General features: G+C 69.9%; 42 protein-coding genes and 1 pseudogene (2 of these 43 cut by a window edge). 23 read left to right on the plus strand and 20 right to left on the minus strand.

From position 1 onward, the window contains the following. The 4 genes from GGR64_RS19490 to GGR64_RS19505 form a co-directional block, all read right to left on the minus strand. Nucleotides 1-156, minus strand: partial view of a phospholipase D family protein gene (locus GGR64_RS19490; protein WP_184647941.1) — the 5' end (the start) only. Its footprint begins 1,839 nt before the window's first position; the window shows 156 of its 1,995 coding nt (coding positions 1-156); the start codon lies at nt 154-156; its stop codon lies beyond the left edge, outside the window. 11 nt (nt 157-167) lie between these two features. After that, on the minus strand, nt 168-698 hold the full coding sequence (locus tag GGR64_RS19495) for a YceI family protein (protein ID WP_326520382.1): 531 nt from the start codon (nt 696-698) through the stop codon (nt 168-170). Nucleotides 699-790: 92 nt separating this feature from the next. Continuing rightward, nucleotides 791-1,267, minus strand: coding sequence for a histidine phosphatase family protein (locus tag GGR64_RS19500; protein WP_010340932.1), 477 nt, complete (start codon nt 1,265-1,267; stop codon nt 791-793). A 15-nt stretch (nt 1,268-1,282) separates the two neighbouring features. Beyond that, nucleotides 1,283-1,915, minus strand: coding sequence for a ParA family protein (locus GGR64_RS19505; protein ID WP_160962489.1), 633 nt, complete (start codon nt 1,913-1,915; stop codon nt 1,283-1,285). 127 nt (nt 1,916-2,042) lie between these two features. On the opposite strand from GGR64_RS19505, the gene GGR64_RS19510 reads away from it, so the two are divergent. Further along, complete coding sequence (locus tag GGR64_RS19510; RefSeq protein WP_184450219.1) at nt 2,043-3,536, plus strand: AAA family ATPase; 1,494 nt, start codon at nt 2,043-2,045, stop codon at nt 3,534-3,536. Nucleotides 3,537-3,754: 218 nt separating this feature from the next. Here the strand turns inward: GGR64_RS19510 and GGR64_RS19515 are convergent, their stop codons facing one another. Together GGR64_RS19515 and GGR64_RS19520 are read right to left on the minus strand one after the other, a co-directional pair. Next, nucleotides 3,755-4,669, minus strand: coding sequence for an AEC family transporter (locus GGR64_RS19515; RefSeq protein ID WP_184647943.1), 915 nt, complete (start codon nt 4,667-4,669; stop codon nt 3,755-3,757). Between the two features lie 662 nt (nt 4,670-5,331). Next, nucleotides 5,332-5,943, minus strand: a complete 612-nt coding sequence (locus GGR64_RS19520) for a tetratricopeptide repeat protein (RefSeq protein ID WP_184647945.1) — start codon at nt 5,941-5,943, stop codon at nt 5,332-5,334. 190 nt (nt 5,944-6,133) lie between these two features. Between GGR64_RS19520 and GGR64_RS19525 the strand changes: the two genes are divergently transcribed. Next, entirely contained in the window at nt 6,134-9,856 is a 3,723-nt protein-coding gene (locus tag GGR64_RS19525) for an indolepyruvate ferredoxin oxidoreductase family protein (protein WP_184647896.1), read from the plus strand. 276 nt (nt 9,857-10,132) lie between these two features. Further along, nucleotides 10,133-10,756 (plus strand): hypothetical protein, encoded by a 624-nt coding sequence (locus tag GGR64_RS19530; protein WP_326520383.1) that lies wholly within the window; start codon nt 10,133-10,135, stop codon nt 10,754-10,756. A 309-nt stretch (nt 10,757-11,065) separates the two neighbouring features. Here the strand turns inward: GGR64_RS19530 and GGR64_RS19535 are convergent, their stop codons facing one another. The 7 genes from GGR64_RS19535 to GGR64_RS19565 form a co-directional block, all read right to left on the minus strand. Continuing rightward, nucleotides 11,066-11,848: a hypothetical protein gene (locus GGR64_RS19535; RefSeq protein WP_160964708.1), complete on the minus strand. Its 783-nt coding sequence runs from the start codon at nt 11,846-11,848 to the stop codon at nt 11,066-11,068. 484 nt (nt 11,849-12,332) lie between these two features. Beyond that, nucleotides 12,333-12,935: a DUF938 domain-containing protein gene (locus tag GGR64_RS19540; RefSeq protein WP_184647898.1), complete on the minus strand. Its 603-nt coding sequence runs from the start codon at nt 12,933-12,935 to the stop codon at nt 12,333-12,335. 73 nt (nt 12,936-13,008) lie between these two features. Then, nucleotides 13,009-13,830 (minus strand): NYN domain-containing protein, encoded by an 822-nt coding sequence (locus GGR64_RS19545; protein ID WP_184450227.1) that lies wholly within the window; start codon nt 13,828-13,830, stop codon nt 13,009-13,011. 106 nt (nt 13,831-13,936) lie between these two features. Next, complete coding sequence (locus GGR64_RS19550; protein WP_260303511.1) at nt 13,937-15,028, minus strand: alpha/beta hydrolase; 1,092 nt, start codon at nt 15,026-15,028, stop codon at nt 13,937-13,939. A 137-nt stretch (nt 15,029-15,165) separates the two neighbouring features. Then, nucleotides 15,166-15,981 carry an EcsC family protein gene (locus tag GGR64_RS19555; RefSeq protein WP_184647900.1) on the minus strand — a complete coding sequence of 272 codons (816 nt, stop codon included), beginning with the start codon at nt 15,979-15,981 and terminating at the stop codon, nt 15,166-15,168. Between the two features lie 109 nt (nt 15,982-16,090). Further along, entirely contained in the window at nt 16,091-17,485 is a 1,395-nt protein-coding gene (locus GGR64_RS19560) for an MFS transporter (RefSeq protein WP_184647902.1), read from the minus strand. 158 nt (nt 17,486-17,643) lie between these two features. Next, complete coding sequence (locus GGR64_RS19565; RefSeq protein WP_184647904.1) at nt 17,644-18,549, minus strand: DUF4424 family protein; 906 nt, start codon at nt 18,547-18,549, stop codon at nt 17,644-17,646. A gap of 161 nt (nt 18,550-18,710) precedes the next feature. On the opposite strand from GGR64_RS19565, the gene GGR64_RS19570 reads away from it, so the two are divergent. The 4 genes from GGR64_RS19570 to GGR64_RS19585 all read left to right on the plus strand — a co-directional run bounded on the left by GGR64_RS19570 (nt 18,711) and on the right by GGR64_RS19585 (nt 24,228). Then, entirely contained in the window at nt 18,711-20,534 is a 1,824-nt protein-coding gene (locus GGR64_RS19570) for a family 43 glycosylhydrolase (protein WP_184647906.1), read from the plus strand. Nucleotides 20,535-20,632: 98 nt separating this feature from the next. Next, nucleotides 20,633-21,196 (plus strand): DUF1311 domain-containing protein, encoded by a 564-nt coding sequence (locus GGR64_RS19575; RefSeq protein ID WP_184647908.1) that lies wholly within the window; start codon nt 20,633-20,635, stop codon nt 21,194-21,196. Nucleotides 21,197-21,312: 116 nt separating this feature from the next. Continuing rightward, the gene (locus GGR64_RS19580; protein WP_221236295.1) at nt 21,313-22,473 is read left to right on the plus strand and encodes a lysozyme inhibitor LprI family protein; all 1,161 of its coding nucleotides are present in this window, start codon (nt 21,313-21,315) and stop codon (nt 22,471-22,473) included. 57 nt (nt 22,474-22,530) lie between these two features. Further along, entirely contained in the window at nt 22,531-24,228 is a 1,698-nt protein-coding gene (locus GGR64_RS19585; protein ID WP_184647912.1) for a peptidoglycan-binding protein, read from the plus strand. 49 nt (nt 24,229-24,277) lie between these two features. Here GGR64_RS19585 and GGR64_RS19590 read toward each other — a convergent pair whose 3' ends face one another. Then, nucleotides 24,278-24,808, minus strand: coding sequence for a hypothetical protein (locus GGR64_RS19590; RefSeq protein WP_221236296.1), 531 nt, complete (start codon nt 24,806-24,808; stop codon nt 24,278-24,280). 55 nt (nt 24,809-24,863) lie between these two features. Beyond that, a complete protein-coding gene (locus tag GGR64_RS19595) occupies nt 24,864-25,526 on the minus strand; it encodes a hemolysin III family protein (RefSeq protein WP_184647914.1) in 663 nt (220 codons plus the stop codon). Between the two features lie 240 nt (nt 25,527-25,766). On the opposite strand from GGR64_RS19595, the gene GGR64_RS19600 reads away from it, so the two are divergent. Then, nucleotides 25,767-28,280: a DEAD/DEAH box helicase gene (locus GGR64_RS19600; protein WP_184647916.1), complete on the plus strand. Its 2,514-nt coding sequence runs from the start codon at nt 25,767-25,769 to the stop codon at nt 28,278-28,280. Nucleotides 28,281-28,579: 299 nt separating this feature from the next. Continuing rightward, a pseudogene (locus GGR64_RS19605) lies at nt 28,580-29,386 on the plus strand (ribonuclease H-like domain-containing protein); the annotation flags it as partial. A 507-nt stretch (nt 29,387-29,893) separates the two neighbouring features. On the opposite strand, the gene GGR64_RS19610 reads toward GGR64_RS19605, so the two are convergent. Then, nucleotides 29,894-31,948, minus strand: a complete 2,055-nt coding sequence (locus GGR64_RS19610) for a M56 family metallopeptidase (RefSeq protein WP_184647918.1) — start codon at nt 31,946-31,948, stop codon at nt 29,894-29,896. A gap of 3 nt (nt 31,949-31,951) precedes the next feature. After that, nucleotides 31,952-32,338, minus strand: coding sequence for a BlaI/MecI/CopY family transcriptional regulator (locus GGR64_RS19615; protein WP_048491669.1), 387 nt, complete (start codon nt 32,336-32,338; stop codon nt 31,952-31,954). Nucleotides 32,339-33,023: 685 nt separating this feature from the next. On the opposite strand from GGR64_RS19615, the gene GGR64_RS19620 reads away from it, so the two are divergent. From GGR64_RS19620 to ligD, 3 genes are all read left to right on the plus strand, one after another. After that, the gene (locus GGR64_RS19620; RefSeq protein ID WP_184647953.1) at nt 33,024-35,351 is read left to right on the plus strand and encodes a TonB-dependent receptor; all 2,328 of its coding nucleotides are present in this window, start codon (nt 33,024-33,026) and stop codon (nt 35,349-35,351) included. 192 nt (nt 35,352-35,543) lie between these two features. Then, nucleotides 35,544-35,720, plus strand: coding sequence for a DUF3606 domain-containing protein (locus GGR64_RS19625; protein ID WP_160964736.1), 177 nt, complete (start codon nt 35,544-35,546; stop codon nt 35,718-35,720). A gap of 19 nt (nt 35,721-35,739) precedes the next feature. Then, nucleotides 35,740-38,376 (plus strand): DNA ligase D, encoded by a 2,637-nt coding sequence (ligD, locus tag GGR64_RS19630; RefSeq protein ID WP_184647920.1) that lies wholly within the window; start codon nt 35,740-35,742, stop codon nt 38,374-38,376. Nucleotides 38,377-38,581: 205 nt separating this feature from the next. Here the strand turns inward: ligD and GGR64_RS19635 are convergent, their stop codons facing one another. Then, nucleotides 38,582-39,613, minus strand: a complete 1,032-nt coding sequence (locus GGR64_RS19635) for an SDR family oxidoreductase (protein WP_184647922.1) — start codon at nt 39,611-39,613, stop codon at nt 38,582-38,584. A gap of 70 nt (nt 39,614-39,683) precedes the next feature. Next, entirely contained in the window at nt 39,684-39,917 is a 234-nt protein-coding gene (locus GGR64_RS19640) for a hypothetical protein (RefSeq protein ID WP_160964742.1), read from the minus strand. Between the two features lie 138 nt (nt 39,918-40,055). On the opposite strand from GGR64_RS19640, the gene GGR64_RS19645 reads away from it, so the two are divergent. Beyond that, nucleotides 40,056-40,412, plus strand: a complete 357-nt coding sequence (locus tag GGR64_RS19645; RefSeq protein WP_184647924.1) for a hypothetical protein — start codon at nt 40,056-40,058, stop codon at nt 40,410-40,412. A gap of 60 nt (nt 40,413-40,472) precedes the next feature. On the opposite strand, the gene GGR64_RS19650 is transcribed toward GGR64_RS19645, so the two are convergent. Further along, entirely contained in the window at nt 40,473-41,693 is a 1,221-nt protein-coding gene (locus GGR64_RS19650; protein ID WP_184647926.1) for a DNA topoisomerase IB, read from the minus strand. A 290-nt stretch (nt 41,694-41,983) separates the two neighbouring features. Here GGR64_RS19650 and GGR64_RS19655 point away from each other — a divergent pair, with 290 nt between their 5' ends. The 10 genes from GGR64_RS19655 to GGR64_RS20740 form a co-directional block, all read left to right on the plus strand. Continuing rightward, complete coding sequence (locus GGR64_RS19655) at nt 41,984-42,379, plus strand: I78 family peptidase inhibitor (RefSeq protein WP_160964748.1); 396 nt, start codon at nt 41,984-41,986, stop codon at nt 42,377-42,379. Nucleotides 42,380-42,571: 192 nt separating this feature from the next. Then, nucleotides 42,572-47,026: a glutamate synthase large subunit gene (gene gltB / locus GGR64_RS19660; protein WP_184647928.1), complete on the plus strand. Its 4,455-nt coding sequence runs from the start codon at nt 42,572-42,574 to the stop codon at nt 47,024-47,026. A gap of 115 nt (nt 47,027-47,141) precedes the next feature. Then, nucleotides 47,142-48,632, plus strand: a complete 1,491-nt coding sequence (locus GGR64_RS19665) for an FAD-dependent oxidoreductase (protein WP_160964752.1) — start codon at nt 47,142-47,144, stop codon at nt 48,630-48,632. 430 nt (nt 48,633-49,062) lie between these two features. Then, nucleotides 49,063-50,121, plus strand: coding sequence for a glycoside hydrolase family 5 protein (locus GGR64_RS19670; protein ID WP_160964754.1), 1,059 nt, complete (start codon nt 49,063-49,065; stop codon nt 50,119-50,121). 261 nt (nt 50,122-50,382) lie between these two features. After that, nucleotides 50,383-51,435 carry a glycoside hydrolase family 5 protein gene (locus GGR64_RS19675; RefSeq protein ID WP_184647930.1) on the plus strand — a complete coding sequence of 351 codons (1,053 nt, stop codon included), beginning with the start codon at nt 50,383-50,385 and terminating at the stop codon, nt 51,433-51,435. A 202-nt stretch (nt 51,436-51,637) separates the two neighbouring features. Then, nucleotides 51,638-52,693 carry a glycoside hydrolase family 5 protein gene (locus GGR64_RS19680; RefSeq protein ID WP_184647932.1) on the plus strand — a complete coding sequence of 352 codons (1,056 nt, stop codon included), beginning with the start codon at nt 51,638-51,640 and terminating at the stop codon, nt 52,691-52,693. 107 nt (nt 52,694-52,800) lie between these two features. Next, on the plus strand, nt 52,801-53,676 hold the full coding sequence (locus tag GGR64_RS19685; RefSeq protein WP_160964760.1) for a methylglyoxal synthase: 876 nt from the start codon (nt 52,801-52,803) through the stop codon (nt 53,674-53,676). Between the two features lie 154 nt (nt 53,677-53,830). Next, nucleotides 53,831-55,186: a substrate-binding domain-containing protein gene (locus GGR64_RS19690; protein ID WP_184647934.1), complete on the plus strand. Its 1,356-nt coding sequence runs from the start codon at nt 53,831-53,833 to the stop codon at nt 55,184-55,186. A 684-nt stretch (nt 55,187-55,870) separates the two neighbouring features. Continuing rightward, the gene (locus GGR64_RS19695; protein ID WP_260303509.1) at nt 55,871-56,971 is read left to right on the plus strand and encodes an alginate lyase family protein; all 1,101 of its coding nucleotides are present in this window, start codon (nt 55,871-55,873) and stop codon (nt 56,969-56,971) included. 550 nt (nt 56,972-57,521) lie between these two features. Next, nucleotides 57,522-57,671: part of a hypothetical protein coding region (locus tag GGR64_RS20740; RefSeq protein ID WP_221236297.1), annotated on the plus strand (this coding region is incomplete at its 3' end). Its footprint extends 49 nt past the window's final position; the window shows 150 of its 199 annotated nt.

A 57,671-nucleotide genomic window follows, 5' to 3' on the forward strand; every position in this document is an offset into this window, starting at 1 on the left:
CAGCGGCGAGGCCAACGCGCAATGGTCGCTGCGCGTGCAATCGACCTGGCGGTCGCGCGCGGCCTCGGCGATCGCCACGGCACGGCCGTGCTGCGCCTGCGACAGGCTCGCGCAGCCACTGCCGAGCAGGAGCGCCACCACCACCAGCAACCGCATCAGCCGCGATGTCACCGAGTTCCCGCCTCGGTCAGGCGTGCGCGCAGCACGAACGTGACCCGGTCGCTCAAGGCCAGGTCCCACTTGTCCATTCCGTAACGTCCACGCAATACCGTACCGCGGCTGATGACATCGCAATCATAGCCTGGACGGGTGCATGCGGCCGGCATGACGGTCAGCGTCTCGGCGTGGCTGACCCCGCGGATGCTCAGCGTGCCGGGGATCGGTCCGCCCTTGCCCAGCACCTGCGGCGAGAACGGCTGCGAGTCGAAGGACACGGTCGGGTAGCGCGGCGCGTCGAAGAAATCCTCGCCGCGCATCCAGCCGGTGTAGCGCGGCTTGCCGGGGATTTCCACGTAGGCGGTGAACAGGCGCAGGTGCACCTGGTGGCGGCCATCGGCCAGCACGTGCACGGTGCCCTCGTAGCGCGGGAAGAAGCCTTCGATGCGCTGCCCGAAGCGGGTACGGATCTCGAACCCGAAGCGCGATTGCGCCGGGTCCAGGGCGTACTCGCCGGGCGCGAGCGGCGCAATCGCAGGCACAGACGCCACCTGCGCATGGCCGATGGCGCACAACAGACACAACGGCAGCAGCGCGGCGCACAGCGCCGGCCGCAAGGACCTGCGCAGCGGCCTCAGGGCCACCAGAACGCGGTCAACCGCGCCACGCCCGGCTCGATCGCCGCGTCGTGCGGCACCCCGAGCACGGCGACGCTGGCGGTAGGCATGCCGCGGTAGTCGCCGGACTGGCCGCTGTGCATCAGCGCCGCCAGCCGCTCCAGGCCCGGATTGTGGCCGACCAGCAACAGCCGCTCGACGTCGCGGTGGCCGTCCAGCAGGTCGGCCAGGGTGCCCGAGGTGGCCTCGTAGATGCGTGGCTCCAGACGCTGCTCGACGTAACCGGTCAGCTCCAGCACCGCCTCCAGGGTCTCGCGCGCGCGCCGCGCCGGCGAACACAGCACCCGGTCCGGCACCAGCCGCTGTTCCAGCAGCCAGCGCCCGGCCGCCTCGGCCTCGGCCAGGCCGTGCGGCGACAGCGGCCGGTCGAAATCGGCCTGGCCGGTGTCGGCCGGTTCGGCGTGGGCATGGCGCAGCAGGATCACTTCTCGCAAAACGATGGTCATCGGTCAGGCCTTCTTGAGCCACTTGAGCAACGGTTCCCAGTCCTGCTGATGGTCGCGGACCTGGACGGAGTGGTAATCGAACAGGCTGCGGCCCAGCCCCACCAGCACCACGTAGGCCTGGCTGTCGCGCAGTTGCGCCACCACCGGATAGGGCCATTCGGCGAGCATCTGCAGCGCCTGCTGGGTGGCATTGGTCCAGGGCTTGCTGCGATTGAGCACCAGCCCGACCGGCAGTTTGCGTTGATGCACCCGCGGCACCTTGGCCAGGGTGTTGAGGAAACCGACGGTGGCCTCGATGTCCAGCGCCGAGGGCATCACCGGCACCACCACCGCGTCGGCCTCGTCGAGAAAGTGCGCCAGATCCTCGGCCATGGCGCCGGCGGCGGCGTCGACGATCACCCGCTGCGCGTCGTCCGGCAGCGCCGCGCGCCAGCTGCGCTTGCGGCTGGCGTCGATCGGCAGCACCGCGCTGTCCAGGCCGGCGCGGCGTTCGGCCCAGCGGGTCGAGGAGCCTTGCGGATCGGCATCGGCCAGCACCGTGCGCTTGCCCGCCAGCGCATAGGACGCCGCCAGGTGCGTGGCGACAGTGGTCTTGCCCACGCCGCCCTTGGAGCCGGCCACCAGGATCGTCTTCATGCACGCCTCGCTTCCGGGGGAAGAGGCCGCAGCGTACACCGGCCCTCCGTCAGCCGGTAGTCAACGTGCAGCACGCCGGCCGGCGCCGGGCTTGCTATCGTGGCGGCCCCTCTCCCCCACCGACGCCATGAGCGAGCTGCAGGACCTGGTCGCGCTGATCCGCGCCAACACGCCCCTGATCGTGATCGAGACGCAGGAAGAGGCGCGCATCGTCGATCTGTTCCGGCAGGCGCTGATCCAGGTCTGGCGCGCCCTGCACCGCTGGTCGATCACCGAGGGCCTGCGCCGCATCGACCTGGACCGCGAGGACCCGCCGAGCGGGCCGCCGGACGCCAGCGCGGTGCTGCAGGCGATCAAGCAGGCCGACCAGCGCGGCATCTACCTGCTGCTCGACGTCACCCCGTACCTGGGCTACGCCAGCCACCAGCGCCTGCTGCGCGACATCGTCGAGCGCCGCCACTGCCAGCCGCATGTGCTGGTGCTGATCGGCACGCGGATCGAACTGCCACCCGAACTCGAGGCGCTGGCGACCCGCTTCAATCCGCGCCTGCCCGACGCCAACGCGCTGCTGAAGATGGTGCAGGAGGAGGCGCAGGGCTATGCGCGCGAGTTCGGCGGACGCCGGGTCGAGGTCGACGGCGACGCGGTCAAGCAGATCCTGCGCAACCTGCGCGGGCTCAGCCTGATCGATGCGCGGCGCATCGCCCGGCAACTGATCTACGCCGACGGCGCGCTCACCGCATCCGACCTGCCGCAACTGGCCAAGCTCAAGTTCGAACTGCTCAACCGCAGCGGCCACCTGCAGTACGACAACGACGCCACCCGCTTCGAGGACGTGGCCGGCGCACGCCGGCTCAAGCAGTGGATCGCGCAGCGCCGCGCGGTGTTCGCCGGTACCGCGCCGCCGGGGCTGGACCCGCCCAAGGGCGTGCTGCTGCTCGGCGTGCAGGGCTGCGGCAAGTCGATGCTGGCCAAGGCCACCGCGGCCGGGTTCGGCGTGCCGCTGCTGCGCCTGGACATGGGTGCGCTGTACGCCAAGTACCACGGCGAGACCGAGAAGAACCTGCGCGACGCGCTGGCCGCGGTCGAGCAACTGGCGCCGTGCGTGCTGTGGATGGACGAAATCGAAAAAGGCCTGGCCAGCGGCGGCGAGGACGGCGGCGTGTCGCGGCGCGTGCTCGGCACGCTGCTGACCTGGATGGCCGAACGCGGCAACGCCGACGGCAGCGCCGGCGTGTTCATCGTCGCCACCGCCAACCAAGTGCACGAGCTGCCGGCGGAACTGCTGCGCAAGGGCCGCTTCGACGAGATCTTCTTCGTCGACCTGCCCGATGCGCAGGCCCGGGTGGAGCTGTTGCGTCTGCACCTGACCCGGCGACAGCTGCATGCGGATGCGTTTGCGCTGCCGGCGCTGGCTGCTACCGCGGACGGGTTCTCCGGTGCGGAAATCGAGCAGGCGATCGTCTCCGGGCTGTATGCCGCGCACGCCGAACAGCGACCGCTGGACACCGAGCTGCTGATGCAGGAGATCCGCAATACCCGACCGCTGTCGGTCCTGATGGCCGAACAGGTGCAGGCGCTGCGCAGCTGGGCCAGCGGGCGCACGGTGCCGGCGGATTAGCTGCGGGCGGCGGGCGAGATCAGGCGATGCCGCTGTACGAGGCTGCGCCCGACCCTCACCCCAACCCCTCTCCCGGGGGGAGAGGGGCTTATGCTTCTCCTTCTCCCCCCGGGAGAAGGTGCCCCGAAGGGGCGGGATGAGGGTACGGACGCGCGCGCAATGCAGACCGAGGCGCCGCCTTCAGCCCCGACACCTTGCAGCGAGACACGACATCGCCGCTACCGCAACGCCCCCAGCAACCACGCCCACGTCGGCAAGGTGACCAGCGACAGCAGGATGCCGTAGCCGACCAGGGCGGCGGCCAGGCGCGGCGCCAGGCGATGCGAGATCGCCAGCAGCGCGGCGGTGATCATGGTCGGCATCGCCGATTCCAGCACGTTGGCCTGCAGCGCCTGCCCGCGCAGGCCCAGCGCCCACGACAGCGGCCAGGCCAGGGCCGGCAGCACCAGCAGCTTCAACAGCAGGCCGGCGGCCAACGGCGCCAGTTCCTCGCGCGGCAGCCGCAACTGGATCGAGAACCCCACCGCCAGCATCACCAGCGGCAGCATCGCGTCGGCCAGGTGCTGCAGACCGGAGGCGATCCACGCCGGCGGCTGCGCCGGCATCAGGGTCAGCGCGAACAGCAGCGCCCACAGCGGCGGGAACCGCGCCATGCGCAACACCGTCTGCCGCGGTGACGGCGGCGCCTCGCCGCTGTAGCGCGCCAGTACGTACAGGCCGAAGCTGGACAGCAGCACGAAGGTGCCGAACTGATCGTAGACCACCGCATACGGCAAGGCCGCCTCGCCGAGCAGCGCGCGCACCATCGGGTAGCCGATGAAGCTGGAATTGCCCAGCGCCACGCACAGCAGCAGCACCGCCTGCTGGTCGCGGCGCAGCCGCAACGGCCCGCGCAAGGCCAGCATCGCCAGCGCGCTCACGCCGGTCAGCAGCCACGGCGTCAGCATCAATCCGAGCAGTTCCAGGTTGAACTGCAGGCGCGGCACGTAGATCAGCACCGAGGCGGGCAGGCACAGGTACAGCACCACCCCGTTGAGCACCTCGGTGGTGTTGGCCGGCAGGACGCGCTGGCGCGCGAACAGCTTGCCGAGCGCGAGCATGACCAACATCAGGGCGAACGCATCGAAAGCCATCGGCACAGCACGACATCAGCGGGTACGCGGCATCATCGCATGGCATGCGCGCGTGGGCCGTCGAGGCGTCGCGCAGGGCGGGCGACCCAGGCCCCGGCGGCGGCCTGGCCACACGCTGGCCGGCAACGACAGGCAGGGATCCGGCGCGAGTAGCCGGAGCAGCGACTCGGGCGGCGACCGACACGTCCCGCACGCGGCATCTTTATGCGGCCGCTGCCGATGCCACGCCGACCTCGCGTCCAACGGCCGGCCGCATGTCCCTGCAGGAGCGATGACGCCGTCTCCAGCGCCATCAACCACGAGACGCGCCATGGAGCGCTGGGCGTGGACATCCATAGATGCAAGCAGCGGCTTCAGCCGCGACCGGCGCCTAACGCGATCTGCATCCTGCGAGCGCCGATGCAGCCACCGAAGCCGCGCCTACCTTGCGCTTCGCGGCAGGCGGGCTCTCCATGCGGGAGTCAACTTTCATGCAGAGGCGACCCGCGAAGCGGCACGCTTTTCGATGGCGCCATGCGTCGGGACTGAAGTCCCTCCCACACTGCACCCGGCGAACTCGCCGCAAGCCCCTGTGGGAGCGACAACACGTTGCCCTGTACGATCGGCCACGACCAGCGCCAAGGATTGCGCCGGTCGCGCCGCGCTCCTTGCACGCGCGTGTCTCAGGGCCAGGCCGGCGGCGCTGCCTTCCAGGCGGCCTGCACCTCGGCCAGGGTGGCGCGCTCGTCGTCGCGCCAGGTCGGCAGCAACGCGGCGAAATCGGCGCCGGCGCCCCATTTGTCCGGCCAGGTGCGCGCCGCCGCGGCGTACCACTTCACCGCCTCGTCCTTGCGCCGCAACCGCCACAAGGCCAGCGCCAGGGTCGGCGGGAGCCAATCCGGCGCTGCCGGGCGGCCGTTGACCAGGGCGCTCCACTCGCTCAACGCGCGCCCCGGGTCGCCGGCGCGCAGCAGGTCCCACCCGTAGTTCCATTGCACCTGGCGCCGCTGCATGCCGGCGGGCAGTCCATGCAGCGCCGCCTGGTACAGCTGTTCGCCCAGTTCGCGGCGGCCGCCGGCCATGGCGATGCCGGCCAGCTGCGCACGCGCCTCGTGGGCGTCGGGATTGCGCTGCACGGTGCTGGCCAGGCGATCGACCAGGGCATCGCCGCTGCCGGCGATGGCGGTCACCGGACGCGTGGTGCTGCGGTCTTCGTCGAAATAGAACTCTTTGGGTGCCGGCAATGCCTGCGCCCGCACGGTGGCCGCGGTGGCCAGACCGATGCAGGCCAGCATCGCGGCCACTGCGTATGTGTATGCCTTCACTGCTGCAATCCCCTGGAGTGATCCCCTCACCCGGGTCCCATCCTACCCCGCCCGCGCCGGCACGGACGAGAACGAGCGCAAAAATCGCCACTGATACAATCGGGGCGATCGCGCGCGGCAGGCGCTGCGCGCCCGCCAGCCTTCCATCTCCGGGCAAGCCATGAACCGCATCGCCGATCCGCGTCCGTCGTCCTCCCTTGCCGCCGCGACCACCGACGGCGTGGATACCGGCTATACGCTGGAAGACAAGTACACCCGCACCGACGGCCGCATCTACCTGTCCGGCGTGCAGGCGCTGGTACGGCTGCCGCTGATGCAGCAACTGCGCGACCGCGCCGCCGGACTGAACACCGGCGGCTTCGTCAGCGGCTACCGTGGCAGCCCGCTGGGCGGTTTCGACCTGGAACTGTGGCGCGCGCGCAAGCATCTGGACGCAGCCAAGGTGGTGTTCAAGCCCGGGCTCAACGAGGATCTGGGCGCGACCATGGTCTGGGGCACGCAGCAGACCAACCTGTTCCCCGGCGCACGCGTGGATGGCGTGTACGCCATGTGGTACGGCAAGGGCCCCGGCGTGGACCGCTGCGGGGACGTGTTCAAGCACGGCAACGCCGCCGGCACCGCGCGCCACGGCGGCGTGCTGGCGCTGGCCGCCGACGACCACGCCTGCCGCAGCTCGACCCTGCCGCACGGCTCGGAGGACGAGTTCGTCAGCGCGATGATGCCGGTGCTCAATCCGGCCGGGGTGCAGGACATCCTCGACATGGGCCTGCTCGGCTGGGCGATGAGCCGCTACACCGGGCGCTGGATCGGCTTCAAGACCATCGCCGAGACGGTGGAATCGTCGGCCTCGGTGGAAGTTGACCCGTTCGCGCGGCAGATCGTGCTGCCGGAGGATTTCGACCTGCCGCCGGGCGGTCTCAACATCCGCTGGCCGGATCCGCCGCTGGACCAGGAAATGCGCCTGCATCGTTATGCCGTGCGTGCGGCGCAGGCCTTCGCCCGCGCCAACGGCATCGACCGCACGGTGATGGACGCGCCGCAGGCGCGGCTGGGCATCGTCACCACCGGCAAGAGCTACCTGGACGTGCTGCAGGCGCTGGAATACCTGGGCCTGGACGCGGACGCCTGCGCGCGCATCGGCATCCGCGTGTACAAGGTCGGCATGACTTGGCCGCTGGAGCCGCTGGGCATCGCCGCGTTCGCGCGCGGGCTGCAGGACATCGTCGTGGTGGAGGAGAAGAAGGCCTTCATCGAGCGGCAGATGAAGGAACAGTTCTACAACTGGCCGGCCAGCGCCGGCCCGCGCCCGAGCATCGTCGGCAAGTACGACGAGGCCGGCGAATGGATTCTGCCGTCCACCGGCGAGCTGACTCCGGCCACCATCGCCGGGGTGATCGGCAAGCGCATCCTGCGCCTGACCCAGGCCACGGCGCTCGACACCGACTCGATCGAACAGCGGCTGCGCTGGATGGAGGCCAAGGAAGCGGAGATGGCGTTGCCGCGTGCCAACTTCCCGCGCGTGCCGCACTACTGCTCCGGCTGCCCGCACAACACCTCCACGGTGGTGCCGGAGGACTCGCGCGCGCTCGGCGGCATCGGCTGCCACTACATGGTGACGTGGATGGACCGCGCCACCGACACCTTCACCCACATGGGCGGCGAAGGCGTCACCTGGGCCGGCCAGGCGCCGTTCACCGACACCCCGCACGTGTTCCAGAACCTGGGCGACGGCACTTATTTCCACAGCGGCTCGCTGGCGATCCGCCAGTCGATCGCCGCCGGCGTCAACATCACCTACAAAATCCTCTACAACGACGCGGTGGCGATGACCGGCGGACAGCCGGTGGACGGCACCCTCAGCGTGCCGGACATCGCCCGGCAGATGCGCGCCGAAGGCGTGCACACCATCGCCCTGGTCAGCGACGACATCGGCAAGTGGACGCGGCGCCGGGAGCTGTTCCCCAGCGACGTGGACTTCCACGACCGCGGCGAACTGGACGCGGTGCAGCGGCGCCTGCGCGAGGTCAAGGGCACCAGCGTGCTGATCTACGACCAGACCTGCGCCACCGAGAAGCGGCGCCGGCGCAAGCGCGGCAAGCTGGCCGATCCGCCCAAGCGCGTGCTGGTCAATTCGCTGGTCTGCGAAGGCTGCGGCGATTGCGGCGAGAAGAGCTTCTGCGTGTCGGTGCTGCCCAAGGAGACCGAATACGGACGCAAGCGCCAGATCGACCAGTCCAACTGCAACAAGGACTACTCCTGCGTGTCCGGGTTCTGCCCCAGCTTCGTCACCGTGCACGGCGGGCAGCCGCGCAAGGGCCGCAAGGCCGACGCCGCGGCACTGCTGGAGCAACTACCGGCGCCGACCTTCCGCAGCGACCTGAGCCAGCCCTGGAACATCCTCATCACCGGCGTCGGCGGCACCGGCGTGGTCACCATCGGCGCGCTGCTGGGCATGGCCGGACACCTGGAGGGCAAGGGCGCCAGCGTGCTCGACCAGACCGGCTTGGCGCAGAAGGGCGGCGCGGTCACCACGCATATCCGCCTGGCACGACAGCCCGAAGACCTGCACGCGGTGCGCATCGCCGCCGGCGAGGCGGACCTGGTGCTGGGTTGCGACATGGTGGTGGTCAACGACTACTGGGCGCTGTCCAAGGTGCGCGGCGACCGCTCGCAGGTAGTGCTGAACACCTACGAGGCGATGCCCGGCACTTTCACCACGCATGCCGACATGCAGTTCCCCGCCGCCGAGATCATTGCCGGCGTGCGCCTGGCACTGGGCGGGCGCGATCCACTGCTGCTTGACGCCACGCAGCTGGCCACCGCGCTGCTCGGCGACGCCATCGCCAGCAACCTGTTCATGCTCGGCTACGCCTGGCAGCAGGGGCTGGTGCCGCTATCGCATGCCGCGCTGATGCGCGCGATCGAACTCAACGGCGCAGCCGTGGCGATGAACCAGCAGGCCTTCGCCTGGGGCCGCCTGGCGGCACTGGACCTGCCGGCGGTACGGCGTGCCGCCGGCCTCACCGATCCTGCCGCGGACGAGCGCGAACGCCACGCCTTGGGCCTGCAGCAGCTGCCGCCGGGCGAGTGGGAAGGCCACGAAGCCGGCGCCAGCGCCGCGCCGCGCAATCCATCCAATCCACGTCCGGCGCGCGAACTGCCGGCTGGCGCCGACAGCAGCGAGGCCGGGTACGCGTCGCTGGACGACAGCCGCCTGTCGCGCTCGCTGCACGAGCTGATCGCACGTCGCCATGCCTTCCTGGTCGACTACCAGGACGCCGCCTACGCCGCGCGCTACACCGCGCTGGTGGAGCGCGTGCGCGCCGCCGAGCAGCGCGTGGCCCCGGCCTCGACCGCGCTCACCGAAGCGGTGGCGCGCTACGCGTTCAAGCTGATGGCCTACAAGGACGAATACGAAGTGGCGCGGCTGTACACCAGCGGCGCGTTCGCGCAGCAGTTGCAGACGCAGTTCGAAGGCGACTACCGCGTGCGCTTCCACCTGGCGCCGCCGCTGCTGGCGAGCAAGGATGAGCAAGGTCGGCTGCGCAAGCGCGAGTACGGCCCATGGATGTTCACCGCGTTCAAGTGGCTGGCCAAGCTGCGCGGCCTGCGTGGCGGCACCTTCGACGTGTTCGGCTACAGCGCTGAGCGGCGCGGCGAACGGCAGCTGATCGTGGACTACGTCGCCACCGTGGACGAACTGCTGCAGCGGCTGCAGGCGGACAACCTGGCGCTGGCGGTGCAGATCGCCAGTATCCCGGAGCACATCCGCGGCTACGGCCACGTCAAGGAAGCGCACCTGCACGACGCCAAGCAGCGCGAAGCGCGGCTGCTGGCGACCTGGCGCAATCCGAAAGCGCTGCATATCGTGCAGGCGGCCTGAGCGGGAGGCGCAGCGCCGCCACCGTGAGGCGGCGGCGCAGCAGCGGCATCGAAGGCGACTGATGGAACGCAGCGCGGCCCAAGCCGCGCCTGCAACGCTGCCGCGATCCCTGGTGCATCTGCGTCTGCCGTAGGCGCGGCATCGGCCGCGATCTGAAGTCCATCAGGACGCAGGCCTGCCGCCTCGCCCAGGGTGGCTCGCTGCGGACCGCCACCACCCGAACCTTGCGCGGATCGCCATCGGTCCACGCTCGCACCATCATCGAAGGAGCATCGCGTGAAGCTGGGCAGACTCGCATGTGTGGCGCTGGTGGGCGCCCTTCTGCTTTTCTACCTGCTGGCAGAGCATGCCGGCCCCTGGATCATGCCGCGGTTCATCACGATCCGTGTCGTGGCGGGACCCGATCGGCCGCTCTCGGGTGCGAGGATTCGCGTCCTGCAGGACGTGTGGTCGATCCCGTGCCTGAGCTACATGGGGATCTCCGGCGCGAGTTGCTCATCGGGCAAATGGACGGTCTTCCATGGCCGCCTGGATCGCAACGGCGAAGCGCGGGTGTTGGTCTTCCAGGCAGCCGGGCTGCGGGCCGACTCGTATATCGCCTGCATCGATGGGAACCAGTACGAGGGCTACTTCGCGTACACCGATTGGCCGGAGCAGCAGGACGTGCAGCGTCTCACCCTGGACTACAAGCGCCTGGAGCAGCAACGAACAGGTTGCATGAACGGCTATGGAGAAGAACGGCTGGCGGCTCCGGCCTGGTGGGACGCCGCCTTGAAGGAAGACGCGGAAGCGGAGGCGCAAGCCAAGGCTGAGGCGCAGGCGGATGCGCAGGAGGACGATCCGTTGCAACCGACGGTTCAAGAACTTCCAGATCGTTCGCCGACGTCGGACAGTCTGTAGGGGTAAGGCCGTAGGAGCGGCTTCAGCCGCAACCTGCCAGGTCACCAGGCCACGATGCGGCCGATGCAAGCGAATTCCACGCGCCAGCAACATGCAACCGGATCCCGGCCGGTCGCGATGGTGTCGATGACGGAAGGGACTGCGCGTCGGGACTCAAGTCCCTCCCACATGGTTGCTTCCGTATACTCCGCATACGACACAGCGGCCCCAGGCAAGCGGCCGCTGTGTCGTATCAAGACGCGATTGGGTCGAGTGCCACTGCCACGTGACAACTCGACCGAATGGCACTCAACTCAACGAACGTTGAAATCAGACCCGCGGATCGGGCGGGTTGCCGTGGCCGGGACGATCGTAGCGATCGGAATCGAAGGCTTCGCGCACGGCCGCCTTGGCCTGCGCCCAGCTCAACCGCGAGCGGTCCTTGACGCGTTCCCAGCCGCTTTCCAGATCCGACTCCAGGCGATCGTCCCAGACGCGGTCACGGTAGCGGCTGCGCGCCTGCACGCCGTAGCGGTAGGCCGGGCGGTAGTCGTCGTAGCTGCTGTCGGTCCCACGGTAGTCCACGGTGTCGAAGCGATCAGCGTAGTAGCGGTCGCTGTCCTCGTAGGTGCGGTAGGTGGCATCGGCGCGCTGCCAGGAATCGCGCGCCGCCAGCCGCGCCTCGTCCCACTCCAGGCGCGAGTCGCCACGGCGCGTGCCCCAGTCGTGCGACAGCTCGCGCTCGTGGTCCTCCCAGCTGCGCGACGGATCCTGCTCGCGTGCCTGCAGGCCCAGCCCGTAGGCGGCGGCGTAGTCGCGGTCGTAGTCGTAATCGGCCTTGACGTAGTCGCGGTTGCGGTATTCCTCGCGCCAGTAGGCATCCTCGCCGGTGGGGTCGATGCGCTCGGCCACGCCCTTGCCCGCCGCCGCGCCAGCGACCACGCCGACCGCCGCGCCGATCAGGGTGCCGAGCGGGCCGAACACGGTGCCGGCCAGCGCGCCCGCGGCCACGCCGCCAGCGGTGCCGCCGATACCGACGCCGACCGGATGCGAGCCCGGGGTGCCGGAGATCGGGTCGCGATTGAGATCGCGGGATTCGTCGTTGCTATGCATGGGAACGCTCCGTCGCAGAAGAAAGGTGCCGGCCGTTGCTGGTTTGCAGCGGCCGGTGTCGGCGCACAGTCGCAAGCCGGCGGTGAATCGGCCGTGGCATTGCAGTGAACCCGCCATGAGGGAGCCAGTGCGTCTTCGTCACCCGGACGCAACGCATGGGCGTCAGGTCGATGGCCTCAGCGTTGCGGAGCTTGGCAGGCAACGCCCTGCGGCAAGGTGGCAGCGGTTAGTGAAGTGCCACCGTGCAGACACGTGGCGATGACATTGCTGACGCACTCAGATTGGCAGCGTCACTACACTGCATAGCGCCGCGGCGACGTTCGTACTGCCGTACTGTCGCAGCCGTATTGCACGCATGCCGCGAGGCGTTGCGACAGAGGAAACGAGCGGCGTGCGCATGCCATCATGGATGCGTGACGACACGCGTGTACGACGCACGCTAGCGTCGCACACCCGCCAGCCGCGCCGTCGCGCTCAGCCGCGCTTAGACGCGCCGCCAGACCAGGCAGCGATTGTTGGCTGGCATCGCCACGTCCTCCTGCAACGCCAGGCCCTGCGCCTGCGCCAGCGCGTCCACCGCCTCGGCATCGCGAATGCCGCTGGCCGGGTCGCGCGCCTTCAGCCACGCATCGAAGTCGCGATTGCTGTCGCTGGTGAAGGCGCCGCCGTAATTGAACGGACCGTACACCACCAGCATGCCGTCGGCGCTGGTTGCCAGCAGGTGGCCGACGCCAGCGAAGAAGGCCTGCACCGCCTCCCAGCCCATGATGTGCAAGGTGTTGGAAGTGAACACCGCATCGTAGCCGGTGTGGGGCCACGGCCCTTCGCGCACGTCCAGCGCCAGGGGCGGCGGCGTGTTCGGCAGGCCCGCCGACTCCAGCCACTGCGCGATGCCGGGCAGGTGCTCGGCGCGCTCGCTGCATTGCCAAGTCAGCTGCGGCAGCGCCGCGGCGAAGTGCACCGCGTGCTGGCCAGTGCCGCTGCCGATCTCCAGCACGCGGCGGCGGTCGGCGAACTGCCGCTGCAGCACTTGCAGGATCGGATCGCGGTTGCGGTCGCAAGAGGGGGCGTAGGGTCGATCGCTCATCGTGTCGTGCACCTGTCTGCGCTGGGCCATGCCGCGGCGCCACGCAACGGCGCAAGCGGCGGCGACAGCCGGCTTATCCGCGCGAGCGCACGAAGATGCGCTTGCCGCCGCCTTCGTTGCCGCGCTCCTCCAGTTCGAAGTGCGCCGACAGCCGGCGCAGCAGGTCGCTGAGTTTCTTGTGCCCGTACAGGCGCGGATCGAAATCCGGGCGTACCTTGTTCAGATAGCTGCCGACGCTGCCGAGTCCGGCCCAGCCCTGGTCGTCGGAGGCTTCCTCGATGGCCTGGCGCAGCAGCGTCAGCGGCGCCGGCTTGGTCTCGGCCACGGCCGGCGCCGGCTCCGGTTTGGCCGGCGTCGCGGCCGGCTTCTTGCGGCCCTTGGCCGCCGGCTTGGCTGCGGCAGCGGGCTTGGTTGGCTCGGCGGCGCTGGCCTCGCTGCGCAGCACTTCGGTGTAGATGAACTTGTCGCAGGCCTGCACGAACGCGTCCGGGGTCTTGCGCTCGCCGAAGCCGTACACGGTCGGCCCTTCCTCGCGCAGGCGCTGCGCCAGGCGAGTGAAGTCGCTGTCGCTGGAAACCAGGCAGAAGCCGTCGAAGCGGCCGGTGTAGAGCAGGTCCATCGCGTCGATGATCAGCGAGCTGTCGGTGGCGTTCTTGCCGCTGGTGTAGGCGAACTGCTGCACCGGGCTGATCGAGTGCTTCAGCAGCGCCTGCTTCCACTGGGTCATGCGCGTGCTGGTGAAATCGCCGTAGATGCGCTTGACGCTGGCCAGGCCGTACTTGGCGACCTCGGCGAGCAGGCCTTCGATCACCGACGGCTGCGCGTTGTCGGCGTCGATCAGCACCGCCAGCCGTGGCTGGTCGTCGTCGCTGTCGGAACGATGGCGGGTTTTCATGGCGAAGTACCTGGCAGAGAACGGAGACGAAGGCGGCCACAAGGCAGCGGCCGCCACTGTGCCACCGCCGCGCGACAACGGCCAGTCGCGGCGCGCAGTACGCCGGTCAGTCCTGCGCCGTTGCCGGCACCGCTGCCGGCAACGGCGGCAGGTCCAGGTGCCGGCGGAAGAAGCGCGCGATCACCCGCAGCGCCTGCTGGCTCTCCGGCAATGCGGTGTTCAGGTGGAAAGCGTGGCCCATGCCATCCCACACGTGCAGGTCGGCCTCACGACCCAGATCGACCAACCGTGTATGGGTGTAGGCGACATTGCTCAACTCCGCCGCGCGCGTGCCGGTGATGAACAGCAGCGGCGGGAACTGCGCCAGCACCGCATCGGAGAACACCGGCGACACCAGCGCATCGTGGAAGTCCTCGCCTTCGCCGTAGTACAGGTCCTCCATGATCGGCAGCGCCCCCTGCGCGTCGGGCAACGGCGCGTCGTTCACCGCCGCCACCACGTAGCGCGAATCGCCGCGGTAGCGCGCGTCGCCGCCGGCGCAGAACATGCCCGCCGCCGCCGGCATCGGCAATTTCTCCTTGGCGAACCAGGCCAGCGACTCGCCGGTCAGCACGCCGCCGGCCGAGCAGCCGAACAGGCCGATGTGTTGCGACGCGTAGCGCTTGAGCGCGGCGCGGTAGACCGTGGCCACGTCTTCGCTGGCGGCAGGAAAGTGGTGTTCCGGGCCTTGCCGGTAGTCGACGCTGACCACGGTGACGCCGGTCATCGCCGCCACGGGAATCGCCTCCATCATCCCGAACGAGGCCGCGCTGCCCATCACGAAGCTGCCGCCGTGCAGTTCGATCAGCAGCCGCTGGCGCTGCGCCGGCGATGCATCGCGCGGCTGCACCAAGGTCACCGGCACGCCGTCCCAGGTAGTGCGCTGCAGCGTCACCCCATAGCGTTCGCGCAGGGGTTCCACCACGGTCTTCGCCCAGGCTTCCGTCTCGGCGCGGATGCGCGGCAGTTCGCGGCGCAGCGTGGCGTGGTCCATCTTCCCCAGCGGATCGCCGTGCGCCATGTCCTTGCGCGCAGCCGCCTGCGCCTGCGGGCTGAGGAAGGGCGACAACGGCAGATCGAACGCCGGCATGTGCCGCACCCCATCCTGCGGCGCATCGGCCGCGGCCTGCAGGGCCGACGGGAGCAGCCCCGCGATCAGCGCCAGCAGGCGCACTCCTTGCTTGTACTTCGCTCCGCTCACGTCCACCTGCCCTCCACGGCATCGATCGATCGGCGAGGATACCGGGACAGCACGGGCGCGACTTTGCACGATCCCGCCGTTTCGCCGATGCGGCGCTATCTGCGTGCCGGCAAGGCCTCGTAGGCCTGGCGTACTGCCGCCTCGCCGTAGCGGCGCTCCAGCCGGCGCACGATGAAGTGGCCGCGCGCCATCGCCTGGAAGTGCGAGATGAACACCGTGTTGAGCAGCGCGCCGCTGGCTGCGCCGACCAGCGGCACCGCCTGTGCCGCCAGCTTCTCGCTGACCGTGACCGAGAACTTGGCGGCGATGCGCGACAGCAGCGACACCAGCACCGGCGCGCCCTTGCTGCCCAGGCCATGCGCGGCGATGTACTGCGCCGCGGCGCTGAGTTGTTGCGCCATCGCCGCGCGCACCGCGAAATAGCCCGATTCGCTGCCGTCGTCGCGTTGGCTGCGGCCGCCGTGCGCCAGCACCTCCAGGCAGGCCAGGGCGGTGGCCGGATCGTCCAGGCGCTCGCCTTCGGCGCGGGCGATGTCGGCGATCGAACGCAGCATCAAGGTGGTGGTCAGCGGCAGTTCCACCACCAGCCCGGGCAAGCCGAAGAAGCCGCCGGCGGCGCCGGTCGCCGCCACCGCGGCCCCGTGCAGGCGCGGCCGCGCCCGTTCCGGTGCCTGCGTCCGCAAGGTCAGCAGTGCAGAGCGCAGCGCCACACGCAGCGCGCGCTGGCTGACCGCATCGATGCGCGAGGACAGCATCTTCGGCATGCGCTTGCTGATCAACGCCTCGATCGGCGCGCCCACCGTATTGGCGATCTTGGCCGCCAGGCCGGGGTGTTCCAGCAGCGCACGCGCCTGGGCCAGGTCGCGGTGGTCGGCGGCATCCATCACGGGGACGGGCAGTAGCGAGGTCATGGCCGAGGCTCGTGGCGAAGGAGGCGACAGCATGCACCGGGCGGCGGCGGCATGGTGTCGAGGGCCGATGACCGCGGCAGGACATTCAGGAATCGGCGGAACATCCCCGCTAGATCCGCTCCAGCACGCGCTGGTGGGTGCGCGGCCCGAACCGGCCCACCACCGCGGCGGCCAGCAGCAGGCTGGCGGCAATGAAGCCCAGCACACCGCGGTGGCCGGTGCGGTCCAGCAGCATGCCGATCAGCAGACTGCTGGCGGCGGTGGACAAGCGGCTGAAGGAATAGCAGAAACCCACCGCGCGGGCGCGCAGCGCAGTGGGGAACAGCTCGGCCTGGTAGCCGTGGTAGGCGAAGCTCATCCAGGCATTACAAAAGGTGACCGCCGCGCCGCAGGCGACCAGCAGCAGCGGCTGCTGCTGCCAGGCGAACAGCAGGCCGAACAGCACCGCACCCAGCGCCGATACCACCACCTGCCACTTGTTCTCCCAACGCTGCGCCACGCCCATCAGCAGCAGCGGCGCAAGCGGATACGCCAGCGAGATGGCGAAGGCGTAGCCGAGGCCGTGCACGCTGTCGGCGCCCTGCCGCGCCAGCAGCGCCGGCAGCCAGTTGCCGAAGCCGAAGAAACCGATCGCCTGGAAGATGTGGAAGCTCACCAGCATCGCCATGCGGCGCCGGTACGGGGCCTGCCACAGCGCGGACAGCGGCGGCGTCGGCACGGCCGGCACCGACGTCGGCTCCGGCGCCGGCAACGGCCGCCCCAGGTCGGCGGCGCAGCGCGCCTCCAGCCGCTGCAGCACCGCGTCGGCCTCGGCGTGGCGGCCCTGCGTGGCCAGCCAGCGCGGCGATTCCGGCAGGCGGCTGCGCAGCCACCACACCGCCAGCGCGAAGCCGCCGCTGAGCAGTGCCACCCAGCGCCAGCCGCTCATCCCCAGCGGCGCGTGCGGCACCAGCGCCCAGGCGCTCAACGCCACCGCCGGCACCGCCAGGAACTGCACGCAGAACGCCAGCGCGAACGCCGCCCCACGCATCTGCCGCGGCACCATTTCCGACAGATAGGTGTCGATGGTGACCAATTCGATGCCCAGGCCGATGCCGACCACGCCGCGCCACAGGATCACCCCCAGCCCGCTGTGCTGCAGGCCCATCGCCACGGTGGCCGCGCTGTACCAGAGCAGGGCGAAGGAAAACACCGCGCGGCGCCCGAAACGATCGACCAGCGGGCTGAGCAGGCTCGCGCCGAGGAACAGGCCCAGGAACGTCGCCGACGCGAACGCGGCCTGGTCGGCGATGCCGAACACACCGGCCGCGCCCTCGGCGAACAGGCCGTCGCGCAGCAGGCCGGGGCTGAGGTAGGCGGTCTGGAACAGGTCGTACAGTTCGAAGAAGCCGCCCAGCGCCAGCAGCGCGACCAGGCGCCACAGGGTTCGGGTGGGCGGCAGGCGTTCCAGGCGCGCCGCCACCAGGGCGACGGGATCGGAAGCGGCAACGGCGGCATCGCGCATGCGGGCAGGTCCTGGGGGAGGAAACGCGCCGCCGCATGCTGCCCGATCCGCGTGCACGCGCGCCACCGCGTCAGGCGAAAACTGCCGACCGCGCCGGATCGGCGTTCAGCCGGGGGTCGGCTTCGGCGCTGCCGGTCGCCGCGGGTGCCGGCAGCGCGTCAGCGCAGGAACAGGATGTCCAGGTCGCGCTCGGGCACGAAGTCGCGCTGGCGGAACTCGAAGGTCAACGCATCGGTGCGCTGCAGTTCGCCGTCGAAGCACAGACTGAGGAGGTCGCCGGGCGCGCGCTTCTTCAGGGTCAGGTGGAAGTCCTGGATCGGCCCCTTCCAGTTGGCGCCGGTGCGCAGCACGTAGCGCAGGTTGCCCCATGCCAGGCCGTCGGCGCCGGCGCGGCGGCGCATGCGCTGCTGCATGGCGGCGTCCAGGCAGGTGCTTTTGGCGTATTCGCCGATCAGGTCGCTGACCGGCATCGGCACGCCGGTGGCGACGCTGGGCACATAGCTGTGGCGGATCGCCACCGCGTCGCCTGCCGGGAAGCGCTGCTGCCAGACGAAGTACTCGCTGAGGGTGAAACGCGGCTGCCCGTCCGCATCGAGCCAGCGTGCCGGCAGCGGCTTGCGGCCGGCTGGGAGGGTGCCGCTCTCGACGTACGCGGCCAGGTCGTCGGGCGTCCAGCCGCTGGCCGCCCACGCGCGCGAGATGTCGCTGGCGTCCAGCTTCGCCACCAGCCGGCGCTCGGTACGCACCGGCTTGCCGTCCACCCACAGCTTGAAGTCGGTGAGCGTGCTGTGGTCGGCCATGCCGAAGTACATCGGCGGCATCGGGAAGGCGATCGGCACCAGCAGGTCACGCGTGCTGGTGTTGGTGAACACGTAGTCCACCTGCACCCGATCCTCGCTGATGAACAGGTCTTCCTTGCTCATGCGGATGTCCGGCTGGCGGATCAGCTCGATCGAACCATTGGCGTCGCCGATGCTGCTGTCGTTGGCGAAGGCGGCAGCGGCGAACAGCAAGGGCGACAGCAACAGGGGCAGCAGGCGGCGCGGCGAGAGGGTGGCGGTCATGGGCATCGGGGGAATCGGCGAGAGACGGCGCCGCGGCCGCAGCGCGGCACCGGCGAACGGGCGGGCGTCATGGTAACCGCGGCGGCATGGCCTGCCGCATCGCACCCCGCCACCGCCTTTGCTACGGTAGCCGGCGCCGCCACGGGGGGAAGGCCATCGCCATGTTCAGAGCATTCGCAGCGCTGGCGCTGCTGGCATCCGCCGGGCTGGCCGCGGCGCAGGCGCCGGGCACGCGCAGCTACGCCAACCCGATCGACCTGGATTACCGCTACAACTTCAAACAACTCAACGACGGCCTCTCCTACCGCACCGGCGCCGACCCGGTGTTCGTGCGCTTCGGCGATGCCTACTACCTGTTCCAGACCCTGGCCGACGGCTACTGGCGCTCCAGCAACCTGCTCGACTGGCAGTTCGTCACGCCCAGCCGCTGGCCGTTCGAGAGCATCGTCGCGCCGGCGGTGGTCGCCGACGGCGACCGCCTGGTGATCATGCAGTCGGCCTTCGAACCGCGCCCGCTGCTGCAGACCCGCGACCCGGCCAGCGGCACGCTCGACTTCCTGACCCGGCTGCTGCCCAAGCTGCCGCGCGCCCAGCCGATCGGCACCGAGATGAAGGGCCGCCCGCTCAGCGACGTGCCGCCCGGTCCCTGGGACCCGGACCTGTTCATCGACGACGACGGCCAGTGGTATCTGTACTGGGGTTCGTCGGACCGCTACCCGCTGTACGGCATCGCCATGGATCCCAGCGCGCAGGGATTCGCCTTCCGCGGCACGCCGACGCCGCTGCTTGCGCTGGATCCGGCGCAGCACGGCTGGGAGCGCTTCGGCCCCGACCACCGCGGCGCCCGCTTCCCCGACGGCAGCCCGATCGGCAGCTTCCTGGAAGGCGCGTGGATGACCAAGACCGGCGGCCACTACTACCTGCAGTACGGCGCGCCCGGCAGCGAATACAACGCCTACGCCAACGGCGTGTACGTCGGCGAGCACCCACTCGGCCCGTTCGTCTATGCGGCGTACAACCCGGTGGCGTACAAGCCCGGCGGTTTCATGCAGGGCGCCGGCCACGGTTCCACCTTCCAGGACGCGCACGGCAACTGGTGGAACAGCGGCACCGCCTGGATCGGCGCCAACTGGACCTTCGAACGGCGCATCGTGCTGTTCCCCGCCGCGTTCGCCGCCGATGGGCAGATGCGGGTGTCCACCCGCTTCGGCGATTTCCCGCATTGGATGCCGGAGGGGCCGGTGGCCGACCCGGAGGCGCTGTTCACCGGCTGGATGCTGCTGTCCTACCGCAAGCCGGCCACCGCCTCGTCCACCCTGGACGGCTTCGACGCCGACCGCGCTACCGACGAGGACCCGCGCAGCTACTGGGTGGCCGCGCGCAACGCGCCAGGCGAAACTCTCACCGTCGACCTGGGCGGGGAGCGCAGCGTGCGTGCGGTGCAGGTCAACTTCGCCGACTACCGCGCCGGCCGCTACGGCGATGCGCCGGACATCTACACCGCGTTCCGGCTGCAGCACTCGCGCGACGGCCGCCATTGGCTGCCGCTGGCCGAGGTCGGCGACGGCGCCGACCGCCGCGACCGGCCCAACGCCTACCTGCAGTTGCCCGTGCCGGTGCGTACCCGCTCCATCCGCTACGTGCACGGCCACGTCGGCGCCGCGCACCTGGCGATCAGCGACCTGCGCGTGTTCGGCAACGCCGACGGCGCCCCGCCACCGGCGCCGACCGGCGTCGCCGTGCAACGCGACGCCGACCGCCGCAACGCCCGCGTGCGCTGGCAGGCGGTGCCCGGCGCCGTCGGCTACAACGTGCGCTGGGGCCTGCGCGCCGACCGCCTCACCCTCACCTACCAGGTGTTCGCCGACCGCGGCACCGACCTGGAGATCCGCGCGCTGAACCTGGACCAGGACTACGTGTTCGCGGTCGAAGCCTTCGACGAGCGCGGTGTCTCCCCGCTGAGCACGCCCATCGCCGTGCCATGAAGCCATCACCGCCCTTCCCGTATGCTTGGCGCCACCTCGACCGCGCACCGGCGATGCGGCGCGCGGCAGGATCGGCTGCCGATCGAAGGAGAAGGACGATGCACCAGCACCAGGGAACCCAGGGCCCGCGCCGGCTGCGCGCGTGGCTGATCGCCGCGATGGTCGCCGGCGTGTGCGGCAACGCCGCTGCGCAGCAGACCGACCCGCGCGATGCGCAACTGCAGCAACAGCAGCGCCTGCTGCAGCAGCAGGCCGAGCAGATCCAGCAGATGCAACAGCAACTGCAGCAGATGCCGCCGCCCGGCACGGGCGCCGAGGGCGGCACCCCGGGCGATGGCCTGTCCGCCACCTACCACGACTGCCGCAAGCAGGCGCAGGGCCTGGACGAGAGCCGCCGCTGCATCCAGCGCGAACAGCGCGTGCAGCAGGAGCGCCTGGACCGCGCCTACGACAAGCTGCGCTACCGCCTCAGCGGCATGGACCGTTCCCGGCTGATGGATGCGCAATACACCTGGCAGCAGTCCAACGAACAGGCCGCACACCTGGACCGGGCGCTCGGCGCACGCGGCCAGGAAGCGGCCCTGCAAAGCGCCGAAGCCACCCTGCGCCGGATCAGCTCCCGCGCCGACGAACTGGAAGGCTATACGCGCGGCGGGCGTTGAGGGCGCTACAGGGCGGGAAGCTATCGGACGATACGCGACAAGAGCGATGCTCTGGCGATTGTCCGAGGGGCCAGGACACTGCTAAGTTTTTTCCAAAGCGTTGCACGGAGGCCGGCATGGGACAACGGGACCAGATTCGCAAGCGGAGCGCGCTGGCACAACTGCCGCACCCTGGCCTCTCCTCAGCGCTCCGATGGGCAGGTGCACGCCGGTTGGCCGCATTTTGCCTTGGCGCCTTGTCCGCTGTGGGGTTGAGTGCCTCGGTCGCGGCGGCGCCTCCCCTGCCGTCGGGTGCGGACTTGCTGGCAATGCGAAGCGACGCGCTGCGTCCGACATATTCGCAGTGCCTCTCCAAAGCGACACAGCAAAACGCAGAGGAACGCTGTATCGACGAGGAATTTGCCTATCAGGACAGTGAGTTGAATCGGGCTTATCGCGCCCGAATGGCGGCCCTGCCTTCCGCAAAAGAGCGGGCAGCGTTACAAGGTGCGCAACGCCAGTGGATCGCGCAGATCTACCAGGACCGTTGCAAGCTGGCGGATCAGGCGAGCCCGGCGATGCGCCTGGATGCGAAGCAGTGCAGATTGGCCACGACGATCAGTCGCCTGCGCCAACTTAACGATCCGCGGTTCGTCGCGTCGATCAGTGCCGCCAAACCGATGACGCCATCGCCCGATGCAAACTCGGTGGTGAAGGAGTTCACTGCCGCCGGGCTGCCGGATGCGGCGGGACAGGTCGCCTTTCCACTGGGCGATCTAAGCCTGCAGGTCGCAGACGCGCAGTGTCGCGACACCGGCGGGCTGCTACTGCGTTGCGCACCCGCGACGGTCGTGGTGCAACGCCCGGCGGGCAGACAGTCCATCCCCGTTCCATCGTTGGTCTTCCTGAATAAGACAGCGGATCAGCGGGAGTATGTCGCCGCCTATCGCGGCGCCCTCGCCCAACAGGGCGAAGAAAGTGAGGGCCTGCGCTATACCGCGATCGTCTCGGACATCAATGGCGATGGCAACGACGATCTGCTGTTGTGGACCGACTTTTCCGGCCGCCTCGGCGCGCCTGCCTATACCTATTATCTATTCGATCCAAAGACCAGGCGCTTTGTGAAGAGCGAGAAGCTCGCGCAGGCGACCCGCGGCCTCACACTCTCCGGCATCAACGGCACGACCCTGCACCTGTGGTCGGAAGAAGGACAATGCAAGCGCACCATGGTGACGCTTGCACTGCGTGGAACGACACCGACGCGGCATTCGAGCAAGACCATCGATTTCTGCAAATAGCTAAGTCACCACGGCGGGTGCCTCCCGCCTGCGCTGCACAGAGAGAAAGGACCTCCCATGAGCGACGGATACGGCAAGCAAAACGCGGGATTCGGGCTGACACGCGACCAGTCGGTCGATCTGATCGTCCGTAGCTGCCTGGATCACGGTGTCACCGACACACGGCAGATCGCGTATGTATTGGCGACAGCACAGCACGAATCCAAAGACTTCCAGGCACCTGAAGAGGATTGGGGACGAAAGCAGGCCGTGACGCTGTCCTATCACGGTGGCGAAGCCTATTACGGCCGCGGCTATGCGCATCTCACCCATGTCGAGTTGTACGAAAAGCTCGGTGAGAAGGCCGGGCTGGGTCGCGAACTCGTGCAATCGCCAGGCCGGGCGGCAGAACCCGCCATTGCGACGAAGATTCTGGTTGCCGGCATGCGCGATGGCGACTTCGTCCAGGGACAAACGCTAGCCGCCCATATCAACGCAGACAAGCAGGACTATGCCGGGGCGCGCGCGATCATCAATCCCAGGGACGCTGCAAGCGTGCAAACCATCGCCGGCTACGCGCGTACCTGGGAAACATCGGTACCTGCATTGGTAGAGCGCATCCAACGCGAAGGTGTGACGCCCGTACAACCACCGGCTGCATCCAATGCGCCGGCGTCTGTCGGCAAGGGCGATGCGAATCAAACCGTATTCGAAGCACAGCAGTATCTGGCCGCGTTGGGAATGACCGATGGCAAAGGCAAGGCCATCTCACCTGATGGCGATTTTGGTGCCGGTACCGAACAGGCGGTCAAGCAGTATGAGCGCAGCAAAGGCGTCGCAGAGCCGACCGGCCGCGTCGATGCCGCCATGCTGGCCGAGCTGCGCGCCGATACATTGCAGGCGCAGCCACAATTCAAGCGCCAGTCGATGACGGACCTGTATGGCCCATTGAAGGACGGAGAGCTCCGCCGAGGCGAGAAGGGCGAACCCGTCTATGAGCTGCGCCGGCAGTTGCAAGGCTTGGGCTACATCCAGAATGCGCCTCCGAACTGGAACAGCGACCGCCTCTACGACGAGCACATGGGAGCCGGCGTCCGTGCGTTCCAGAAGGCCAACGGCCTGCAGGAGACCGGCCGCGCCGATACGGAGACGCGGCAACAATTGAATGCGTTCGCGGTGAGCCAGCATCTAGCGCCGACAACGGAATTCGACCGTCGGGAAAACTGGCCTCCGCAACCGCCGCCGTATACCAGGGACGAGTACCAGACCCGCCAGCAGGCACCAGCGCAACCCGCTCCACCAGCGCCCGCGGCGCCGGAGCCATCACCCGATCGTCGGCAAGGCCAGGCACCGGCGCCAGCAGCACCCGGGGCCATGCACAGCTCGCTGTATCAGGACTGCTCCAAGGGCGTCGACGCGCTGGACCGGCAACTGGGCCGCGCATCCGACATGGCGAGCGCGTGCATGAAGGCCAGCCTGACCGAGCTGGCCACGCGCAACGGCCTTTCACGAGTCGACCATGTGCTGCTCAGCGAACGCGGCCGCCAGGCCGAACCGGGCCAGTACGTCTTCGTCGTCGAAGGCGATCCACGCAATCCCGCCAGCTTGCGCGCGCACATGCCGACCGATCAGGCAATCAATACGCCAGTGGAAGTGTCCTTCGGCGCCTTGGCGCAGTCGGAGCAGCAACGCCAAGCCAGTCTGCAGGCACAGGTCGCCATGGAGCAACAGCGCGACGCACAGACACGCGAGGCCAATAGTAGAAGCATGGGATGACGCAGTCCTTGCCGATGGCGTCCGAACCCTGGGCTAGCTAGCGACGCGCTCACTCCCCCGCCGCGCAGCCCCCGCCCTGTTCCGCGCACACCTTCATGGCGCGTTGCAGTTCGGCCTCGCTCAGCTGCGGTGGCGGCCGCGCGACGGCGGCCTGGACCTGATCGGGGCCGCCGGTCAGCGCGTGCAGGCCCTTGGCCGCCTTGCCGGCCAGGTAGTAGACGCCGAGCGCGATGTAGCCGCCGCTCTGGCTGACCTGCTCCACCGAGGGCGGCGGCCGCCAGTCCTTGTCGAAGCGGTTGGGCGGAGGCGACACCGGATTCTTGAAGCGGTACAGATCCAGCGGCTCGCCCTCGTCCGGTGGCAGCGCGCGCACTTCGCCCAGGGTCTGGATGTCGGGCTGCGCGGCGGCATCGGGCGCGGGCGGTGCGGCAACCGAGGGCGGCGGCGCTGCGGACGCCTGCTCGGCAGGCGGCGTCTGTTGCGCCTGCGCCTGCGCCTTCGTGCACACCGCCAGTAGCGCGACGGCCAGCACCGTGCGCAGGCGGCTGCCGATCGGATCCGCTGTGTCGATGCTGTCCATGGCGCCCGAGCTTACGGACGCGGCGCGGTCATCTCTAGCGCATCATCGCCGCTGTTCACGTCGGCGACAGCGGGCGCAGGCACAACCAGATCGCGCACCAGTGCGCCAGCGCGCCGCCGAGCACGTGCGCATGCCAGATTGCGCGGTTGTAGAGCATCGACTTGCGCACGTAGAACGCCACGCCCACCGTGTAGATCGCACCCCCGGCGGCGATCAGCCACAGCACTGGCGTGTCCAGCCCGGCCACGATCGGCTTGACCGCGACCATCCCCGCCCACCCCAGCAGCAGGTAGATCGCCACCCAGAAGCCCTTGGCGATGCCGGGCAGGAACAGCTTGGCGAACACGCCGAACAAGGCCACGCCCCACACCGCCAGGGTCATCGACCAGACCCAGGCACCGGACAGCGCCAGCACGAAGAACGGCGTGTAGGAGCCGGCGATCATCACGAAGATGCCGGCATGGTCGAGCTTGCGCAGCACCGGCTGGCGCTGCGGCGGGGCGAAGTTGTACGCCGCCGAGCACGCGAACATGGTCAGCAGCCCCAGCGCGTAGACGCAGGTGGCTGCGATCAGCGCGTCGTTGGCATGCGCGCGCCAGACCAGCAACGCGCCGCCGACCACGGCCAGCAGCAGGCCGGCGGCATGCACGAGCAGGTCGGCGCGGCGGGCGGCAGCGGTGCGGTAGTGCGGGGGAATCGGGGAAACGGACACGGGCAAGGGAAGTAGACGGCAGGAGCCGCCGTTGCCGGGGGGACGACAGGATACCTGTCGATGACGACAACGCGCGTCACACGACGGCAGCGTGGTTGCCGTATGGCGCGTCAGCGATCGGGTAAACGGCACACACGCAAGCCTGCCGCCTGAATCCGCTCAGCCTGCCTTCCTCGCCTCGGCAGGCCCCGTCTCATACCCTGAGACGCGATTTCGCTTCCCTGTTCCGCTTTGAGAGCCGTGCCGATGCCCGCCCACGCCCTAGCCCCGCGCACCGAGGACGCCGAGCGCGCCCTGTCCACCACAGACGGGATGCCCTCGCGCGACGGCGCCCTGCTCAGCGCGCGGCTGGAGCGCCGCTATCACGACCGCATCACCGGCAGCTTCACCATCCCCGGCCAGGCCGGCCGCTACGCGCCGATCCCGGACGACGTGCCGCCGGCGCTGGCCGCGGCGTTGCGCGAACGCGGCATCGCGCAGCTGTACAGCCACCAGGCCGAGGCCTGGGACGCGGCGCAGCGCGGCGAGCACGTGGCCATCGTCACCCCCACCGCCTCGGGCAAGTCGCTGTGCTACACGCTGCCGGTGGTGGCCGCGGCGATGACCGCGCAGGCCAAGGCGCTGTACCTGTTCCCGACCAAGGCGCTGGCGCAGGACCAGGTGGCCGAGCTGCTGGACCTCAACCGCGCCGGCGACCTCGGGGTGAAGGCCTTCACCTTCGACGGCGACACCCCGGGCGATGCGCGCCAGGCGATCCGCCTGCACGGCGACATCGTGGTCAGCAACCCGGACATGCTGCACCAGGCGATCCTGCCGCATCACACCAAGTGGGCGCAGTTCTTCGAGAACCTGCGCTATGTGGTGATCGACGAGATCCACACCTACCGCGGCGTGTTCGGCAGCCACGTCGCCAACGTGCTGCGCCGGCTCAAGCGCATCTGCGCGTTCTATGGCGTCACGCCGCAGTTCATCCTGTGCTCGGCCACCATCGGCAACCCGCGCGCGCATGCCGAGGCGCTGATCGAGCAGCGCGTGCACGCCATCACCGATTCCGGCGCGCCCAGCGGCGACAAGCACCTGCTGCTGTGGAACCCGCCGGTGGTCAACGCCGACCTGGGCCTGCGCGCCTCGGCGCGCTCGCAGAGCAACCGCATCGCGCGCATCGCGATCAAGTCCGGACTCAAGACCCTGGTGTTCGCGCAGACCCGGCTGATGGTCGAGGTGCTGACCAAGTACCTGAAGGACATCTTCGACCACGACCCGCGCAAGCCGCCGCGCATCCGCGCCTACCGCGGTGGCTACCTGCCCAGCGAGCGCCGAGAGGCCGAGCGGGCGATGCGCGCCGGCAGCATCGACGGCATCGTCTCCACCTCGGCGCTGGAGCTGGGCGTGGACATCGGCGCGCTGGACGTGGTGGTGCTCAACGGCTACCCCGGCAGCGTCGCCGCCACCTGGCAGCGCTTCGGCCGCGCCGGGCGCCGCCAGCAGCCGGCGCTGGGCGTGCTGGTGGCCAGCTCGCAGCCGCTGGACCAGTACGTGGTGCGGCATCCGGACTTCTTCGCCGACGCCTCGCCCGAACACGCCCGCATCGCCCCGGACCAGCCGCTGATCCTGTTCGACCACATCCGCTGCGCCGCGTTCGAACTGACCTTCGTCGCCGGCGAGGCGTTCGGGCCGGTGGACCCGGCGGTGTTCCTGGAGGCGCTGGCCGAGAGCGAGGTGGTGCACCAGGAAGGCGACCGCTGGGAATGGATCGCCGACAGCTATCCGGCCAACGCGGTGAGCCTGCGCTCGGTCGCCGACGGCAACTTCGTGGTGGTGGACAAGACCGACGGCAAGCAGCAGATCATCGCCGAGGTGGACTATTCCGCTGCCGCGCTGACCCTGTACGAAGGCGCCATCCACATGGTGCAGAGCACGCCGTACCAGGTGGAGAAGCTGGACTGGGAAGGACGCAAGGCCTACGTCACCCGCACCCACGTCGACTACTACACCGACAGCATCGACTTCACCAAGCTCAAGGTGCTGGACCGCTTCGACGGCGGCGCGGCCGGCCGCGGCGACGCGCACCACGGCGAGGTGCACGTGGTGCGGCGCGTGGCCGGCTACAAGAAGATCCGCTACTACACCCACGAGAACATCGGCTACGGCCCGGTCAACCTGCCCGACCAGGAACTGCACACCACCGCGGTGTGGTGGCAGCTGCCGCAGGCCACGCTGCTCAAGGCGTTCGGCAGCAAGCAGGACGCGCTGGACGGCTTCCTCGGCGCCGCCTACGCCCTGCACGTGGTGGCCACGGTGGCGGTGATGGCCGATGCGCGCGACCTGCAGCAGGCGGTGGGCGACGGCGACGGCGCCTGGTTCGCGGTAGCCGACGCCAAGGGCCGCGGCCAGCTGCGCGGCGGCGACACCGGCGAGCCGGCCAGCATCGAACTGCAGCAGTTCGTGCCCACCGTGTACCTGTACGACAACTTCCCCGGCGGCGTCGGCCTGAGCGAGCCGCTGTGGCGGCGCCAGGCCGAGCTGGTGCAGCGCGCGCGTGAACTGGTGCAGGGCTGCGACTGCGTCGCAGGCTGCCCGGCCTGCGTCGGCCCGGTGCTGGCGGCGCAGGAAGCCAGCGCGACCACGCCCCGGGCGCTGGCGCTGCGCGTGCTGCGCTTGCTGCTCGACGGGCAGGACGACGCAGCGCTGGACGCGCACGGCGCGACCACGATCGTCGCCGATGCCGATGCCGACGCGCTGCCGGAGTGGAGCGCATGAGCATCAGCCTGGAGCGCCTGCGCGCACTGCGTCGGCAGGCCGGCGACGCCAGCGCGGAGCGCACGCCGGCGTCCGCTGGCAACCGCACCGTGGCGGACGCGGCTCCTGCGTCGCGCGCGGGCGCTGCCGCGGCGACGCCCATGCACGTGTCGCGGCAATCATCGGCGGCGACGCGCGACGACGTATCGCGTCCGACTGCACCGCCAACCGCACGCACGCAACCGGCTCCCCCGCGCAGCGGCGGCACCGATACTGCAGTGGCCCCGCCCATCGCCATCGCCCCGTTCGATCGCGGTGGCACCGATGTGTCCGCACTGCGGCGCCTGCTCGGCCTGCGCGAGCGTGCCGTCGCGCCCGCCGCGGCTGCGGGCGTACGCAGGCCGGCGACAGCGCCGGACCGGCATCTGCCCGGGGTGGAGATCGCGCCCGGCCTGCACCTGATCGAGGCGTTCCTGCCGCAGCCGATTCCCGCGACGTCGCTATCGCTCGCCTTCGCCCGGCGCGAGGATGCGGTGGCGCCGACCGACCTGCTGTTCTTCGATACCGAGACCACCGGCTTGGCTGGCGGCACCGGCACCCGCGCCTTCATGATCGGTGCGGCCGACTGGACCGTGCACCCGGCCGATGGCCCGGGCCTGCGCATCCGCCAGTTGCTGATGGCCACGATGGGCGCGGAGAAGGCGATGCTGGAAGCGTTCCGCGCCTGGCTGCGGCCGGGCACGGTGCTGTCCAGCTACAACGGCCGCTGCTACGACGCGCCGCTGCTGAAGACCCGTTACCGGCTGGCGCGCTGCGCCGATCCGCTGTCGGCGCTGGACCACGTGGACCTGCTGCATCCCACCCGCCGCCGCTACCGCGGCACCTGGGAGAACTGCAAGCTCGCCACCATCGAGCGGCAGTTGCTGCGGGTGGTGCGCGAGGACGACCTGCCGGGATCCGAGGCCCCGGCGGCGTGGCTGGGCTACCTGCGCGGCGGCAACGCACGCAACCTGCGCCGCGTCGCCGCGCACAACCATCAGGACGTGGTCACGCTGGCGCTGCTGCTGCAGCGCCTGGTCGCCGCCGAGGCCGAGGAGCGGGCGTTGGCGGCGGCTGCGTCGGTGTAGTCGCTGGGCACTCGGGTGGTGCCTTGCCGACCTAATGATGCTGCATCGCGCGATGCATAGCGCGCTGATGCAGACGACATGCTGCGAACGCGGCATGGAGATTTGCAAGGGCGGCGCATCCAGGGACGCGACCGGTGCGAAATGACGTCAGAAGCGTCAAGTCATGTTGGCAAGCACGCGTGTAGGAGCGGCTTCAGCCGCGACAGCTTTACCGGTAACGCCCGTCGCGGCTGAAGCCGCTCCTACGACAGCGGATCGCGCATGGCGCGTTCCGAAAATCCGCGACCTCATCAACGCGCGACGCGCAGTCTGTGGCCTGTCGATGGCGTGCTGCAGCGTTTGCCACCCTGAAATGCCCTAAGTCGCGACGACCGGTAAAGTCCGTCGCAGCTGAAGTTGCTCCCACACTGCTTTGCCGAGTGTCACGGCGGACTGCGCGTGGTTAGAGACGGCGCAACGTCAACGCAAGAGCACGCCGCGCACGCCAGGCGCGCGGCGTGCACCGGATCACTCCAGCCGCTGCGCACTGCCAGCGGCGATGGCGGCGTCGAGCAGGCGGTCGACTTCGCGATCGGCCTGGGCGCTCAATTCGCCCTGGCGCGCGCCCAGTTCTCCCTGCTGCCGGCCCAGCACGGCCTGCTGTTCGCCGAGCGCGCGCATCTTCGCCGACAGCGCGTCCTGGCGCTTGGCAAGTTCCGCCTGGGCATGCCCCTGCGCCTTGGCAGCGATGGCGTCCATGTCGATGCGCTCCAGCGCCCGCGCCGCGGCTTCCTGCGCCAGCTTGCCTTGTTCCCGACCCAACTCGCCCTGCTCGCGGCCCAATGCGCCCTGGCGCTTGCCGAGTTCGCCCTGCTGCGCGCCCAGCTTGCCCATCGGCTCGAACAGCGCATCGAAGCGGGCCAACAATGCAGGATCGTGCACTACATAGCGCTTGTCGCCGCGCCGGAACCACAGGCCATCGCCCTGGGTCTCGCGCTTCATGGCGGCGAGATCGTCGCTGCTGCCGCTCATCGTCGAATGGCTGCCCTTGACCCGGACATACGACTGTTCGAGCCGGCCGTTGCGGGTCTTCTGTACCGACCGCGTGCTGATCCGCGAACCGATGGCTGGCGGGACGGCTGGGACGGCCGGTGCCGGCGGCGCAAGCGGCGCGGGTGGCGGCAACGGCGCGACCGGCGCCGACGCACGGCGCGACGGCGTCGCAGAAGTGGCGGGGGTGGCGGGGGTTGCCGTACGCGGCGGCAGCGGCGTCCCGGGCACATTGGCGGCACGTGCGGCGGCGCCGTCATCCATGGCCGTGTCGTTGTCCGTGCCGGCCGCATCGGCGGCGTCGGCCGCCTTCTCCGCTGCCTCGGCGGCCGCATCTGCAGCGGCCTCGGCTGCGTCGGCGGCCGCCTCGGCTGCGGCGTCGGCCTCGGCGGCGGTCGGCGCCGCTGCACGGGCGACACCCGACTTGCTGGCAGGCGCGACGGCATGGCCGGGCTGGGCCACCAGGCGCAGCGGCGTCACGCCGAGCACGGTCACCGCGGTCAGGATCAGGGCCGCGCCCAGGCGCGGAAAAGCGGACGTGGTCTGCAGCATCAGCAATCTCCGTTTCAGGCTCAGGAAGGTCGGCGACGCGCTGGCCAGGCCGGCGCTGGGTCGCGGCGCCACGCCCAGCTGCACCAGCAGCCGCGCGTAGTCGTGACGGCAATGGCGGTGGCCTGCGACCACGGCCGCATCGCAGGCCGCTTCGCGGGCCAGGGCGTACTCGCGGTTGGCCAGGTGCACCAGCGGATGGAAGAAGAACAGGTGTTGCGCCAGCGCCGGCAGCAGCCCCCACCACAGATCGCGACGCTGCAGGTGCACCAACTCATGGGTCAGCGCCATGTCCAGATCGTCGGCGCGCAGGCTGGCCATGCGCCGCGCCGGCAGCAACAGCACCGGCCGCCACGGCCCGATCAGCTGCGGCGAATCGGTGTGCGCACACAACCGCAGCTGCGGTGGCTGGCGCAGGCCGTGCGCCTCGGCCGCCAGGCGCAGCGCGCCGAGCAGGGCGGTGTCGGTGCACGGTGCCGCCTCGCGTGCACGCTGGCGGCTGCGTCGGTAGGCCAGGACGCTGTGCGCGGCGCAGACCAGCACGCCGGCCAGCCATAGCGCCACCAGCGCCTGCGGCCACGGCAAGGCGGCCACTGATGCCGTTGACGGCGGGGCGGTGATCGCCGCCGCGGTCACGGCAGTCGCGTTGACATTGACCTGCATCGGCGCCTGCGCCGATGCAGGCACAGGCGGGGTCGCAGGACGTGCCGGCGTCACGGGCACTGTGGCGGCCACCGGTGCTGCCGCCACCGGCGCAGGCGCGGCCGGCAACACCGGCAGCTGCACCGCACCAGCCCACAACAGGCCCAGCACGCTCTGCGCGGCGACCAGCCACCACAGCCGGCAGCGCGTGGCCGCCGGCAGGGTCGGCAGCCAGCGGCACAGCGCCCAGATCAGCGCGACCAGCACCACCGTCTGCACGCTGGTCGCCAGCAAGCGCGACAGCAGGCTCTCGAACACGTCCGTCCCCAACAGGCTGTGCATGGCTCAGTCCTCCCGCCGTTGCGATTGCAGTTTGGCCACCAGGGCCTCCAGTTCGGCCAGTTCCGTATCGCTGACCTCGGCGCGCTGCGACATCCACGCCACGAACGGCGACACCGAGCCCTGCAGCGTCTTCTCGACGAAGCTGCCGACCGCGCTGCGCACCACGTCGTCCTGGCCGCTGGTGGCGGCATAGCGGTACACGCCCTGCACCTGGCGCCGGCGCAGATAGGCCTTGGCACGCAGGCGCTCCATCATGGTCAGCACCGTCGAACGCGCCAGCCCGCGCGCCTCGCCGAACCCGGCGGCAACCTCGCCGACGCTGGCATCGCCCTGTTCGGCGATGTACTGCAGCAGGGCCAGCTCCTGGTCCCCGATCGATTTGCGGCGCATCCGCCCACTCCGATGACTACACGTGTCGGCAAAGCTACCCATGACGACAACTGTCGTCAATAGGTCGCAGGTCATGGGCTGGCGGTTGGCTACAGGCTGGCGCTGACGTCCGTCCGGGACGCGGTGGTAGCGGCTCATCGCATCCCGGCGGATGCCGCATCGGTCCTGGGCGTTCGATCAGCCATGCCCCGCGCACGTGTGCGGCGCGAGGTCCGCATCCACCGCCCACATGCTCGCATTCGCCGTAGACGTTCGCGGCGAGCCGGTCTTGTTTGCGTAGCGACACCGCTGGCTTATACCCAGGTATCGCATCGCATACGCGCAGCAGGCAGGGCTGTACCAACGCGCAATGGTGCAAGCGCACATGCGATGCAAGAATTCCCTGCATCGCTTCACGCCGCTGTACCCACCTCGGGAAGCGCGCTGTCGCAGCTGCGCCGTTCGCCTCCATCGCTCCGGAGCGAACGGCCGTAACTGCCGCGCGCCACCTTCCCTGATTCGCGCCGCACCGCCGGCGCCCTGTCATCGCAAACGCACAGTCAGCCGGGCGCCGCCACCAGGCCGCAGCCCTGCGCTGGGTGCGCGCCTGCGCCACGTCTTTCACTCCACGCCGGATCCGACCATGCACGCGACTTCCTCCCGCCTCCGCGCCGCCGCCCTGCCGTTGTCGGCACCGCATCGCCTCATCCACGCGTGCACGCCGTCGTTGTTGTCCGCGGCGCTGGGCGCCTGCCTGGCCGCGTCCTCGGCGCATGCCGCGGACGCGGTCGACAACGCCAACGCCGACACCACACCGACCACGCTGTCCGCGCTGGACGTGGTGGCCTCGCCGCATGCGGCCGCGGTGGCGCCCACCCAGGTGGTGGGCCCGAACCGCTATGTCATCAATGCCGGCGACATGGACGCCGACATCGCCGGCAGCAACGGCCTGGCGAGGCTGAAGAACGTGCCCGGCGCCAGCTACACCGCCACCGATGGCCTGGGCCTGGACGTCTCCGCCACCAGCCTGTTCGTCCGCGGGTTCCGCATGAACGAAATGGGCATCACCTTCGAAGGCGTGCCGCTGAACGACAGCGGTTTCCTGTCGTTGACCGGCACCAGCGTGGTCAACGTCGCCGTGCCGGATGCCATCGGCACCATCACCGTCAGCCCCGGCGCGGCACCGGTGAGCGTGTTCTCCAGCAGCGCCAACGGCGGCGCGCTGGAGTACCGCCTGGGCGAACCGAAGGACACGCCCGGCCTGCGTCTCAAGCAGGGCGTGGGCAGCGATGCGACCCGAGTCACCACGGTCTCCGCGCAGAGCGGGCAGCTCGGCGACCACGGCCCGAAGCTGCAGGTCGACCTGCAAAGGCTGGGCGCGGACAAGTACCAGGGCGGCGGCACCCAGCGCTTCCTGCGCGGCGACCTGAAGGCGACGCAGGACGTGGCCTGGGGCACGTTCACCGTGTTCCTGTCCGCCAGCCATGCGGCGATGTGGGGCTACAACAATCTGTCCTTCGACATGCTCGGCAAGCTCGGCTGGCACGCCGACAGCGTCTATCCCGACTACGCCAGGGCCTACGCCATCGCCCTGCCGCAGAACGCTAGCGCCTCCTGCGGTGCCTACAGCTGCGGCGCGCTGGCCGGGCTGCTGCCGTACGACACCGGCCAGGTCAGCGACGACCGCATCGCCTCGCTCGCGCACGATTTCCGCATCTCCGACGCGCTCAGCGGACGGGTGCAGGTCTATAGCGCGCGCAGCCGCACCCACGCCACGCTGAGCGATCCGACCACGCCCTCGCCCGACGGTGCGCCGTTCTCCGAGCAGGTACAGGCGCCACACCTGCAGCGCACCGGCGGCCTGCTCAGCCTGACCTATGTGTCTGGCCGGCACACCCTCAGCGCCGGCCTCTGGCAGGAGCACGGCAGCGCCGACGCGGCGACGTCCTGGTACTCCGAGCCGCTGCTGGGGCAGGGCCGGCCGCTGCGCACCACCGGACCTTGGGACGTGTACGGCCCGGCGTTCAAGACCGACAACGTCTCGCAGTGGACGACCCGCGCGCGCCAGGCCTACGTGCACGACGACATCGCACTGAACGACACGCTGGTGTTGGGCGTGGGCGCCAAGGCGGTGGATTTTCGCACCAGCGGCGGCGGTGTCGGCGATGCGCCGGACCGGCCCGCATCCGGCACGCTCCGGGCCAAGAGCGCGTTCCTGCCGCACCTGTCGCTGTTCTGGAGCCCGACCGCGCAGACCGATGGCTTCATCGACCTGGGCAGCGCCATGAACGGCTTCCGCGTCGCCCAGCGCGGCAACATCGGCTATACCGCCTCGGCCTGGACCGTGCCCGACCAGGGCGCCTTCGACCGCCTCACCCGCAGCCTGCGCCCCGAACAGGACTGGAACCTCACCGTCGGCGGCACCCATCGCTTCGACCGCGCCACCGTCACCGCGGACGTGTTCTACGGCGACATCCGCCATCGCCTGCTGTCGGCCGCGGTCGGCACCCAGTTCGCGCAGGTCAACACCGTGCAGGTGATGCCGAAGATGCACACGTTCGGCGCCGACCTGGGCGTGACCGTCGACCTGACCCCGCACCTGCAGTTCTACCAGGGCGTGGCGCTGGCGCGTTCGGTCTACGACCGCGATGTCGTCGTCGACGGCGACGTCTATCCGATCCGGGGCAAGGCGCAACCAGGCTATCCGCAGGTGTCGCTGGTCAGCGACCTGTCGGCGCACGTGCGCCACTGGCGTCTCGGCGCCACCAGCACCGAATACCTGCATCAGCCCTTTACGTACGAGAACGATCTGCGCGTGCCGGCGTTCTGGCAGGTCAACGCGTACACGGCCTACACGCTGGGCGCGGACAGCCGGCTGCCGGGCCTGGAACTGCGCCTAGACGTGAGCAACCTGCTCGACCGCCACACCATCGGCACCGCCAACATCGCCGGCTCCGCCTTCGCCGGCGACTACCAGACGCTGCAGCGCAGCGCGCCGCGGCAACTGTTGTTCAGTACCTCGCTGGCGTTCTGAGCGGGCGGCATGCGCGCCCCACCCCGGCGGGTGCGTATGCATGGGGCAGACACGGCGTTCACGGCGGTGCCACGCCGACGCGACTAGAAGTTTCCGCACCGGTCCGCCGACGCATGCCGCGTCCGTCGGCCCTCGCCGCCGCGCTGCGGCGTGCGCCCCACGACCGCAGCGGCTTCTGCACAGGACATCGGCATGAGCGACGACACCCGCAACACCGGTTCGCCCGATCGCGACCGCATCAACCTCCACGAAGACTACGAAGTGCGCTACTGGACGCAGGCGCTGGGCGTCTCCGCCGAAGAGTTGCGCGCGGCGGTGCAGGCCGTGGGCAGCAGCGCCGCGGCGGTCCGCGCGCACCTGCGCAAGTGACGCGGGCCGGACCCGCGCCATGAGCCTTGCCGACTACCGCCGCAAGCGCCGCTTCGACAAGACCCGCGAGCCGGAGCCGGGCAAGCCGGTGCCGGCCGGGCAGCGGCCGATCTTCGTCGTGCAACTGCACCACGCCAGCCGCCGCCACTACGATTTCCGCCTGCAGGTCGGCGATGCGCTGAAGAGCTGGGCGGTGCCGAAAGGGCCGAGCTACGACCCCAAGGTCAAGCGCATGGCGGTGGAAGTGGAAGACCACCCACTGGACTACGCCACGTTCGAGGGCGAGATCCCGCAGGGCGAATATGGCGGCGGCCACGTCGCCCAATTCGATCACGGCGTGTGGAGCAGCGCGGACGATCCGGAGGCGCAATTGGCCAAGGGCCATCTGCGCTTCGAACTGTTCGGCGACAAGCTCAAGGGCGGCTGGCACCTGGTGCGCTCGGGCAAGCCGGCGCGGCAACCGCAGTGGCTGCTGTTCAAGGAGAACGACGCCTTCGCCAGCGACCTAGAGGCCGACGATCTGCTGGCCGATGTCGCCGCGGCGCCGGCGCAGGACGTCAAGCGCGCCGGCGCCGGCAAACCCGACAAACGCAAGGCCACGGTCGTCGCCGCACCGGTGCGCAAGGGCCGCCGGACAAACTGGACCAGGCTCGCCCAGGCGCTGCCGGGCGCGGTGCCGGCCGCGGCACCGGATGGGCCGTTCGCGGCGCAACTGGCCCGGCTTGGCGACGCGCCGCCGCAGGGCGCGCACTGGATCCACGAGATCAAGTGGGACGGCTACCGGATCCTGGCCACCGTCGCCGATGGCGTGGTGCGGCTGTGGTCGCGCAACGCGATCGAGTGGACCGACAAGATCCCCGAGATCCGCGATGCCATCGCCGCGCTGGGCCTGCGCTCGGCGGCGCTGGACGGCGAACTGATCGCCGGCAAGGGGACCAAGGAAGACTTCAACCTGCTGCAGGCGGTGCTGTCCGGCGAGCGCCAGGGCAAGCTGGCGCTGGCCCTGTTCGACCTGCTGCACATGGACGGCATCGACATCGCCGCCGCACCGCTGTCCGAACGCAAGGCGCTGCTGCAGCGGCTGCTGCAGGGCGCCGATGCGCACCTGGCCTTCAGCTCGCACATCGACGGCGATGGCGACGCCGCGTTCCAGCTCGCCGGCGCGCAGCACTTCGAAGGCATCGTCTCCAAGCGCGCCGACCGCGGCTACCACGGCGGCCGCAGCGACGACTGGCGCAAGACCAAACAGTTGCGCTCGGACGAGTTCGCCGTGGTCGGCTACACCGCGCCCAAGGGCAGCCGCAGTGGCTTCGGTTCGCTGCTGCTGGCACGGCCGGATCCCGAGCACGGCTGGCTGTACGCCGGGCGGGTCGGCTCCGGCTTCTCCGATGCCCTGCTGCGCGAGCTGACCGCGCTGATCGGCAAGGCCGGCAGCGCCACGCCCAGCGTGCACGTGCCGACCACCGAGACCGACCTGCGCAGCGCGCGCTGGTTCGCGCCGCGCTTCGTGGTGGAGGTGTTCTACCGCGGCATTGGTGGCCAGCAGTTGCTGCGCCAGGCCTCGCTGAAGGCGGTGCGCCCCGACAAGGACATTACCGACCTAGGCGGCGATAGCGCCGCCCCGGCGCCGCGCGCGGCGGCAGCACGCGCCACGCCGGCCGCCAGAAAGACCAAAACAGAGAAGCCAGACAAGACGGCCAAAGCGACTAAAGCGACCAAAACGGCGGCGAAAGTGGCCAAGGCCGGAAGCGGCAAGCGCGACGTCGCAAACGCCGACAGCGCACGCACGCCGCCGACGCTGTCCAGCCCGGGCCGCGTGGTCTTCCCCGACATCGGCGCGACCAAGCGCGAGGTCTGGGACTACTACAGCGCGGTGATGGATCACCTGTTGCCGGAGATCGCCGGCCGCCCGTTGTCGATCATCCGCTGCCCGGCCGGTGCCGAGCGCGCGTGCTTCTTCCAGAAACACCACACCGCCGGGCTTGAGCTGGTGTCGTCGGTGAAGCTGAAGGAGGAGAGCGGCACCCAGGCCGAGTATCTGGTAGTCGACGACGCGGCCGGGCTGCTGGAACTGGTGCAGTTCAACGCCCTGGAATTCCATCCTTGGGGTGCCAAGGCACAGCGCCCGGACGTAGCAGATCGCGTAGTGTTCGACCTGGACCCAGGCCCGGACGTACCCTTCGCCGAGGTCAAGCGCGCGGCCACCGACATCCGCAAGCTGCTGGCGCAACTGGATCTGGAGTCGTTCCTGCGCGTGTCCGGCGGCAAGGGCCTGCACGTGGTGGTGCCGCTGGCGCCGGGCTGCGACTGGGACCTGACCAAGCGCTTCGCCCACGGCTTCGCCGACGCGTTGGCGCAGTCGCAACCGGACCGTTTCCTCGCCACGGCCAGCAAGCGCCTGCGCAACCAGCGCATCTTCGTCGACTACCTGCGCAACAGTCGCGGCGCCACCGCGGTGGCCTCGTACTCGCTACGCGCCCGCGCCGGCGCGCCGGTGGCGATGCCGCTGGCCTGGAGCGACCTGCCAAAGCTGCACCGCGCCGACGCCTTCAAGCTGCGCGACGTCCCGGCCAAGCTGAAGCGGCGACGCAAGGATCCGTGGGCCGGCATCGACGCGCTGAAGCAAAACCTGGCGCGCTGGGCTGAAGCAGAGTGAGCAAAGCCCCTCTCCCTCCGGGAGAGGCGTTGGGGTGAGGGTACGGCGCGAAGCGACTCGCTGGGAATGAACACGAGCGACCCGTACCCTCATCCGCCCCTGCGGGGCACCTTCTCCCGGCGGGAGAAGGGAATCAAAGCCCCTCTCCCCTCGGGAGAGGGGTTGGGGTGAGGGTACGGACGCCAGAACACCCACCGACAGCACCTCACCCCGTCGGCCCACCCATCACCGGCAGGATCGCGCCATTGATGTAGCTGGCGGTGATCGGCGAGGCGAGGAACACATACGCCGGCGACAACTCCTCCGGCTGCGCCGGGCGTCCCATCGGGTTCTGTTTGCCGAACTCGGCCACGTCCTCCGCAGACTTGTCGGCAGGGTTGAGCGGCGTCCACACCGGCCCCGGCGCGACCGCGTTGACGCGGATGCCGCGCGGCTGCAACTGGCTGGCCAGGGCCATGGTGAAGGCATGGATTGCGCCCTTGGTCGCCGAATAGTCCAGCAGCGACTTGCTGCCGAACAGCCCGGTCTCCGAGCCGCTGTTGACGATCGCCGCGCCGCGCTTGAGATGCGGCAACGCCGCGCGCGCCATGTGGAAATAGCCGGCGATGTTGGTCTGCAAGGTCTCCTGCAGGTGTTCTTCGCTCAGGTCCTCCAGCGCATCGCAATGCAACTGGAAGGCGGCGTTGTTGACCAGCACGTCGAGCCCGCCGAAGGCGCGCACGGTCTGCGCCACCGCGTCCTCGCAGAACGCCGGATCCTTCACGTCGCCGGCGATGGTGATGCAGCGGCGGCCCTCGTTCTCGACGTGCTGGCGGGTGACCTGCGCATCCTCGTGTTCGTCCAGGTACAGCACCGCCACATCCGCGCCCTCGCGCGCGAACAGCACCGCCACCGCGCGGCCGATACCCGAGTCGGCGCCAGTCACGATCGCGCTCATGCCGCGCAACTTGCCGCTGCCCACGTACTCCGGCGCCTCGAAACGCGGCTGCAGCGCCAGTTCGTGCTCGTTGCCGGGCTTGGCCAGGTGCTGCTTGGGCATGCGCTGCGGCTGCTTGCGCGGCCCGGCCTGGCCGGCGTCGCCCGGCTTGGCGCGCTTGGGCTTGGGCTTGGCGTCGCCGGCATCGACCGCGCGCTGCAGCGCACGTTGCTGCTGCGCGGTCTTGGCGCTGGACGAGGAGGCGCTGCTGCGCTTGGACGGGGCGGACGGGGTGGCGGCAGGACGCTTGCGGGAGGCCATCGGCAATACTCCGGATGCGGGAGGAGGACACAGACGCGCTGACCTCCTCGAGAGGAAGGAAGGGGTCCGGTCAGGCGCGGTCGGCGAGACCGCTCACGCCGGCGTGCTGGGCACAATGCGCGCAGCAGAACATGCGCTCGCCGGCCTGCACGCCGTGGCCGACGATGCGGCAATCGCAGTGGCTGCAGTGCGGGGCGAAGGCGTGGATCGCGCACTCGAACGAATCGAAGGTGCCGCTGCGCGTGCCCTGGGTCAGGGTGAAGGCCTGGTCGTCGTCGTTTCCGCAGACATCGCAGGTGGCCATGATCGGCTCCGGTTGCTGGGGGAATCCCGAGTCTGGCCCCGCCGGCGGCCACGACCGGTGAAACCCCGGCGCGATCTCTTCATGCGGCGCAAACATGCGCCGCGACAGGCTCGCGCCATCGATCGAAGGAGACGCCCCATGATCCGCCACCCACTCGCCCGCCTCGCCCCGTTCGCCGCCGTGCTGTTGCTCGGCGCCTGCAGTACCACCCAGGTGGCGCAGGTGCAGCCGATCGACGGCGTCATCTCCGGCCAATGCCATATCGACAAGGTCCGCGGCGCGGTCGGCCTGGCCGCCTCGCGCATGACCGTCGAACGCGCCCGCGTCGACAGCGACAGCCTCAAGGTGCAGGTGGTCAAGAGCAGCGTCAGCGACAACGGCGCCACCTCCAGCGGCGTGGACAGCGCCAACCGTGGCGCCCGCGAAACCGGCGGCGACCGCCTCACCATCGAGATCGGCCCGACTAACAACATCACCACCGTGTACTGCGGCTGATTCGCGCCGACAGGCCTTCTAGCCGCCGCCGCGCCTGAGCGCAGCGGCAGCGTCACGCGCTCAGGCGCGCTTGCGTGACGCGGACGCGGTCTTGCGCTTGGCCCGGCTGCCGCTGCCCTGCGCACTCGCCGCCACGCCCTTGCGCGTGGCACGCGCGGCCTTGCGCAGCGGCGGCGCCTTCGCCGAGCTGCGACCGGCGGCCTTGGCCGCCTTGCGCGCCGCGGTGCGCGCCCGCCCCAGGTACTTCAGCGTGATCAGATCCCACTGGCGCTCACCGCGCACGCCCTCGCACAGGCCGTGCAGGCGCCCGCAGCGCCAGCCGTCGAACACGCACGGGTCGATGTAGGCCTTGCGGCACACCGCCGGGGTGTTGCCCAGCGCCTCGGACACCTCGCGGATCACCGCGTTCTGCGCCTGCGCCAACGCGCGCTCGCCGCCCGTGTCGGGCAGCGGCAACGCCGCCAGCCGCTGCAGCGCGGCGCGGGTACCGCCCCAGGTGCGGAAGTCCTTGGCGGTGAAGCTCTCGCCCATCGCCTCGCGCAGGTAGTCGTTGACCTCGCCCGAATCCACCGGCTGCAGCTGGCCGTCGTCGTCGCGGTACTGGAACAGCGCCTGCCCGGGCAGCTGCTGGCAGCCGCGGATCAGCTTGACCAGATGCGCGTCGTCGACCTCGATGTCGTGCTCCTGGCCGCCCTTGCCGCGGAACTGCAGCCGCGCGCGGCCGCCCTTGACGAAGGCCAGGTGGCGGTTGCGCAGCGTGGTCAGGCCGTAGGAGCGGTTGCTGCGCGCGTATTCGGCATTGCCCACGCGCACCAGGGTCTCGGCCATCAGCGCGACCACCATCGCCAGTACCTTGTCGCGCGGGTAGCCGGGCAGGGCCATGTCGCGACGCAGGCGCCGGCGCAGCCGCGGCAGCGCCTGGCCGAAGGCGACGATGCGCTCGAACTTGCCATCGCCGCGCACCTGCGCCCAGTCGGCGTGGTAGCGGTATTGCTTGCGCCGACGCGCGTCGCGGCCGGTGGCCTGCAGATGACCGTTGTCGCGCGCGCAAATCCACACCTCGGTATAGGCCGGCGGGATCGCCAGCTGGCGGATGCGCTGCAGGGTGGCCGCGTCGCGCACGGCGCTGCCATCGGGCATGCGGTAGCCGAAGCCCTTGCCGGCACGGCGACGGGCGATGCCCGGCTCCTGATCGCTGACGTAGACCAGGCCCGCGCTGCTGGCGGCCTGGCGGGCACGCGCCGCCTCGGCGGCGGCGGTGGAACGGGACGCGTTGGACATCGGACCTCCGTAAGCCGGAACCGCGGTCCGCGCCGCCGGTTCCACGAGCCCGGATTGTCGGCAGCGCAGCGGCTACGGCGCGTGATGTCGGCAGGGCCGTGCCGCTTAACGTGTGGCGAACGCGCCGTGTCCGATGCTGCCTGGGTTGGAACGTGCGTCGCGCCGGCAGACACCGCAACGGCCGTCGGCGTGTCGGCGGTGCCGTTCGCCGCCGATGGCCCCGGCCGGTCTCAAAGCGCGGCGCACGTTCTATGCTTCACCCCATCTTCCCTCCATCCATAGGAGCCCCGATGAGCACACCCCTTTCCTCCCGTGCGTCCACGCGTGTCGGCCTGCTCGGCACGGCCTGCCTGGCGCTGGCCTTGGCCGCCTGCGGCGCGCCGCCGCCGGACGAGCAGGAACAGGTGACCGCCAAGGCCCAGGCCGCCGCGCAGCAGGCCGCCGCGCCGGACCCGGCCAGTGCCCCGGACGCACCGCCGGTGGGGACCTGCGATGCCTCGCAGGCGCAGGGCCTGGTCGGCCAGACCTTCGCACCGGACCTGCTGGATCAGGCGCGCAGCGACACCGGCGCCAAGATGGCGCGCGTGCTCAAGCCGAACCAGGCGGTGACCATGGAGTTCAACGGCGAACGGCTCAACATCGAGGTCGACGACAAGAACCAGATCACCGGCGTGCGCTGCGGCTGAGCGCTCGGCCAGGACCCCGGTGCGGCAACGGTGGCAGCGTCGCCGCCAGCACTGAAGTTGCAGGTGTAACGGTGTATTGCGGCACCGCACCAACTATGTTTTAGTCGGGATTCCGGTGACCTCAAGAAGCGCTCCAGGATAGAGCGGGGGCGAGTGTCGCCGCGTTCCTTCGGATCGCTTTCAGAGGCAGACATGGCCCCCCGCAACCGCCACGGGCTCTACGACCCCCAAGACGAGCGCGATGCCTGTGGTTTCGGCATGGTCGCGCAACTCGACGACCAACCTTCGCGGGCGCTGGTGGACACCGCCATCGCCGCGCTGTCGCGCATGACCCACCGCGGCGGCGTCGCCGCCGACGGCCTCACCGGCGACGGCTGCGGCCTGCTGATCCGCAAACCCGAGCCGTTCCTGCGCGCGCTGGCGCGCGAGGCCGGTTTGAGCGTCGGCGCGCGCTTCGCCGCCGGCAACGTGTTCCTGCCGCGCGACGCTGCCGATGCCGCACGCTGCCGCCAGGTGCTGGAGGAGGAACTGCGGCGTGCCGGCGCGCAGCCCTGCGGCTGGCGCCTCACCCCCACCGACGATGCGGTGTGCGGGCAACTGGCCAAGGACACCCTGCCGCGCATCGAGCAGGTGTTCGTCGACGCCGGCGCCGAGCAGGGCGAGGACGCCTTCGCCCTGGCCCTGTTCCTGGCGCGCCGCCGCGCCGAGCAGCGCCTGCGCGAGGTCGCCGATTTCTACGTGACCACGCTCTCGCCCAACGGCATCAGCTACAAGGGCATGGTGCTGCCGGACAAGCTCAGCACCTTCTACCCGGACCTGCAGCGCAACGACCTGGCTTCCAGCGCCATCGTGTTCCACCAGCGCTTCTCCACCAACACGCTGCCGCGCTGGCCGCTGGCGCACCCGTTCCGCCTGCTCGCGCACAACGGCGAGATCAACACCATCGAGGGCAACCGGCACTGGGCGCAGGCGCGCAGCAAGGTGTGGCAGACCCCGCGCTTCGACATCGCCGAGTTCGACCCGGTGATCTCCATGCACGGCTCCGATTCGCAGAGCCTGGACAACATGCTCGAGCTGCTGGTCGCCGGCGGCATGGACCTGCTGCAGGCGCTGCGCATCCTGGTGCCTCCGGCCACCCAGTCGCTGGAGTTCAAGGACGCCGATCTGGCCGCGTTCTACGAGTTCTACGGGCTCAACACCGAGCCGTGGGACGGCCCGGCCGGCATCGTCGCCTGCGACGGCCGCTACGCCGCCTGCATGCTCGACCGCAACGGCCTGCGCCCCGCCCGCTGGATGCTGACCTCCGACCGGCATTTCCTGGTCGCCTCCGAAGCCGGCGTGTGGGAACTGCCGGCCGAGCGCGTCACCCGCAAGGGCAAGCTCGGCCCCGGCGAGATGATGGCCATCGACCTCAAGCGCGGCGACCTGCTCGATTCGGACGCCATCGACCGCATCAACCGCGGCCGCGCGCCGTACAAGCAGTGGCTGCAGCAGGGCGTGACCTACCTGCAGACCGAGCTGATCGATCCCTCGCTGGTCGAGGAGCCGTTCGACGAGCGCACCCTGCGCAGCTACCACAAGCTGTTCCAGCTCAGCACCGAGGAAGTGGAGCAGGTGCTGCGGCCGCTGGCCGAGACCGAGCAGGAAGCCACCGGCTCGATGGGCGACGACACGCCGATGGCGGTGCTCAGCCGCCATACCCGGCCGCTGTACGACTACTTCCGCCAGGCGTTCGCGCAGGTCACCAACCCGCCGATCGACCCGTTGCGGGAAGACTGCGTGATGTCGCTGACCACCCAGCTCGGCAAGGAGACCAACATCTTCCATGCCGGCCCGGAGACGGTGAACCACGTCATCCTCAACTCGCCCGTGCTCAGTCAGCGCAAGCTGCGGCAGCTGCTGAAGATGGAGCAGTACCAGACCCGCAACGCGCAGATCGACCTGTCCTACAGCGTCGAGGAAGGCCTGGAGGCCGGGCTCAAGCGCATCTGCGCCGAGGCCGAACAGGCCGCGCGCGACGGCAAGGTCATGCTGCTGCTGACCGACCGCTACCCGGTGCCGGAACGGCCGATGGCGCATGCGCTGCTAGCCACCGGCGCGGTGCACCACCACCTCTCGCGGGTCGGCCTGCGCTGCGACGTCAACCTGATCATCGAGACCGGCACCGCGCGCGATCCGCACCACATGGCCTGCCTGCTCGGCTTCGGCGCCACCGCGGTGTATCCGTACCTGGCCTACCAGACCCTGTTCGACCTGGGCCGGCGCGGCATCCTGCTGCTCAAGAGCGGCGGCGAGCAGACCCAGATCGGCCGCAAGTACCGCAAGGGCATCTACAAGGGCCTGTCCAAGATCATCTCCAAGATGGGCATCTGCACCATCGCCAGCTACCGCGGCGCGCAACTGTTCGAGATCGTCGGGCTGGATCCGGACGTGGTGGCGCTGTGCTTCCCGGACACCGCCGCGCGCATCGGCGGGGTGAACCTGGCACGACTGGACACCGAGGCGCGGCAACTGGCCGCGCGCGCCTGGAACGACCTGCTCAAGCCGGAAGTAGGCGGCCTGCTCAAGTACGTGCACGGCGGCGAGTACCACATGTACAACCCGGACGTGGTGCTGACCCTGCAGCGCGCCACCCGCAGCGGCCTGCAGGCCGACTGGGACGCCTACGCCGCCGCGGTGCACGGGCGCCCGGCCTCGGCCCTGCGCGACCTGCTGCAACTCAAGCGCGCGGCGACGCCGACGCCGCTGGACGAGGTGGCGCCGGCCGAAGACCTGCTGCGCCGCTTCGACACCGCCGCGATCAGCCTCGGCGCGCTGTCGCCGGAGGCGCACGAGGCGCTGGCGATCGCGATGAACCGCCTCGGCGGGCGCAGCAATTCCGGCGAAGGCGGCGAAGACCCGGCGCGCTACGGCACCGAGAAGCGGTCCAAGATCAAGCAGGTGGCCTCCGGCCGCTTCGGCGTCACCCCCGAATACCTGGTCAACGCCGAAGTGCTGCAGATCAAGGTCGCGCAGGGCGCCAAGCCCGGCGAAGGCGGCCAGCTGCCCGGCCACAAGGTCAACGACCTGATCGCGCGGCTGCGCTACGCCAAGCCGGGCATCGGCCTGATCTCGCCGCCGCCGCACCACGACATCTATTCGATCGAAGACCTCGCGCAGTTGATCTACGACCTCAAGCAGGTCAATCCGAGCGCGCTGGTCTCGGTGAAGCTGGTCAGCCATGCCGGCGTGGGCACCATCGCCGCCGGCGTGGTCAAGGCCGGCGCCGACCTGATCACCGTGTCCGGCCATGACGGCGGCACCGGCGCCAGCCCGGTCAGCTCGATCCGCTACGCCGGCGTGCCGTGGGAACTGGGCGTGGCCGAGTCGCACCAGGCGCTGGTCGCCAACGACCTGCGGTCGCGCACCATCCTGCAGACCGACGGCGGCCTGAAGACCGGCCTGGACGTGGTCAAGGCGGCGATCCTGGGCGCGGACAGCTTCGGCTTCGGCACCGGCCCGATGATCGTGCTCGGCTGCAAGTACCTGCGCATCTGCCACCTCAACAACTGCGCCACCGGCGTGGCCACCCAGGACGAGCGCCTGCGCGCCAACCACTTCGTCGGCCTGCCCGAGCGCGTGGAGAATTTCTTCCGCCTGCTGGCCGAGGAAGTGCGGCAATGGCTGTCGTACCTGGGCGTGCGCTCGCTGGACGAGATCGTCGGCCGCACCGAACTGCTGCAGCAACTGGACGTGTCGCCGCGCGAAGGCGTGCGCGTGGACCTGTCGCGGCTGCTCAAGGACGTGCGCCACGACGGCGGCCACTGCGCCGCGCAGCGCCTGTACGAATCGCCGGACAGCCTGGCCACGCAGATGGACGGCCTGCTCGCCGACGCGATCGCCAAGAAGACCGGCGGCGATCATCGCTTCCTGATCCACAACACCGACCGCTCGATCGGTGCGCGCCTGTCCGGTGCCATCGCCCGCGTGCACGGCAACCATGGCATGGCCGATGCGCCGCTGACCCTGCGCTTCCGCGGCTCGGCCGGGCAGAGCTTCGGCGCGTTCAACGCCGGCGGCCTGCAGTTGGAGCTGGAAGGCGAGGCCAACGACTACGTCGGCAAGGGCATGGCCGGCGGCCGGCTGGTGGTGCGACCGCCGCGCGGGGCGCGCTTCGAGGCGCGCAGCACCGCGATCATCGGCAACACCTGCCTGTATGGTGCCACCGGCGGCGAGCTGTATGCGGCCGGCCGCGCCGGCGAGCGCTTCGGCGTGCGCAACTCCGGCGCGCTGGCGGTGATCGAGGGCGCTGGCGACCATTGCTGCGAGTACATGACCGACGGCATCGTGCTGGTGCTGGGCAAGGTCGGGCTGAACTTCGGCGCCGGCTTCACCGGCGGCCTGGCCTACGTGCTCGACGTGGACCGCGACTTCGTCGACCGCTACAACCACGAACTGATCGACATCCACCGCATCTCCGCCGAAGGCTTCGAGAGCCACCGCCAGCACCTGCACAAACTGATCAGCCGCCACCGCGAGCTGACCGGCAGCATCTGGGCGCAGCAGATCCTCGACGAATTCCGCGACTACGTCGGCAAGTTCTGGCTGGTCAAACCGAAGGCAGCGAGCATCGAGTCGCTGACGGAATCGCTGCGGCGAGCCGCCTGATGGCGGCGCGCCGCAACGGCCGGGATTGGGCATTGGGGATTCGGGATTCGTCCCACCCCAGCGCCCTCTCCCGGGGTTCGCGAATCCCCAATCCCCAATTACGAATCCCAGCCTTATGAGCCGCAAACACGCCTTCCAGTTCCTCGACCTGCCGCGGCAGATGCCGCAACGCATTCCGGTGGAACTGCGCACCTCCGGCGACTGGAACGAGCTGTACGGCAAGTTCGACAAGGCCGATGCGCAGTACCAGGCCGGGCGCTGCCTGGATTGCGGCAACCCGTACTGCAGCTGGAAGTGTCCGGTGCACAACGCCATCCCGCAGTGGCTGCAGCTGGTGCAGGAAAACCGCATCGAAGAGGCCGCGGCGCTGTGCCACAGCACCAACCCGCTGCCGGAAGTGTGCGGCCGGGTGTGCCCGCAGGATCGCCTGTGCGAAGGCAGCTGCACGCTGGAGGAGTTCGGTGCGGTCACCATCGGCGCGGTCGAGAAGTACATCGTCGACACCGCGCTCAACAACGGCTGGCGCCCGGACCTGAGCCAGGTCGAGCCCACCGGCAAGCGCGTGGCGGTGATCGGCGCCGGCCCGGCCGGGCTGAGCTGCGCCGACCGCCTGGCCCGCGCCGGCATCCAGGCGGTGGTGTACGACCGCTACGAGCAGATCGGCGGACTGCTGCAGTTCGGCATCCCCAGCTTCAAGCTGGACAAGAGCGTGATCGGCAAGCGCCGCGAGGTGCTCGAAGGCATGGGCGTGCAGTTCCGGCTGGGCGTGGAGATCGGCCGCGACGTGAGCCTGGAGCAGCTGCTCGGCGAGTACGACGCGGTGTTCCTGGGCACCGGCGCCTATCGCTACACCGATGGCGGCCTGCCCGGCCAGGATCTGCCCGGCGTGCTGCCGGCGCTGCCGTTCCTGGTGCAGAACAGCCGCATCGTTGGCGGCAACGATCCCTGGGGCCGGCCGATCGCCGGCTGGGAAGACAAGATCGCGCTGCCCGACCTCAGCGGCAAGCGCGTGGTCGTGCTGGGCGGCGGCGATACCGGCATGGACTGCGTGCGCAGCGCGATCCGCCTGGGCGCGGCCAAGGTCACCTGCGCCTACCGCCGCGACGAGGCCAACATGCCCGGCTCGGCGCGCGAGGTGGCCAATGCCCGCGAGGAAGGCGTGCGCTTCCTGTTCAACCGCCAGCCGCTGGCGGTGGAAGCCGACGCTGCCGGCAACCTGGTCGGCGTGCGCGTGGTGCAGACCCGTCTGGGCGAGCCGGACGCGCGCGGACGCCAGGCGGCGGTACCGGTGGAAGGCAGCGAATCGCTGCTGGACGCGGACGTGGTCATCATCGCCTTCGGCTTCTCGCCGAGCGTGCCCGAGTGGCTGGCCGCGCAGGGCGTGGAAGGCACCGTCAACGGTCGCATCCTCGCCGGCGGCAGCGAGCCCGACGGCAGCGGCCGCCTGCCGTACCAGACCACCAACCCGAAACTGTTCGCCGGCGGCGACGCGGTGCGCGGCGCCGATCTGGTGGTCACCGCGGTGGCCGAAGGCCGCGACGCCGCGGCCAGCATCGCCGAATGGATCGGCAACCGTCTGCCGGTGACGACCCAGGCCGCTGCCTGAGCGACGCTGCCGCGATCGCGGCAGCGTTAGGCCAGTTCGGCGGCGGCAAGACCTTGCAGGACTGGCGGAGGCGGCGAAAGCGGCATTCGCCGGACCGCTGTGTCACACATTCGCCGAGATCCGTGACGCGCGCGGCATCGCTGGTCTCCAGCGAACATCCCTCCACCGCGCAACCTTCGCTGCGCCCAACTGGCGCGCAGACGGTGGACGCATTGCCGCGACGGCGGTCACGCCGCCGCTGCCGGCTGCACCACGCACGCGCCGTGACGCAGCAAACGTCCGCGCGCGGCGTGTCTGCGCCAGGTGAATGCCGGGCTAACACGGGTGCATGCAGGCTGGCGATCACGGGGGCGATCCTTGCACCCTTGCGCGTGCCGCCCGCGCTCCCCCGACACGGACGGCGCCTCCCCTCACCCCAGGAAGCTCCCCCATGTCGCTTTCCTCGTCGTGTTCCCCGCGCTGGCGTTCCCTGCCGCTGGCGCTGCTGCTGGCCGCCGTCGCCTGCAACGCCGCCGCCGAAGGCCGCAGCGTGCTCAAGTACGCCGGCGTCAACCTGTCCGGCGCCGAGTTCAACTCCGGCAAGAAACCGGGCGTGCTGTACAAGGACTACACCTACCCGACGGCGACCGACTACAGCTACTTCGCCAGCAAGGGCATGAACACCATCCGCCTGCCGTTCCTGTGGGAGCGCCTGCAGCCCACCGCCAAGGGCGAGTTCGACCCGGCGCAACTGGCGTTGTTGAAGAAGTCGGTGGAGCAGGCCAAGGCGAACCACCTGTACCTGATCCTGGATCCGCACAACTACGCCAAGTACAACGGCGCGCTGGTCGGCAGCGAAGGCGCCCCGGACGCGGTGTTCGCCGATCTGTGGCGGCGCCTGGCCAAAGAGTTCAAGGGCGACGACAACGTCATCTTCGGGCTGATGAACGAGCCCAACGCGGTGTCCTCGACCGACTGGGCCAGCGCGGCGCAGGCCGCGATCGACGCCATCCGCAAGGCCGGCGCCAACAACCTGATCCTGGTGCCGGGCACCGCCTACACCGGCGCGCACAGCTGGCGCAGCACGTCCTACGGCACATCCAACGCGGTGGCGCTGCAGCCGCTCAAGGATCCGCGCAACCGCATGGCGTTCGAAGCGCACCAGTACCTGGACCGCGACAACAGCGGCACCAAGGGCGAGTGCGTCAGCGCCACCGCCGGCGCCGAGAAGCTGGCCGGGTTCGTCAGCTGGCTGCGCGAAAACAAGAAGGTCGGCTTCATCGGCGAGTTCGCCACCGCCAACACGCCCACCTGCAACCAGGCGCTGGAGAACATGCTCAGCTACATGCAGAAGAACGACGACGTGATCCTGGGTTGGACCTGGTGGGCGGCCGGCGCGTGGTGGAAGCCCGACTATCCGTTCAATGTGCAGCCCGGCAAGGACGGCAGCGAAAAGCCGCAGATGGCGATCCTGTCCAAGTACGCCCGCGAGATCACCGGCAAGAAGTGAGCCGCCGTTGCCGGCGCCGCATGCCGGCAACACTTCGCGTATCACCGCAGCACGGCGCACGGCGTTCGCGCTGCACGCGTGGTGCAGCGCGATCCAGTGCCGGTTCGCGCTGCCAATAGCCGCACAGATCCATGCATGCGCGCATGCAAGGCATCGCCTCGTCCTCGGCAATGCACTACGGTGTCCGCACACCGTAGTCATCAGCCCGGCCTGGCATCTCCCTCGGCCGGGTTCCCCCTCTGATGCCGAAGGAGACCCACCATGATCGCGCGCACCTTGCGGCGGCGTTCGCGGCACGCCTTGCGTGCCGCACTGCTGCTTTGCCTGTCCGTTCCGCTGGCGTCGCTGCACGCACAGGAGGCGCTGCGCTTCGCCGGCGTCAACCTGTCCGGCGCGGAGATCGCGCCGTCGAAGATTCCCGGCATCGTCGGTGTCGACTACACCTATCCGCGCAGCAGCGACTACACCTATTTCGCCGGCAAGGGCATGAACCTGCTGCGCCTGCCGGTGCGCTGGGAACGCCTGCAGCCGCAACCGCGCGGTCCGCTCGACGCCGCGCAACTGGCGCTGATCGACGACGCCGTGCAGCAGGCCAAGGCGCAGGGCATGTACGTGATCGTGGACATCCACAACTACGCGCGCTACGACGGCCGCCTCATCGGCAGCACCGGTCTGCCGGTCGCCGCCTTCGTCGACCTGTGGCAGCGTCTGGCGCGCGCCTACGGCAGCGACAATGCAGTGGTCTTCGGGCTGATGAACGAGCCGCACGGCATCACCCCGGCCGCGTGGGCCACCGCGGCGCAGGCCGCCGTCGACGCGATCCGCGGCACCGGCGCCAGCAACCTGATCCTGGTGCCGGGCGCGCTGTGGACCGGCGCGCATAGCTGGTACACGCCGGTGGCCGGCGCCTCCAACGCCGATGCGCTGGCCACGCTGCACGACCCGCTGCAACGCGTGGCGATCGAAGTGCACCAGTACCTGGACGCCGATTCCAGCGGCACCAGCCCGGTCTGCGTGAGCGCGGACATCGGCGCCGAACGCCTGCACGCCTTCACCGGCTGGCTGCAGCAGACCGGTCATCTCGGCTTTCTCGGCGAATTCGGCGCCGCCGACAATCCGGTCTGCCGCCGCGCGCTGGACGGCATGCTCGCCGACATCGCGCAGCATCCGACGCTGTGGCTGGGCTGGAGCTATTGGGCCGGCGGCGCCTGGTGGCGCGCCGACTATCCGTTCAACGTGCAGCCCGACGCCGACGGCCATGACCGTCCGCAGATGACGATCCTCGCGCCCTGGGCGCAGCGCATCACGCGCTGAGCGCGGCGCCGGCGCAACGACGAACGCATGCGACGACGCACGCGACAGCGGCGCGCGCACCGGCACATGACGTGCGACGTGCAATGCGTCGCACTTTCTTGACGACCACGATCGCTCTGGCATGGCGGTTGCAGCGGTGTGCGATGGCCGCGCACGCCGCATCGCGGCGGCGCCTGTCGCTCTTCCCCACGAAGGATCCGTCATGCCACGCATCGACCACGTTTCCCGTTCCTCGCAATGGCGGCGTCGCGCCGCGCTATGCCTGCTCCTTGCCGCCTGCGTGCCATTCGCCCACGCGCAGCAGACGCTGCGCTATGCCGGCATCAACCTGGCCGGTGCCGAGTTCAATTCGGCGAAGAAGCCCGGCGTGCTGTTCAAGGACTATGTGTATCCCACCGACGCCGACTATGCGTACACCGCCGCGCAGGGCATGAACATCGTGCGCCTGCCGTTCCTGTGGGAGCGGCTGCAGCCGCTGGCCAACGGCCCGCTAGACTCCGTGCAGCTCGACGCCCTGCGCACCGCGGTCGAACGCGCCAAGCGCTACGACCTGCAGCTGATCCTGGACGTGCACAACTACGCCAAGTACGACGGCGTGCGCATCGGCGGCGACGCGGTCCCGGCGGCAGCGCTGGCCGATCTGTGGCGGCGCCTGTCGCTGGTCTTCGGCAACGACGCCAGCGTGGTGTTCGGGCTGATGAACGAACCCAACGGCCTCGCTTCGGGCGATTGGGCCGCCATCGCACAGGCGTCGATCGACGCGATCCGCGGCACCGGCGCCGACAATCTGATCCTGGTGCCCGGCACGGCCTTCAGTGGCGCGCACAGCTGGAACAGCACCTGGTACGGCGTGTCCAACGCGCAGGCCTTGCTGACGGTGCACGACCCCGCCGACAACCTGGCGTTCGAAGTGCACCAGTACCTGGATCCCGACTCCTCCGGCACCAGCGCCGCCTGCGTCGGCAGCAGCATCGGCGCGGACCGTCTGCAGGGGTTCACCCAGTGGTTGCGCGCCAACGGCTATCGCGGGTTCCTCGGCGAGTTCGGCGGCAGCAGCGACGCCACCTGCCTGGCCGCACTCGACACCATGCTCGACTACGTCCACGCCAACGGCGACGTATGGCTGGGCTGGAACGCCTGGGCCGGCGGCGCCTGGTGGCGCAGCGACTATGCATTCAACCTGCAGCCGGACAAGAGCGGCGCCGACAAGCCGCAGATGGACGTGCTGGCGGTACGTGCGCAGCAGGTCACGCAATGACACCAGCGGGGCCGCGATCGGCGGCGGCGGCACGGCGATCGCATCGCGATTGAGTCTGCGCCGCGATCGGGCGCAGACTGTCGCACCTTTCCCGCACGGATCGACGCATGCGCCTGGGCCTGGCCGCCAACCGACTGCACCACCAGGGCAAGGACGCCGCGCTGTTCCGCTGGCTGCATGCCAGCGAGGCCGGCATCCGCGAGCTGCAGCTCGGCCTGCATGCGGTCGGCCGCACCCACGAGGCGATCGTGCGTGCCGGGTTGTTGTACGGCTATGCCGGCCTCAAGCGCTACCCGTTCGGCCGCGAGGGCGGACTGATGAAGTTGGTGGCCGAAGTCGTGGGCCTGGAAGGCGCCGAGCGCACCCTCGACGGCGCCATCTACCTGATCGATCCGGTCGACCCGTCCTCGATCTTTCCCGAGGCGATCGCACTCAAGCGCCAGTGCGTGATCCACGGCAAGCCGTTCATCTCCACCGTGGCCAGCGCCCGCGACTGGGTGGAGATGGAACGCATCCACGCCGCGCTGGCTCCGGACCGCGGCGCCGACGATCTGTACGCGCTGCAACGGCAGACCCTGGCGCTGATCGCGCACGATGCGATGAAGCCGCAGATGCTGGCCTTCGCCAGCGAACATTTCGATCTGCTGTCGCGCTTCGCCGAGCGCGTGGCCACCGGCACCACCGGACAGCGGCTCAACGAACTGGCCTGGAGCCGCGGCTGGCCGCAGGGCCAGCCCTGGGTACACCGCTACCAGAGCGGCCCGATGGGCGGCGACGCACAGATCGCAGATCGCGTGCTGGAACGGCGCTGCCACCGCGCGATCTTCTTCGAGGATCCGCATGTCGCGCGCCAGCACGAAGCCGATATCCAGTTGCTGGAGCGCGCGGTGACCACGGTCACCGACAGCGCCGTGTGCATCACCTCGCCGGCGATCGCCGCACGCTGGGCGCAAGCCGCCGACCGCCGCCTCGCGTCTGCCTGACGTTCCTCCGGTCCCGCGCGATCGCATCACGCGCGGGCCGCCGACAGGTCACGCCGTGACGCCGCGTTGTCGTGCGTGACCGCGCGCACAGTCACCGCGATGTCACGCCGATCGCCAACACTGCCGCGCCTGTCCAGATCCCAGGGGGGATCCCATGTTGCGTTTCACCCTGCGCCTGCTGCTGCTCGGCGCGGCCACGCTGTGCGCGCTTCCATCCGCGTCTGCGCAACCGGCCGAGCGCCTGCGCGTGCGCGGCTCCAACAGCCTCGGCGCACGGCTGATGCCGGCGCTGGTGGAATCCTGGCTGCAGAGCATGGGCTACCGGCAACTGCAACGTCGTCGCGTCGATGCGACCACGCTGGAGATCGCCGCGGTGCGCGACGATGCGCCGCTGGTGGTCGAGATCGCTGGCACCGGCTCGGCCGCCGGCATCGCCGACCTCGTGCATGGTGATGCCGAGCTGGCGATGCTGGCGCGCCAGCCCGACGCGCGCGAGCGCGAGGCCGCCTGGCAGCTCGGCGACCTCACCTCGCCCGACCAGCAGTTCGTCGTGGCCCTGGACGGTGCGCGGGTCCTGGTCGCCGCCGACAACCCCATCGCCACGCTGAGCGTGGCGCAATTGCGCGACATCCTGAGTGGACGCGCGACCCGTTGGTCGCAAGTCGGCGGCGCAGACCTGCCGATCGCGCTGCATCGACGCGCCACGCCCGGCGGGCTCGACGACTTCCTGCGCGAACGCCTGGCGCTGCCCGCGCTGCGCGCGCCGGGAGATGTCGTGCATGCCGACCTGACCGAGGCCGCACGCGCCGTCGCCGGCCATCCCGAGGCACTGGCGATCGTCGGACTGACCACGCCGGTGCCGTCCGGCACGCGAGCGCTGGCCATCGCCGACGGCGGCGTCGCCGTGGCCCCGAGCGCGGCCGCAGTGCGCGGCGAGGACTATCCGCTGGTCCAGCGCTACAGCCTGTATGGCGGCCAGATGATGTCGGCGCTCGGCCGCAGCCTGGCCCTGTATGCGATCTGCCCCCAGGCGCAACAGCTTGTGCGTCGGCTCGGCCCGATCTCCCTGGCGATCGACGTGGATCCGGCCACGCCACAAACCGGGACCGCTGCTGCCCGCGCGGACGCTGCCTATGGCCAGGCAAGCACCGGCGCCCGGCGCCTGACCACCACGCTGCGTTTCAGCCTGCAGTCGCTCAATGGGATGTACGAAGCGCGCAGCGCCCAGGACCTGGACCGGCTGGTCGCCTTCATGCAACAGCCGGCGATGCATGGGCGCGCCCTGGCGGTGATCGGCTTCGCTACCCCCGACAGCGCCAACCGCCTGTACCCGACCATCGCCAGCAACGACCGCGCCGACGTCGTCGCCGCGTACCTGGTGCAACGTGGCGTCGCGGTAGAACGCGTCCGCGGCCTCGGCGCGCTGCGTCCGCTGGTCGGCGGCGAGGACGCGGAGGCCAAGGCACGCAACGAGCGCGTCGAACTCTGGTTGCTGGATCGGGCCCGGTAGGGCGGTGCGTTGCAGAGGGTGAATGGATGCTGGTGATCGGGCACATCGACGCAACGGAACATCGAACGAGACATCGCCCGCCCCCTCATCCGCCCTTTCTGGGCGCCTCCCCGAAAAGGGCCGCGGTCCCGGGAAGAGAACGGAACGCGAAAGCCCCTCTCCCATCGGGAGAGGGGTTGGGGTGAGGGTACGGAGCGCGAAGCGCCCTCGCTGGCGGACGATGCGAGGCTTGGCGCCTTGCCAGTCATTCAATGGCCATCGTGCCCATGCGGCGATGCCCCACAAGCGACGTGGTGATCCAGCATGACGTCACCTTCTCGGCAGCCGACAGCCGGCAGCCGAGAAGGCGATCAGCACGCCTCATCGGGGCGATCCGGTCATGGAGCGGCTTCGGGCGGCCTGACAGGGCAGGCACGCCTAGACTGAAGCCACTGCTGCTCCGTGCCCTCACACCGCGCAGCGTCACGCATGGCGCTGCCACAACGATTCGGCGCACGCCGCCTCAGGTCGGGAGAAAGCAGCCCGGCGCGTATGACGCTGCGCTGGCGCCGATACGCCCAATCGCCATACACGAACCGGCGAGCATGCTGACTACCTTGCTCCCGCACCCGGGCCATCCCCCATTCACCGCACGGCGCCTACAGTCGCCCGACAACGCTCGCGCACCTGGCTCTGGAGATCGCCATGCCTCGCTCATCGCACGCCATGCTCGGCATGGTGCTTGCCGGACTCTCGCTGACGCACAGCACTCCGGCCGCTGCAGTACAGCGGCTTTGGCCGACCACAGCACAATGGCAGCAGTTGCATGCGTCAGCACCCACCGACCCAACCTGGCGCGAGGTCGAGGCGACGCAGGCCCGGCTGGCCGATGCGGCACGCGCACAGGGCGCGCATCCGCTCGACAACCTGAGCACCGGCGGCCGCCTGCATGGCGATCCGGTAAAGGCGGCGACCGAAGCCAGCCTGGGCGACATGCCACGCATCCAGGCACTGGCCCTGCGCTTCGCGTTGCAGGGCGAGCGCGCTGACGCGCTGGCCGCGGGCGACCAACTCGCGCAATGGGCCGCGCGCAACGTGCCTAACGGCAACCCGATCGACGAGACCGGGCTGGAACCGGCGATCTTCGCCTACCGCATCGTCCGCCCTGCGCTGCTGGACGCGCAACGCCGCGCCATCGACACATGGATGCGAAAGATCGCCGACGCCGAGATCGGCTCGCGCGATCTCAAGCGCAAGACCGCCACCAACAACTGGCACAGTCACCGCCTGAAGACCGTGGGCATGATCGGCGCCGCGCTCGACGACACCCGCTTGCTGGACTACGCCCGCACCGGCTTTCGCCAACAGATCGCCGACAATCTGCTGCCCGACGGCCGCAGCATCGATTTCGTCGAACGCGATGCGCTGTCCTATCACGTCTACGACCTGCGCCCGCTGGTGACGCTGGCGCTGCTGTTCTCCGAACGCGGCGAGGATCTGTACCACTGGCGCGCGCCGAACGGCGCATCGCTGGCGCGCAGCGTCGACTGGCTGCTGCCGTATCTGCGCGGCGAACGCAGCCATGCCGAGTTCGTCGGCAGCCAGGTGCCCTTCGACAAGGCGCGCTCGGACAACGGCGAAGCCGGCCACGTAATCGGTGCGCCGTACGCAGCGGAGGGCGCGGTACCGTTGCTGGTGCTTGCGGCGGCCTACGATCCGGCCTGCGCGCGCCTGGCCCAACAACTCGGCCACGGCACGCCGTCCTGGCGTTTGGGGATCAGCCTGTTGCCGGACAAGGCACGGTAGCGCGGTCCCCTCGTGGCGCCGTGGTTGCGCCGGGCGCCGACTCGCTGGGCGCCCGGCTGGACGCGAGACGCGGCCGGATGCAGTGGCGTTCGGACGGGATTGAATGGCGGCGGATCGCACGGACCTGGTGCCGGGCAGCAAGGCTGTTTAACGCTGCACCTTGAGCCGGCAGCCTGTCGCGCTGTGCATTCCGGGTGGCCCTGGCGATCTGTTCGGTAGGCCGCAGAGCCCCCTGTCGGCAACCGCCACCCAGAATGCCGTCGCATGTCTTGCCGCATCCGTCCCTGCCGGCGCACCCCACTGGTTCAGCGCTTGCCATCGAGGCGGGCCAGCTGCCTTACAACGCCATCAGGGCGATCTGTGAAACGCACGGTGCAGAAGACGACGTGACCGCAGCAGCGGCCACGATGGCGACGGCAGTCGCAGGTATTGGGTGGGTGCAGGTCTGCGCGGCTCCGGCGGTTGGGCCGATTCTACGGCGTGGTCATGCCGTTGCAGCGAGGGAAGCCGGTTGCATGATCGGCGCAGGATCAGGGTCGCAGCAGAGGGCGTGAAGTCGCCGCTGGTGCTTGCTGTGGTTTACGGCCGACGCTGCGGCGTTCGCGTGACTGGCGCAGCAATCGCATGGATCGAACTTTTTTGCGCGCAATCGCTTTTTTCTCGCGCAATAAAAAATCCCCGTCCTTTTGGGACGGGGATT

This window comes from Xanthomonas sp. 3307 (assembly GCF_014199735.1).
In the GTDB taxonomy this organism is placed as follows: domain Bacteria; phylum Pseudomonadota; class Gammaproteobacteria; order Xanthomonadales; family Xanthomonadaceae; genus Xanthomonas_A; species Xanthomonas_A rydalmerensis.

Excerpts from the sequence above, each read along its gene's own strand:
- GGR64_RS19505 (WP_160962489.1), bottom strand. The coding sequence starts at position 1,915 with ATGAAGACGATCCTGGTGGCCGGCTCCAAGGGCGGCGTGGGCAAGACC.
- GGR64_RS19510 (WP_184450219.1), top strand. The coding sequence starts at position 2,043 with ATGAGCGAGCTGCAGGACCTGGTCGCGCTGATCCGCGCCAACACGCCC.
- GGR64_RS19515 (WP_184647943.1), bottom strand. The coding sequence starts at position 4,669 with ATGGCTTTCGATGCGTTCGCCCTGATGTTGGTCATGCTCGCGCTCGGC.
- GGR64_RS19520 (WP_184647945.1), bottom strand. The coding sequence starts at position 5,943 with ATGCTGGCCTGCATCGGTCTGGCCACCGCGGCCACCGTGCGGGCGCAG.
- GGR64_RS19525 (WP_184647896.1), top strand. The coding sequence starts at position 6,134 with ATGAACCGCATCGCCGATCCGCGTCCGTCGTCCTCCCTTGCCGCCGCG.
- GGR64_RS19535 (WP_160964708.1), bottom strand. The coding sequence starts at position 11,848 with ATGCATAGCAACGACGAATCCCGCGATCTCAATCGCGACCCGATCTCC.
- GGR64_RS19540 (WP_184647898.1), bottom strand. The coding sequence starts at position 12,935 with ATGAGCGATCGACCCTACGCCCCCTCTTGCGACCGCAACCGCGATCCG.
- GGR64_RS19545 (WP_184450227.1), bottom strand. The coding sequence starts at position 13,830 with ATGAAAACCCGCCATCGTTCCGACAGCGACGACGACCAGCCACGGCTG.
- GGR64_RS19555 (WP_184647900.1), bottom strand. The coding sequence starts at position 15,981 with ATGACCTCGCTACTGCCCGTCCCCGTGATGGATGCCGCCGACCACCGC.
- GGR64_RS19560 (WP_184647902.1), bottom strand. The coding sequence starts at position 17,485 with ATGCGCGATGCCGCCGTTGCCGCTTCCGATCCCGTCGCCCTGGTGGCG.
- GGR64_RS19565 (WP_184647904.1), bottom strand. The coding sequence starts at position 18,549 with ATGACCGCCACCCTCTCGCCGCGCCGCCTGCTGCCCCTGTTGCTGTCG.
- GGR64_RS19570 (WP_184647906.1), top strand. The coding sequence starts at position 18,711 with ATGTTCAGAGCATTCGCAGCGCTGGCGCTGCTGGCATCCGCCGGGCTG.
- GGR64_RS19575 (WP_184647908.1), top strand. The coding sequence starts at position 20,633 with ATGCACCAGCACCAGGGAACCCAGGGCCCGCGCCGGCTGCGCGCGTGG.
- GGR64_RS19580 (WP_221236295.1), top strand. The coding sequence starts at position 21,313 with ATGGGACAACGGGACCAGATTCGCAAGCGGAGCGCGCTGGCACAACTG.
- GGR64_RS19585 (WP_184647912.1), top strand. The coding sequence starts at position 22,531 with ATGAGCGACGGATACGGCAAGCAAAACGCGGGATTCGGGCTGACACGC.
- GGR64_RS19590 (WP_221236296.1), bottom strand. The coding sequence starts at position 24,808 with ATGGACAGCATCGACACAGCGGATCCGATCGGCAGCCGCCTGCGCACG.
- GGR64_RS19600 (WP_184647916.1), top strand. The coding sequence starts at position 25,767 with ATGCCCGCCCACGCCCTAGCCCCGCGCACCGAGGACGCCGAGCGCGCC.
- GGR64_RS19610 (WP_184647918.1), bottom strand. The coding sequence starts at position 31,948 with ATGCACAGCCTGTTGGGGACGGACGTGTTCGAGAGCCTGCTGTCGCGC.
- GGR64_RS19615 (WP_048491669.1), bottom strand. The coding sequence starts at position 32,338 with ATGCGCCGCAAATCGATCGGGGACCAGGAGCTGGCCCTGCTGCAGTAC.
- GGR64_RS19625 (WP_160964736.1), top strand. The coding sequence starts at position 35,544 with ATGAGCGACGACACCCGCAACACCGGTTCGCCCGATCGCGACCGCATC.
- ligD (WP_184647920.1), top strand. The coding sequence starts at position 35,740 with ATGAGCCTTGCCGACTACCGCCGCAAGCGCCGCTTCGACAAGACCCGC.
- GGR64_RS19635 (WP_184647922.1), bottom strand. The coding sequence starts at position 39,613 with ATGGCCTCCCGCAAGCGTCCTGCCGCCACCCCGTCCGCCCCGTCCAAG.
- GGR64_RS19640 (WP_160964742.1), bottom strand. The coding sequence starts at position 39,917 with ATGGCCACCTGCGATGTCTGCGGAAACGACGACGACCAGGCCTTCACC.
- GGR64_RS19645 (WP_184647924.1), top strand. The coding sequence starts at position 40,056 with ATGATCCGCCACCCACTCGCCCGCCTCGCCCCGTTCGCCGCCGTGCTG.
- GGR64_RS19650 (WP_184647926.1), bottom strand. The coding sequence starts at position 41,693 with ATGTCCAACGCGTCCCGTTCCACCGCCGCCGCCGAGGCGGCGCGTGCC.
- GGR64_RS19655 (WP_160964748.1), top strand. The coding sequence starts at position 41,984 with ATGAGCACACCCCTTTCCTCCCGTGCGTCCACGCGTGTCGGCCTGCTC.
- gltB (WP_184647928.1), top strand. The coding sequence starts at position 42,572 with ATGGCCCCCCGCAACCGCCACGGGCTCTACGACCCCCAAGACGAGCGC.
- GGR64_RS19665 (WP_160964752.1), top strand. The coding sequence starts at position 47,142 with ATGAGCCGCAAACACGCCTTCCAGTTCCTCGACCTGCCGCGGCAGATG.
- GGR64_RS19670 (WP_160964754.1), top strand. The coding sequence starts at position 49,063 with ATGTCGCTTTCCTCGTCGTGTTCCCCGCGCTGGCGTTCCCTGCCGCTG.
- GGR64_RS19675 (WP_184647930.1), top strand. The coding sequence starts at position 50,383 with ATGATCGCGCGCACCTTGCGGCGGCGTTCGCGGCACGCCTTGCGTGCC.
- GGR64_RS19680 (WP_184647932.1), top strand. The coding sequence starts at position 51,638 with ATGCCACGCATCGACCACGTTTCCCGTTCCTCGCAATGGCGGCGTCGC.
- GGR64_RS19685 (WP_160964760.1), top strand. The coding sequence starts at position 52,801 with ATGCGCCTGGGCCTGGCCGCCAACCGACTGCACCACCAGGGCAAGGAC.
- GGR64_RS19690 (WP_184647934.1), top strand. The coding sequence starts at position 53,831 with ATGTTGCGTTTCACCCTGCGCCTGCTGCTGCTCGGCGCGGCCACGCTG.
- GGR64_RS19695 (WP_260303509.1), top strand. The coding sequence starts at position 55,871 with ATGCCTCGCTCATCGCACGCCATGCTCGGCATGGTGCTTGCCGGACTC.